This is a genomic window from Lactococcus ileimucosae, assembly GCF_943193185.1.
In the GTDB taxonomy this organism is placed as follows: domain Bacteria; phylum Bacillota; class Bacilli; order Lactobacillales; family Streptococcaceae; genus Lactococcus; species Lactococcus ileimucosae.
Map to the genome: position 1 here is coordinate 1 of NZ_CALPDE010000012.1, position 57671 is coordinate 57671.

Annotated in this window: 55 protein-coding genes, 8 tRNA genes, 1 rRNA gene, 1 pseudogene and 1 other annotated feature (1 of these 66 running past the window's edge); of the genes and pseudogenes, 25 read left to right on the forward strand and 40 right to left on the reverse strand. The window is 39.3% G+C overall.

Annotation, left to right across the window (positions count from 1 at the left end):
- Window positions 1-67 precede the first annotated feature (67 nt).
- The 12 genes from NFR51_RS06340 to NFR51_RS06395 form a co-directional block, all read right to left on the reverse strand.
- Window positions 68-1162, reverse strand: coding sequence for a T7SS effector LXG polymorphic toxin (locus NFR51_RS06340; protein ID WP_251712894.1), 1095 nt, complete (start codon window positions 1160-1162; stop codon window positions 68-70).
- 969 nt (window positions 1163-2131) lie between these two features.
- Entirely contained in the window at window positions 2132-2434 is a 303-nt protein-coding gene (locus NFR51_RS06345; RefSeq protein WP_251712895.1) for a DUF4176 domain-containing protein, read from the reverse strand.
- On the reverse strand, window positions 2431-3270 hold the full coding sequence (locus NFR51_RS06350) for a hypothetical protein (protein ID WP_251712896.1): 840 nt from the start codon (window positions 3268-3270) through the stop codon (window positions 2431-2433). Before NFR51_RS06350 ends, NFR51_RS06345 begins: the two co-directional genes overlap by 4 nt.
- A 9-nt stretch (window positions 3271-3279) precedes the next feature.
- Entirely contained in the window at window positions 3280-4539 is a 1260-nt protein-coding gene (locus tag NFR51_RS06355) for a T7SS effector LXG polymorphic toxin (RefSeq protein ID WP_251712897.1), read from the reverse strand.
- Window positions 4529-4882, reverse strand: coding sequence for a hypothetical protein (locus tag NFR51_RS06360; protein ID WP_251712898.1), 354 nt, complete (start codon window positions 4880-4882; stop codon window positions 4529-4531). The genes NFR51_RS06355 and NFR51_RS06360 overlap by 11 nt, the downstream gene beginning before the upstream one ends.
- Before the next feature lie 11 nt (window positions 4883-4893).
- Window positions 4894-5199, reverse strand: coding sequence for a hypothetical protein (locus tag NFR51_RS06365; RefSeq protein ID WP_251712899.1), 306 nt, complete (start codon window positions 5197-5199; stop codon window positions 4894-4896).
- The gene (locus NFR51_RS06370) at window positions 5199-5597 is read right to left on the reverse strand and encodes a DUF4176 domain-containing protein (RefSeq protein WP_251712900.1); all 399 of its coding nucleotides are present in this window, start codon (window positions 5595-5597) and stop codon (window positions 5199-5201) included. Before NFR51_RS06370 ends, NFR51_RS06365 begins: the two co-directional genes overlap by 1 nt.
- Window positions 5590-10056 carry a type VII secretion protein EssC gene (gene essC / locus NFR51_RS06375; protein ID WP_251712901.1) on the reverse strand — a complete coding sequence of 1489 codons (4467 nt, stop codon included), beginning with the start codon at window positions 10054-10056 and terminating at the stop codon, window positions 5590-5592. Before essC ends, NFR51_RS06370 begins: the two co-directional genes overlap by 8 nt.
- 4 nt (window positions 10057-10060) lie before the next feature.
- The gene (essB, locus tag NFR51_RS06380) at window positions 10061-11185 is read right to left on the reverse strand and encodes a type VII secretion protein EssB (RefSeq protein ID WP_251712902.1); all 1125 of its coding nucleotides are present in this window, start codon (window positions 11183-11185) and stop codon (window positions 10061-10063) included.
- Entirely contained in the window at window positions 11172-11435 is a 264-nt protein-coding gene (locus tag NFR51_RS06385) for an EsaB/YukD family protein (protein WP_251712903.1), read from the reverse strand. Before NFR51_RS06385 ends, essB begins: the two co-directional genes overlap by 14 nt.
- Window positions 11432-11887: a hypothetical protein gene (locus NFR51_RS06390; protein WP_251712904.1), complete on the reverse strand. Its 456-nt coding sequence runs from the start codon at window positions 11885-11887 to the stop codon at window positions 11432-11434. Before NFR51_RS06390 ends, NFR51_RS06385 begins: the two co-directional genes overlap by 4 nt.
- A gap of 52 nt (window positions 11888-11939) precedes the next feature.
- Entirely contained in the window at window positions 11940-12233 is a 294-nt protein-coding gene (locus NFR51_RS06395) for a WXG100 family type VII secretion target (protein WP_202230120.1), read from the reverse strand.
- A gap of 484 nt (window positions 12234-12717) precedes the next feature.
- Between NFR51_RS06395 and NFR51_RS06400 the strand changes: the two genes are divergently transcribed.
- Window positions 12718-13248 carry a TetR/AcrR family transcriptional regulator gene (locus NFR51_RS06400; RefSeq protein ID WP_251712905.1) on the forward strand — a complete coding sequence of 177 codons (531 nt, stop codon included), beginning with the start codon at window positions 12718-12720 and terminating at the stop codon, window positions 13246-13248.
- Window positions 13249-13294: 46 nt separating this feature from the next.
- A complete protein-coding gene (locus NFR51_RS06405; RefSeq protein ID WP_251712906.1) occupies window positions 13295-15991 on the forward strand; it encodes a YhgE/Pip domain-containing protein in 2697 nt (898 codons plus the stop codon).
- Window positions 15992-16030: 39 nt separating this feature from the next.
- Here the strand turns inward: NFR51_RS06405 and NFR51_RS06410 are convergent, their stop codons facing one another.
- The 6 genes from NFR51_RS06410 to NFR51_RS06435 form a co-directional block, all read right to left on the reverse strand.
- On the reverse strand, window positions 16031-16741 hold the full coding sequence (locus tag NFR51_RS06410) for an HAD family hydrolase (RefSeq protein ID WP_251712907.1): 711 nt from the start codon (window positions 16739-16741) through the stop codon (window positions 16031-16033).
- 89 nt (window positions 16742-16830) lie between these two features.
- Complete coding sequence (locus NFR51_RS06415; RefSeq protein ID WP_251712908.1) at window positions 16831-17583, reverse strand: class II aldolase/adducin family protein; 753 nt, start codon at window positions 17581-17583, stop codon at window positions 16831-16833.
- Between the two features lie 5 nt (window positions 17584-17588).
- Window positions 17589-17810, reverse strand: coding sequence for a hypothetical protein (locus tag NFR51_RS06420; RefSeq protein ID WP_251712909.1), 222 nt, complete (start codon window positions 17808-17810; stop codon window positions 17589-17591).
- A gap of 41 nt (window positions 17811-17851) precedes the next feature.
- Window positions 17852-19207 (reverse strand): PTS galactitol transporter subunit IIC, encoded by a 1356-nt coding sequence (locus NFR51_RS06425; protein WP_251712910.1) that lies wholly within the window; start codon window positions 19205-19207, stop codon window positions 17852-17854.
- Between the two features lie 61 nt (window positions 19208-19268).
- Window positions 19269-19556 (reverse strand): PTS sugar transporter subunit IIB, encoded by a 288-nt coding sequence (locus NFR51_RS06430; RefSeq protein WP_251712954.1) that lies wholly within the window; start codon window positions 19554-19556, stop codon window positions 19269-19271.
- 141 nt (window positions 19557-19697) lie between these two features.
- A complete protein-coding gene (locus NFR51_RS06435) occupies window positions 19698-20156 on the reverse strand; it encodes a PTS sugar transporter subunit IIA (protein WP_251712911.1) in 459 nt (152 codons plus the stop codon).
- Between the two features lie 220 nt (window positions 20157-20376).
- Between NFR51_RS06435 and NFR51_RS06440 the strand changes: the two genes are divergently transcribed.
- Complete coding sequence (locus NFR51_RS06440; protein WP_251712912.1) at window positions 20377-21147, forward strand: DeoR/GlpR family DNA-binding transcription regulator; 771 nt, start codon at window positions 20377-20379, stop codon at window positions 21145-21147.
- Complete coding sequence (locus NFR51_RS06445; protein WP_251712913.1) at window positions 21144-22094, forward strand: 1-phosphofructokinase family hexose kinase; 951 nt, start codon at window positions 21144-21146, stop codon at window positions 22092-22094. The genes NFR51_RS06440 and NFR51_RS06445 overlap by 4 nt, the downstream gene beginning before the upstream one ends.
- Window positions 22095-22136: 42 nt before the next feature.
- Here NFR51_RS06445 and NFR51_RS06450 read toward each other — a convergent pair whose 3' ends face one another.
- Together NFR51_RS06450 and NFR51_RS06455 are read right to left on the reverse strand one after the other, a co-directional pair.
- Entirely contained in the window at window positions 22137-22874 is a 738-nt protein-coding gene (locus NFR51_RS06450; RefSeq protein WP_251712914.1) for a MerR family transcriptional regulator, read from the reverse strand.
- Between the two features lie 83 nt (window positions 22875-22957).
- Window positions 22958-23443 carry a YkgJ family cysteine cluster protein gene (locus tag NFR51_RS06455; protein ID WP_251712915.1) on the reverse strand — a complete coding sequence of 162 codons (486 nt, stop codon included), beginning with the start codon at window positions 23441-23443 and terminating at the stop codon, window positions 22958-22960.
- A gap of 334 nt (window positions 23444-23777) precedes the next feature.
- Here NFR51_RS06455 and NFR51_RS06460 point away from each other — a divergent pair, with 334 nt between their 5' ends.
- From NFR51_RS06460 to plsX, 3 genes are all read left to right on the forward strand, one after another.
- Window positions 23778-25406 carry an ATP-binding cassette domain-containing protein gene (locus tag NFR51_RS06460; protein ID WP_251712916.1) on the forward strand — a complete coding sequence of 543 codons (1629 nt, stop codon included), beginning with the start codon at window positions 23778-23780 and terminating at the stop codon, window positions 25404-25406.
- 75 nt (window positions 25407-25481) lie between these two features.
- Window positions 25482-26291 carry an HAD family hydrolase gene (locus NFR51_RS06465; RefSeq protein ID WP_251712917.1) on the forward strand — a complete coding sequence of 270 codons (810 nt, stop codon included), beginning with the start codon at window positions 25482-25484 and terminating at the stop codon, window positions 26289-26291.
- A gap of 87 nt (window positions 26292-26378) precedes the next feature.
- Entirely contained in the window at window positions 26379-27374 is a 996-nt protein-coding gene (gene plsX / locus NFR51_RS06470; protein ID WP_251712918.1) for a phosphate acyltransferase PlsX, read from the forward strand.
- Between the two features lie 139 nt (window positions 27375-27513).
- Here the strand turns inward: plsX and mgtA are convergent.
- Window positions 27514-30112: pseudogene (gene mgtA, locus NFR51_RS06475) on the reverse strand (magnesium-translocating P-type ATPase).
- A 398-nt stretch (window positions 30113-30510) separates the two neighbouring features.
- The gene (locus NFR51_RS06480) at window positions 30511-30951 is read right to left on the reverse strand and encodes an OsmC family protein (protein WP_251712919.1); all 441 of its coding nucleotides are present in this window, start codon (window positions 30949-30951) and stop codon (window positions 30511-30513) included.
- A 126-nt stretch (window positions 30952-31077) separates the two neighbouring features.
- Window positions 31078-31299 (forward strand) — a binding site (T-box leader).
- A gap of 70 nt (window positions 31300-31369) precedes the next feature.
- Here NFR51_RS06480 and trpS point away from each other — a divergent pair.
- The 8 genes from trpS (at window position 31370) to lpdA (ending at window position 40195) form a co-directional block, all read left to right on the forward strand.
- Window positions 31370-32407: a tryptophan--tRNA ligase gene (gene trpS, locus NFR51_RS06485; protein ID WP_251712920.1), complete on the forward strand. Its 1038-nt coding sequence runs from the start codon at window positions 31370-31372 to the stop codon at window positions 32405-32407.
- Complete coding sequence (locus tag NFR51_RS06490) at window positions 32404-33042, forward strand: HD domain-containing protein (protein WP_251712921.1); 639 nt, start codon at window positions 32404-32406, stop codon at window positions 33040-33042. The genes trpS and NFR51_RS06490 overlap by 4 nt, the downstream gene beginning before the upstream one ends.
- Window positions 33043-33061: 19 nt before the next feature.
- Entirely contained in the window at window positions 33062-33829 is a 768-nt protein-coding gene (locus NFR51_RS06495) for a glycerophosphodiester phosphodiesterase (protein ID WP_439108857.1), read from the forward strand.
- A gap of 206 nt (window positions 33830-34035) precedes the next feature.
- Window positions 34036-35031 carry a lipoate--protein ligase gene (gene lplA / locus NFR51_RS06500; RefSeq protein WP_251712922.1) on the forward strand — a complete coding sequence of 332 codons (996 nt, stop codon included), beginning with the start codon at window positions 34036-34038 and terminating at the stop codon, window positions 35029-35031.
- A 32-nt stretch (window positions 35032-35063) separates the two neighbouring features.
- On the forward strand, window positions 35064-36188 hold the full coding sequence (locus NFR51_RS06505) for a thiamine pyrophosphate-dependent dehydrogenase E1 component subunit alpha (protein WP_251712923.1): 1125 nt from the start codon (window positions 35064-35066) through the stop codon (window positions 36186-36188).
- Between the two features lie 2 nt (window positions 36189-36190).
- Window positions 36191-37171, forward strand: coding sequence for an alpha-ketoacid dehydrogenase subunit beta (locus NFR51_RS06510; RefSeq protein ID WP_251712924.1), 981 nt, complete (start codon window positions 36191-36193; stop codon window positions 37169-37171).
- On the forward strand, window positions 37164-38750 hold the full coding sequence (locus NFR51_RS06515; RefSeq protein WP_251712925.1) for a 2-oxo acid dehydrogenase subunit E2: 1587 nt from the start codon (window positions 37164-37166) through the stop codon (window positions 38748-38750). The genes NFR51_RS06510 and NFR51_RS06515 overlap by 8 nt, the downstream gene beginning before the upstream one ends.
- A gap of 23 nt (window positions 38751-38773) precedes the next feature.
- Window positions 38774-40195: a dihydrolipoyl dehydrogenase gene (gene lpdA / locus NFR51_RS06520; RefSeq protein WP_251712926.1), complete on the forward strand. Its 1422-nt coding sequence runs from the start codon at window positions 38774-38776 to the stop codon at window positions 40193-40195.
- A 30-nt stretch (window positions 40196-40225) separates the two neighbouring features.
- Here the strand turns inward: lpdA and recO are convergent, their stop codons facing one another.
- Window positions 40226-40993, reverse strand: coding sequence for a DNA repair protein RecO (recO, locus tag NFR51_RS06525; RefSeq protein WP_251712927.1), 768 nt, complete (start codon window positions 40991-40993; stop codon window positions 40226-40228).
- Window positions 40994-41189: 196 nt separating this feature from the next.
- On the opposite strand from recO, the gene NFR51_RS06530 reads away from it, so the two are divergent.
- From NFR51_RS06530 to NFR51_RS06540, 3 genes are read left to right on the forward strand one after another with little or no spacing between them, the layout of a single operon-like run.
- On the forward strand, window positions 41190-41525 hold the full coding sequence (locus NFR51_RS06530) for a hypothetical protein (protein WP_251712928.1): 336 nt from the start codon (window positions 41190-41192) through the stop codon (window positions 41523-41525).
- Window positions 41526-41538: 13 nt separating this feature from the next.
- Complete coding sequence (locus NFR51_RS06535; protein WP_251712929.1) at window positions 41539-43506, forward strand: DUF1430 domain-containing protein; 1968 nt, start codon at window positions 41539-41541, stop codon at window positions 43504-43506.
- A 1-nt stretch (window position 43507) separates the two neighbouring features.
- Window positions 43508-44140 (forward strand): putative bacteriocin export ABC transporter, encoded by a 633-nt coding sequence (locus tag NFR51_RS06540; protein ID WP_251712930.1) that lies wholly within the window; start codon window positions 43508-43510, stop codon window positions 44138-44140.
- 385 nt (window positions 44141-44525) lie between these two features.
- Here the strand turns inward: NFR51_RS06540 and NFR51_RS06545 are convergent, their stop codons facing one another.
- A complete protein-coding gene (locus NFR51_RS06545) occupies window positions 44526-45020 on the reverse strand; it encodes a helix-turn-helix domain-containing protein (RefSeq protein WP_251712931.1) in 495 nt (164 codons plus the stop codon).
- A 228-nt stretch (window positions 45021-45248) separates the two neighbouring features.
- Between NFR51_RS06545 and NFR51_RS06550 the strand changes: the two genes are divergently transcribed.
- The 7 genes from NFR51_RS06550 (at window position 45249) to NFR51_RS06580 (ending at window position 49704) form a co-directional block, all read left to right on the forward strand.
- Window positions 45249-45518 (forward strand): carbohydrate kinase family protein, encoded by a 270-nt coding sequence (locus NFR51_RS06550; RefSeq protein ID WP_251712932.1) that lies wholly within the window; start codon window positions 45249-45251, stop codon window positions 45516-45518.
- Window positions 45515-45970: a hypothetical protein gene (locus NFR51_RS06555; RefSeq protein WP_251712933.1), complete on the forward strand. Its 456-nt coding sequence runs from the start codon at window positions 45515-45517 to the stop codon at window positions 45968-45970. The genes NFR51_RS06550 and NFR51_RS06555 overlap by 4 nt, the downstream gene beginning before the upstream one ends.
- A gap of 11 nt (window positions 45971-45981) precedes the next feature.
- Window positions 45982-46407: a hypothetical protein gene (locus NFR51_RS06560; protein WP_251712934.1), complete on the forward strand. Its 426-nt coding sequence runs from the start codon at window positions 45982-45984 to the stop codon at window positions 46405-46407.
- A gap of 371 nt (window positions 46408-46778) precedes the next feature.
- Window positions 46779-48125 (forward strand): Rep family protein, encoded by a 1347-nt coding sequence (locus NFR51_RS06565; RefSeq protein ID WP_251712935.1) that lies wholly within the window; start codon window positions 46779-46781, stop codon window positions 48123-48125.
- Window positions 48126-48138: 13 nt separating this feature from the next.
- Entirely contained in the window at window positions 48139-48348 is a 210-nt protein-coding gene (locus NFR51_RS06570; protein ID WP_251712936.1) for a hypothetical protein, read from the forward strand.
- 41 nt (window positions 48349-48389) lie between these two features.
- Complete coding sequence (locus tag NFR51_RS06575; RefSeq protein ID WP_251712937.1) at window positions 48390-48608, forward strand: DUF3173 family protein; 219 nt, start codon at window positions 48390-48392, stop codon at window positions 48606-48608.
- The gene (locus tag NFR51_RS06580) at window positions 48586-49704 is read left to right on the forward strand and encodes a site-specific integrase (RefSeq protein WP_251712938.1); all 1119 of its coding nucleotides are present in this window, start codon (window positions 48586-48588) and stop codon (window positions 49702-49704) included. Before NFR51_RS06575 ends, NFR51_RS06580 begins: the two co-directional genes overlap by 23 nt.
- A gap of 70 nt (window positions 49705-49774) precedes the next feature.
- On the opposite strand, the gene NFR51_RS06585 is transcribed toward NFR51_RS06580, so the two are convergent.
- From NFR51_RS06585 to NFR51_RS06665, 16 genes are all read right to left on the reverse strand, one after another.
- Window positions 49775-49847: transfer RNA gene (locus NFR51_RS06585), tRNA-Lys, on the reverse strand.
- 660 nt (window positions 49848-50507) lie between these two features.
- Window positions 50508-50581, reverse strand: a tRNA-Asn gene (locus NFR51_RS06595).
- A gap of 2 nt (window positions 50582-50583) precedes the next feature.
- A 5S ribosomal RNA gene (gene rrf, locus NFR51_RS06600) occupies window positions 50584-50699 on the reverse strand.
- 2 nt (window positions 50700-50701) lie between these two features.
- Window positions 50702-50775 (reverse strand) — tRNA-Ile (locus tag NFR51_RS06605).
- Between the two features lie 41 nt (window positions 50776-50816).
- Window positions 50817-50887 (reverse strand) — tRNA-Gly (locus NFR51_RS06610).
- Between the two features lie 3 nt (window positions 50888-50890).
- Window positions 50891-50963: transfer RNA gene (locus NFR51_RS06615), tRNA-Phe, on the reverse strand.
- Window positions 50964-50979: 16 nt separating this feature from the next.
- Window positions 50980-51053 (reverse strand) — tRNA-Met (locus NFR51_RS06620).
- Window positions 51054-51062: 9 nt separating this feature from the next.
- Window positions 51063-51152: transfer RNA gene (locus NFR51_RS06625), tRNA-Ser, on the reverse strand.
- Window positions 51153-51162: 10 nt separating this feature from the next.
- A tRNA-Glu gene (locus tag NFR51_RS06630) sits at window positions 51163-51234 on the reverse strand.
- Between the two features lie 233 nt (window positions 51235-51467).
- Window positions 51468-53507 (reverse strand): ATP-dependent zinc metalloprotease FtsH, encoded by a 2040-nt coding sequence (gene ftsH, locus NFR51_RS06635; RefSeq protein ID WP_251712939.1) that lies wholly within the window; start codon window positions 53505-53507, stop codon window positions 51468-51470.
- 110 nt (window positions 53508-53617) lie between these two features.
- On the reverse strand, window positions 53618-54157 hold the full coding sequence (gene hpt / locus NFR51_RS06640; RefSeq protein ID WP_251712956.1) for a hypoxanthine phosphoribosyltransferase: 540 nt from the start codon (window positions 54155-54157) through the stop codon (window positions 53618-53620).
- Window positions 54150-55400: a tRNA lysidine(34) synthetase TilS gene (tilS, locus tag NFR51_RS06645; RefSeq protein ID WP_251712940.1), complete on the reverse strand. Its 1251-nt coding sequence runs from the start codon at window positions 55398-55400 to the stop codon at window positions 54150-54152. Before tilS ends, hpt begins: the two co-directional genes overlap by 8 nt.
- Window positions 55397-56698 carry a serine hydrolase gene (locus NFR51_RS06650; protein ID WP_251712941.1) on the reverse strand — a complete coding sequence of 434 codons (1302 nt, stop codon included), beginning with the start codon at window positions 56696-56698 and terminating at the stop codon, window positions 55397-55399. Before NFR51_RS06650 ends, tilS begins: the two co-directional genes overlap by 4 nt.
- 253 nt (window positions 56699-56951) lie before the next feature.
- Window positions 56952-57233 (reverse strand): S1 RNA-binding domain-containing protein, encoded by a 282-nt coding sequence (locus NFR51_RS06655; RefSeq protein WP_251712942.1) that lies wholly within the window; start codon window positions 57231-57233, stop codon window positions 56952-56954.
- Window positions 57230-57601 (reverse strand): septum formation initiator family protein, encoded by a 372-nt coding sequence (locus NFR51_RS06660; RefSeq protein WP_251712943.1) that lies wholly within the window; start codon window positions 57599-57601, stop codon window positions 57230-57232. Before NFR51_RS06660 ends, NFR51_RS06655 begins: the two co-directional genes overlap by 4 nt.
- A 27-nt stretch (window positions 57602-57628) precedes the next feature.
- Window positions 57629-57671, reverse strand: partial view of an RNA-binding S4 domain-containing protein gene (locus tag NFR51_RS06665; RefSeq protein ID WP_251712944.1) — the final stretch only. The gene runs 230 nt beyond the window's last position; the window shows 43 of its 273 coding nt (coding positions 231-273); the start codon falls outside the window, past its right edge — the gene reads right to left on this strand; its stop codon occupies window positions 57629-57631.

The window sequence follows — 57671 nt, forward strand, 5'->3', positions numbered from 1 at the left end:
CTCCAAATCAGAAGGAGGAAAACTATTTTAAGAAAACATAGCTCATTTTCTGTCTAATTATTTGACATTAGTCCAGGCTTCCCGTTATAGCCGTATGTGCAAAAGCTTGTCCAATCGTTTCACCACCTGCCAAGTTCTGCCAAATATCTAAACCATATTCTGCTGGGCCTAGTACAGGTGGAATGAAATTCTTTGCTACATTCTTGCTCACAGCGCCCGTTACAGCTTGACCATAGCCTTTTCCATTCCACACCCAAGGTCCTTTCCCGTATACTCCCCAATAACTAGCTACATTGGGGATGCTGTCGTCTAAACTTGAAATAGCACTACCTGCAGTCGTAAACACAGCCCCTATTAAAGCATTGTTTGTATAACCTGCAATCCGATCCAGCTCTGTTCTCGTTCCCTCGCTCATATTAGCTATTTCTGCCCGCTCTGCTGCTGATAGCTTATTGTAACCCGAATCCTTATCCCCAGCCCCAAGCTTACTGTTCGTCATCTTACTTACCAAGCCACCCATACCACTCGGAATAGACAAGCTAAGTCCTGCTCCTGAACCACTTATCTTGATGCTATTAAGGGCATTTATAGCTCTTTGAAGGGCCTCAAATACTGCGTTTGTATCCTGAAACAAAGCATTCGTATTACTCTCAAAGCTTTCAAAAGCCAAGAGCTTTTCATCTATCCCCTTGATACTGTCAGTCATCTGGTGCTCAAAAGCATTCATGGCAAAAATTGCGCCACTATAAGCAACCGGAGACAAGGTCGCAAGCATCGAGAGCGGGAAAGTTTGTAAGCTTTCTCTCTGACTGACCACTCTTCGTCTGGCTTCCTCCTTGGTCTGCTTCTCTGCTTGAAGTTGAGCCACGTCAATGTTCCCATAATGAGCAATTTGGCTGTCTTCATACTTATATGTAGCCAAGTCGGCTAAGCCATCTGAAATGCCTTCACTGGCTTTGTTCATGAGGGGATTCAAGACATTCAAGACATAGTTTTTGGCAGAGCCATAAGCTTTGCCTTTCAAGTCACCACTTTGGAGAGAGGACGTCAACTGACGTGTGGCCCTTTTCAAAGTATCCGTAACCCTTTGACTTTGCCTTAAGTTGGTCTCCATGGCTCTCATCAATGATGAAGATTCACTGACAATATATTTAGCGCCCATTTGTTTCTTCCTTTCGTTTTTGTCCTTCTAAGTCGTTCTTACGCGTTCTTCATTGGGAAAATGTACAGCTAGATAATCTTTTAAAACAAAAACTAGTACTACAAATGAAATCACTATATATGCTGTTGTACTGTTGAAGCAATAATCCACTGTTTTTTAGTGATATTTTTCATAGTCATCTATTCCTTCTTGAATATATCTTCCATCATTTGGATTATCTCCATAGTTCGTCATTTTCCAAATAAGTAAACCGCCTTTTAATGAAATATTGAATCCTACTCCTAATGATTATATACATTCATTTTTGAGAAAGTTCAGCTCTCTTAAGGGTATAAGCTGCTATCATCGTAGAACCTGCAAGAAGAGTACCTAAACCTTCAAGAGCATCAGCTATCAAGGTAATCGTCCCCCCCTAACATAAGCAGAACTCCATACACAAGTAAGAAAATAGACCAACCTCTACCTGACTTACTATTATATTTCGAGAACGCAAGCCATACAAAAATTATTTGAATTAAATTTATGAGTATCATGATTGAAGATATAGTAATGACAGTACTTTCTTCAACCCGAAGTTAATATACTTATACTTATCATTCTGGAAGCTCTGATAATAGCACTAAAAACAACAAATGTGAAGAGAATTGCCACGATTAAGTAAGCAATTTTCCCCTGACTCATTCCAACATTTTTTGTGAAAATCCATCGCCTTCTAAGTTTATAGGAATAGATTCGTAAAAGATTTTAACAGATGCTGTAAGTTGACTTCTGCTCCCTAGTTTCTGAAAACTAGCCTATACTTTTTCTAAAACTAGCATTACATCTGCTTCACTAGCTAAAACTTTCTTGGTATTCATCAAAAGCTCTCAATCTTATTTAGTTAAACTTGGCTCTAGGATTAGATTGTATATCTTTTCAATCGTTTCAGCTTTTTACCAAACTTTTGTTATTTTCATTTATCTTGCTTTTCTATTTATCTAAGTGTTGCTTAAACACACTTTTATTTTCACTATACCATTCTGTAATTTCTTTTTTAAATTTCAAAGTCACTTCAGATTCATATCCTGTATGTAGTAATCTGGCTATATCTGCGGCGTCAAAATTAAATATATTTCCTGAATGAATACCCAAAGGCAAATTAGTTCCAACATAATCTGAAATATGCAACTCTTTATCATCAGGAATCGTTGGATACCATCCCAGAACTACTATCTCAGATGAGCCTCCTTTTAACGTTACAACGCTTCCAATAGGTAATAATTCTACTTTCATTTCTCTCTCCTGTAATCATTATTTATTTCTGAAGGAACTCCAATATCCGTCCAACTAGCATCTTCTCCATAGAGATACTTTTGAATTCCTGAAACGAATGATTCCAATTTCTGTTTTTTTTCTTTACCAATAGTTGAGATTAATCTAGGAATTAATTCTTCAGATATTACTACAACAAAAGCTACTCTAAACCAAAATGGTAAGGGAATAAAAGAAGTCGCAATCAATACAATAACCGAAAATATCGGAAGTAAAATTTGATGGCTTCGAATTTTTAAATCCAAAATATCAAAATTTTGTTGAGAAATTTGATATTTTTTTTCAAAGTTAGCAATGCTCCGCCTTACTCTTTTATAACCTACAATACATCCCAAAACAATAACAACTAAATAAAGTAGAAGCATACCAAGATCAGTAAACCACCACAGATCTTTTTCAGTTGCAAAGTGTCTCACGAAAATAAACACACCTGATAATCCTCCTAAAAAAGTAATTAAAGAAAAATCTTTAGGTTTGAAATCTCTTATTTTTTCTACAAATTCTACATTTATCTTATATCCTCTCCAATTGGAAGTTTTCTTAAATACATTCCGTACTGGGAGATGTTTGACTAAAAAATATTGTTCATCTAAAGTTTTTATAATTGAGTAATATGACGTTTCTTTTACAGCTATAAGTTCAATAGGCGACCAATCACGTTCTCTTTCACGTTCATTTTGCAAAATTGACTTATCTAGCTTTTCTATTACTTGTTTTTTATTAACAAAATATTCTACTAAACCTATCAAACCCCAAAAGAATAAACCAAGTAGTAAGATAACAATAAAGATTATCATGCCTTCTCCTTAATGTCCATATGGATTATATGGAGGAATACTATTATTCGGTGTGTTACTATTCTTCCCATTAATCATATCGTCAAATATCTTGTCAGAGAAACTTTCTTGAATATCATATTTCTCTTGAAGCTCTTTTCTTTTTTTCAAAACATCTCCATACTGCTCAAACCAACTTCCTTTTTCATAGGAGGCGTCAATCAATGGTTGCATAAAAGCGCCCCCTGTATTAAGGGTGATAGAGTCTGATACTCCTGTAAGAATAAAACTTATAATCGCGTATTCTCCTGCGATATAAACACTATTTTGTTCATTAAGTTTCGAATAAAAATTAGGACCCATATTCAAATATGGCATAAATTTTCCAATCTTTTTTGCTGCCTGTACGAAAGAATTAGCATTAATCAAGTGTTCTAGTTCTTCATTAGAAAGTATAGTTCCAGAACCATAGTGATTGAGCATTTGTTTGAACGCTTCTAATGATTTGTCTTTAACTTTATCTCCAAATAAATCAAGAATAGCAGTAACATATGGACTCTCTGCTTCCTCTACTTCATACAATTTTTTCAGTTCTACATCCCCAGCCCCAAGCTTACTGTTCGTCATCTTACTTACCAAACCACCCATACCACTCGGAATAGACAAGCTAAGTCCTGCTCCTGAACCGCTTATCTTGATGCTATTAAGGGCATTGATCGCTCTTTGAAGAGCTTCAAATACTGCGTTTGTATCCTGAAACAAAGCATTCGTATTACTCTCAAAGCTTTCAAAAGCCAAGAGCTTTTCATCTATATCCTTGATACTGTCAGTCATCTGGTGCTCAAAAGTATTCATGGCAAAAATTGCGCCACTATAAGCAACCGGAGACAAGGTCGCAAGCATCGAGAGCGGGAAAGTTTGTAAGCTTTCTCTCTGGCTGACCACTCTTCGTCTGGCTTCCTCCTTGGTCTGCTTCTCTGCTTGAAGTTGAGCCACATCAATATTCCCATAATGAGCAATTTGACTGTCTTCATACTTATATGTAGCCAAGTCTGCTAAGCCATCTGAAATGCCTTCACTGGCTTTGTTCATGAGGGGATTCAAGACATTCAACACATAGTTTTTGGCAGAGCCATAAGCTTTGCCTTTCAAGTCACCACTTTGGAGCGAGGACGTCAACTGACGTGTGGCTCTTTTCAAAGTATCCGTAACCCTTTGACTTTGCCTTAAGTTGGTCTCCATGGCTCTCATCAATGATGAAGATTCACTGACAATATATTTAGCGCCCATTTGTTTCTTCCTTTCGCTTTTGTCCTTCCAAATCGTCCAAGTCTTTTTGAAGTTGGTGGAGATGTTTCTGACTCTCCTCTTCTAAGTCTGCCTCTAACATTCGCGTTTTCTTTATTGTTTCTTGGAGGAAGAGTTGTTCATTTTCAAATACCTGTTTGGCTTCAAAATCGTCTGAGTCTGTCCCTGTTTCATGATTCTCCATCAAGATTTCTTGTGTTTGTTTAGCAGTCCTTGAAAAGTCTGAGACCACTTCCAAAAACCCTTGCTTGATGCGATTAAAATCTTGAATTTCTTCTTCCTTAGACTGAATACTGCGAGAAAGTTCTATCTTTTTTTCACTCATCACAAGTCCTCCTAAAAAATAGATGATGATTTTGAAGAGCCAAAGTGAGGGGGAAGAACTTTCGTAATCATCTGTGAATCCTTTAAGTCATCTGCCTCTACTTTTTGAGCATAAGCGGGGACAGCTTTTGCTAATTCAAGCATTTTTTTATTGAGCCCCGCAACGCTTTTATAAACATTATCCGAAAGTTTCTTTCCATTCTTCATACTCCTAGGTGTACTACGGCTGACTCTTGCTTGGGCTGGGGAAAAACTTGTTTTCTGAAAGCCGCCAACAGCCCTAGAAGCCGCCCCTGTACTTGATTTAAATTCTGCCATTATTTCTCCTCCACTTTTCTAAACTTATAAAAAGGGTCTTCTTTAAGTTGTTCTTCATGGCTTAAAGTTTTTTCTTGTGTCTCTTCTAATGCATGCGAAACAATTTTTGGGGGAGGATTTTTTTGTCGTTCTTCCATTTCCGCCAAACGTTCTTGTATAAAGGCTGTTTCTTCTTCATCAATGCTGTAACCTTCCAAAACTACTTCAAGCTCCTGGCCCTTAAAAACATGAATACGATATTTCTCACCATAACCATAAGGGTAAGCAACCGCTTGATAGCCTGATGTCTGGGCATCCATAAAAGCACGGCCAATCACAACATAAACTTGCGTGTCTTCTTCTTCATTTTTCAGTCTAACTGCTGAACCTAAGGGAATTAATCGAGGTAATTCACTCATCTTCTCCCCCTCCTTTACTTGGCAATACCAACATACTTAAACTCTCATCATTGAGGTAGAACATTTCTTGTAAGGCAAATTTTCGCTTGCGTTCCTCCATGCTCAAATCTACCAGTGCTTGGCTTTGCATATCTCCTGCAAAAAGAATATGTTGTAGATTTTCCTTTATAGCCTTTGTCATGAGATTCATAGGACTACCAATGTTATTGAATAAGTCTAAAAGAATATATTGGGTATTTTCATTTGTCCCCTCTAAAAGCTCAATAAAGACTTCTGCTGTAACTTGAAGTTTAGCTAAAATTTGTGAGAGACCATTCAGTATTACAATTCTTTGTTCTTCTTTTTGTGATGTCGTTAAAGCTCCCAATGCTTCTCGAACATCAACACTCTGTTTCGTAATTTCTTCTTTACCAATGGCAAGTGAACTTGGTACATCGGCCAAATTACCGATAAAATCAATTTTTATGATATCCTCTTCAAAATCTGCAAGTTGTTCCGCAATAAAGTCTCCAAGGAATAAGGTTTGCTTTTTATTTGAAGCCAAGAGTGTCAAGGGTTGACCTTTGAAAAGTTCAAAAGTTACAGGCTGAGCATCACGTTTATTTAAACCTAAATAAAATTCCCCTTTGTCAGAAGTCTCAAATTGTTCAAAGTCAACGTATTCTCCCACCATCGGAATCCTCTCCGGCCTCTCTCCCGTCCATCCTTCATCCATAGTCTTAATCTCATGCTCAAGCACTTCCAAGAGTTGCGCCTCATTTTCTGCCTGAGCAGGCAGATAAATCTGCACAGACAAAGCCTCTTCCAGCTTAACTTGCCCACGTCCCTGAACTTCCACTTGTTCCAGTTTCTCACGGCCAATAATACTGCCAAGGTCTGAGTCTTCGTTAAGAAAGAGAGCCAGCTTAGTCTGGATATTAGCCATCATGTTCATCCGGATACCGTTATAACGTCCAGCTGTAAGCACAAGATAAATACCCAGAGCTTGACCTTCACGCAAGACCTGCATAAGAAGCTCATCAATGGCATCCTTGCGCTTGTCTTGCTGGGTCAGATTATCATAAGCATCAAGGATATTGACAAGGATGGGCAAGTGTTGTCCTGTCTTGCTCTCATACTGCTTAAGGTTGGCGACACCTTCCGTCTTGAAAAGGGCTTTACGTGTCGCAAGGGCAGACGAGATCCTACCCAGCATTTTGGATAATTTCTCCTCCTCTTCAAGCATGACCATATCCGCCACATGCGGCAGATTTTTAAGTGGCAATAAGCCATTCGTCCCAAAGTCTAGAAGGTTAAAGTGGAGGTGCTCTGGCGTGTTTTGTCTTGCCAAGTTCATCACAAGGGTTTGTAATGTGGTCGATTTCCCAAAGCCAGGGCTTGAGAAAATCACCGTGTGTGAGTGCTCTTCCAAGTCAAAGTTGTACACGTCTTGCCTTTGCGCACTCGGGATATCCAACAGGCCCAGAGGAATCTTGAGCTTTCTTTCATTGCTCGCTTTAACCCTTGGTGTCGCCAGCTTCTCGGGCAGATTAGGCAGCCAGGGCTGCTGGGGTTTTTGATAGTCAGAAGCTTCAAAGAGAGTCTTAATGGTCTTGATGACCGCACTCAACTGGCTTTCAGGCTCTTCCTTTTTGCTCTCTTGATCCACCGCTTCCTCCCGCGGATCATAAAGCAACTCGGCCTGGCACAACTCATTGATGGCATAAATCCGTTCGTCTTTAATCTCTTCCTTAGTCCCATCAGGAGTGTAAGCCACCCCACCATATCCCGACTGGAAAAGTTCATAAAGCTCAGACTCGCCCACACGCAGATAGCCACGTCCCGCTGTGGTGATGTGGGCCGCATCCACAGTTTTTATCAAGGCTCTAGAGTTATTCTCATCAGACATCTTAAGGGCTACTTTGGACTTGGAGTTGGCATCGATCTGGTCATTGACCACACCGTCAGGTTTCTGTGTCGCAAGGATAAGATGGACACCCAGTGAACGGCCGATACGGGCCACAGAGGTTAACTCGGTCAAAAACTCTGGCACGTTTTCTTTCAGTTCGGCAAATTCATCTGAAACCAAGATCAAATGCGGCAAAGCTTCTGTTGGATAAAGTACACCCTCCCGTGGATGATGGCGCTCACGATAGAGCTTCATGTAGCCATTGATATTATTCACACCATAGCTGTTGAAGAGGGCTTGACGTTTTTTCAGCTCGGCATTGATCGAAGCCAAAGCCCGCGCTGTCCCTGCCCCATCTAGGTTAGTGATAGCTCCCATGAAGTGAGGCAGGTCAGACAGTGTGTTGGCAATCCCGCCGCCCTTCCAGTCAATGATAAGCATGCCAATATCTTCCGGACTGAAATTAATGGCCAGACCTATCAAGTAGGTCGTCAAGAACTCTGATTTTCCAGAGCCCGATGTTCCTCCCACGATGGCGTGCGGTCCATGGACTTGCTCGTGTAAGTCCCAGTAAGAAGGCTCGCGCGCTCCCTTCCAGCCAATCATCGATTGGATGGACTTATTGGGCTGCGCTTGTGCCCAGCGTTCTGAGATGTTCAAGTCCTCTGTACGCTCAACCATGTATTGTTCCAACAAGGACAAGCGCTCCGGAATAGCATTTTTCTCTACTTCCATATGAGTCAATGCGCCCAGCTGGCGAAGCAGAATCTCGTAGCCTTCCTTGTCTTCTACTTCTGGATAAGGTTTGAAGAGCTGTTCCATGATTTTTCCATTGCTTTGAACCAAAATGCCAGCCGTCTGGTTTTTGACTTCAACCAAGGCTGTCACTGTTTCTGGCAGAAGTTTTTTGTCCTCCTTGGACCAAATGACTGTGACTCCCAAATCACTCATGTCCTCAGCCAAGAATGCATGGAGTCCATGGCCAGCCAGATAAGCATCCTCAAAGACTGTGAAGACAAAATGTGGCAGGAAGGTTGGTTTTTCGCGACCTGAAGCTTCCAGCTCTTGTTTTCGGGTCTTCAAAAGCTGGTAAAAACTTGAGAGGATCATATCGCGAGATTTGGCATTGTGGACCAGCCCCCGTGTGTTGATGGCGGCCATCTTGAAGTGAGGCACAAAACGCCATTGCTTCCAATAACTTTCATAGTCGCTTTCAGGCACTAGGGTGATGAAATTCACATCACGGTAAGAATGAAAGAAAGCCATTTGTAAGAGCAGGTGCGACACGGTTCTTTTCAAGTCCTCATAATTCCCCACAAGACCCAAGCTTTGTCTGTACAAGTCTAAGGGGATGGGCACTTCTTTTTGTTTGCTAAAGTGTGTCACTAAGCCCTTGACATGCTTGGCCCATTCATCCTCATCACGTGGGCTATAATCCGAACTCACCTTAAGACGAGATGGACGGCTTCCTGTACCGAGAGACACCTGCAGGAAATCTTTGTTATTGACCATCCGCTCGTAGAGTCTGGCATCATACTGCTCAATCTTATCCAAGAGTTGAGTGGGGCTGGGTTGCTGGTAATGGAGGACTTGATTTTCCTTGCGGTGCTTGCGGGCGATTTCGCTCGTCGTCTTGGTCACATAGGACTGATAGTTTGCCTCGCGCTCAGCTGCTCTTGCCTTCTGCTCTTTCTTATCTGTCCGATACTGGGTGACGGTAAAGACTGCGGTCATGGCAGCCGTAAGACCTGTAGCCACAAGCATGGCAGGGTTAGAGCCTGTCATCACCGAAACACCAGCCATCCCACCCAGAGTAATCAAGGGGGCCAAAATCGTTTTGACTAAACCATTTTTGATGCTTTCCTCCGGCGCATCCAGCTTTTGATAAGAAAACTTATCTTCTGGAACTTCAAGGTTCAAGCGTGGTGAACGGCGATACTCTGGAAAGTCTTGCGGTTTTTCCAGCTTTCTACGCACCTCTAGAAAATTTTGGACTTTAAAACTGACCTTATCTGTAAAGACCGTCACCTTCCACTGTGCAGGTCTGCGCTCAATCATCAGCTCAGGGGTAAGCAACTGATCCCCCACCTCCCACTTGAAACCTGTAGGGCTGGTAATTTTTTGATTTTTAAAATAGAGGAAATCCCCTTCCGGCTTAAGCAAGACCTGAGGGTTTTTAGAATCTCGATGATCGATGACGATGGTCGAGGCATCCTGTGTCTGAATCGCACAATTTCTGTGCGTATTACTGATGATAAAGTCCCCCTTGCCCAAGCGTAAAAAGTGGGTGTGCAGCTGTCTGGCATCCAAAACGAAAAATTCTCTCGCATCATCTTTAAGCTGAAATCTGCCATGCGCTGCACGCGAACCGCCAATCATCAGCGCCTCTCCCATGAGACCAACTGCTACCTCCTCATAGTTGTCGTAGAGATGCGATGCGCTAAGGGTCAGCCGCTCAAGTCGCGTGTTAAGAACATAGACCGCATAAAGAAGTGCTTCCGGATATGCGCCTTCATCCAAAAAATTCTGATTTTTCTGAGTCTGGGGAGGGATGTCAAATAAGTTTTTCATCTGCTTACTCCAATGCCTTGCTTAATTCTTGAATTTGCTTCTCGTAGTCTTCCAAGCGTTTTTGTTTTTCTGTACCCTTCATTTTCTTGTTAAGTTTTGTAGCCTCATAAAGGTCCGTATAGGCAAGGAGGGTCAACTGGTTATCCCCGATATTTTTTGCCAAATCCAGAGACTTTTCAAAGGCACCACGTCCTTGGTAGATCCAGAAGTCCAGTGTATTGTCATCGGTACTTGGTGCAATCGTGTTCAAGACTGCTGTCTTTTGCGCTGTGGTCAAGTGGGCGAGGTTGACTGAGGCGGCAGCTAAAACAAATCTTGCCTCCTTCGATAAGTCCTTGGGCTCATATTTTTCAAGAGCGCGAAGTGCTTGATCATAATGCTGGGTAATGAAGCTGGCTTGGGCACTTTGCACTGCTTCTGCCTTCGGCAAAGTCGTCGTTTTATCTACATAAGTGATGAATGCAAGAACTAGGGTAGCAAGCAAGGCTAAAGAGCCACCATATTTGAAGAGGCCATAACGGACTTTGGAGACCTGAGTTAGACTTTGAGCTTCGGTGGCCTGCACCTTCTTGTATTGCGTTTGAAGGATGTTTTGAATGTCTTCAATGCGTTCACTGCGCGCAAGGGCGGTTGAAAACTTATCTTTCAGACTGTTTTCCGCTCCCAAAAAGGCTTCAAATGAAGTTTTGGGGTATAGCACCGCAAAAACCAAAGCCTTATACTGTGTGAGGAAAAGTTCTGCATCATTTGCCATTGGCGCAAGACTGCTTTCAAATCCCCTGTGCACAAAGCTTAGATGCCCGTCTTTGAGGATGATATTTTCTGGATGCACAAAAGGTATCTGAAACTCCGCCTGCGCACCTGTGAGTTCGCTTAACTTTATAGCCAGAGCCAGACGACTTAATTCCCCTTGTGTATCCTTGATGAGGACGTTTAGGGTCTGTGTAGATGCCACGACTTGATAGTTTACACTGTAAGCAAAACGTTCATCCTGAGATTTCTCAAGTTGGACCTTCTGCTGGATGAAGTCTAAATCAATGTGAGTCACTTGCGCTCCGGTAAAATATATCCGCCAAGTGCTTTGGCTTGTGTCGAATTCTAATGTCGTTTGTCCATCAAAACATTTCATAATTTTCTCCTGCTATAATCTGGAAAATATCTCCATTGCTTATTTGTAATTCTTCCAAGGTTCGACCAGATGACAGATGAACGGGCTTTCCTTTGACCCTAAAGTGCCATTTTTTAGGCAAACCTTGCCCCCTTGAAGCAAATGTCTCTGTCAAAAGTTCTACTAGACGACGGGGCGTTATGTTTCCTGGCACCAGTACGTCCACCTGTTTGTGCATCCATTCTAAGCTAATCGCGATGTGCTTGTTCATATCTGTTTCTTTCTCCTCAAGCCCTTGGCCACAAAGTAGGTCAGGACCAGCAGTGGCAAGGCCGCAAGTAAAAGCAGCCAAAACGCTTGATCTTCAGAAGAAGTCCCTTGTTCTTTCGAAGCAATTTGACTGCCTGTGTAATCTTTAAAAAGTCCGCTTTTGAGGGCTTTAAAATCCCTAGTGTAAAGCGGGGCGGTATGGGTCTTTGTGAAATCTATCCTTTTATGGCTTTGACTGACCGTTTCAGACTGCTTTTTCTGATCCTCGACCCTTTTATTCAAGGTCTCAGAGAAAATCCGCCCCCGAATCTCAAAACGGCTGGTCCCTGTTCCTGTAGACTTCTGATTTGTAAGTACAGAAGTATCCAAGACCAGACGACCATCAGCCTGTGCAGAAACTGGGTGACTCAGAAGCAAGAAAAGCAATATTAAAACTATTCTGTTGTATTTCATCTTTAGTCCTATCAATATAAAAAGGCGCCACAAGGTGCCCTTAAGAAAATGCTTAGAAGCCAAAGCTTTGCGCATCTTGCGCATCACGCTCAGCAACAGTATCTGCGTATTTATTGAGCTGTTGGTTGATATTTTCAAGCAACTCTTCAAATTTTTGAACGTTTTGATAAAGCTGATTGTACTGTTCCAAATAAGACTGAAAGGCTTGCCCTTTCCATTGTTGGGCAATGATGTCGTTCATGCGATTCACCTCTTGAATGGCCGCTTCAATCGCATCTTTAGAGCGAATATAAACTTGCGCTTCTTGTTTGAGTTCTTCAGGCGTTACGGAAATTTGTCCCATAATAAAGCCTCCTTCAAATAATAATAGTTCACCTTTTGGGCGATAGAGTGTGTGAGAGGTTTGCCTCCAAGAGAAATGTAGGCGCTTTCTCACCCAAGGGATAGTTTAACACAACAAATTACGCTTGTCAACAATTTATTACTTTTCGGTTAAAATATTATTGCGTTTAGTTCGCGAAAAGATTTCGAACATTTCTCTGCTCGTAAGGGAGAGACCTTGTTCTCAACAAAAATATTTCAGCAAAAAAAAAAAAAACATCCTTAAACCGTATAATTTAAGGACCGGACCATTTTTTATCTGCATCATATGTTAAAGTTGAGCGTACTTGGTCAGCCCAAGAGGTCGAAAATTAAAACATCAAATTATAGACACGACGTCCACTTTGTGCTATAATTGCATACCGTAAGCACAAGAGGACTTGTAATGAATGCCTTTAACGATTATAGACACCATGTTCTTTTTATATTTTGACAATAGAGGAGGAGTTATGGAGAATAGAAAAGAACGTACAAAAGCACGGCTTCGTGATGCAATAACACAACTTTTGCAAGAAAAACCCTTTGACCACATCACAACAACTGAACTTGTGAAGGTAGCTAAGGTTAGTCGCAGTGGCTTTTATGCCCATTATCAAGACAAGTACGATATGATTGATCAATACCAAAAAACTTTGTTTAATACAATCGAATATGTTTTCGAAAAAAACAATGGTGATCTTTATAAAACAATGCTAGAAACTTATGAGTTCCTTGATAACAATGAAATTTATGCTGCTTTATTTTCAGAAAATGGCAGCAAAGAAATCCATCAGTTCATGCAAGCCCAGCTAAAAAACATTTTGGCACGTTCCATCTTGCCTCACAACCCTAAGCGAGAGAAACTGGACAAACTGGAAAGTATCTATATGACAAGCTACTATGCCAATGCTATTTTCGGTTTAACTCAAGCTTGGATTCGTCGCAAACGGAAAGAAACACCCGAACAAATTTCCGCACTGTTGATGGCTTTGATCGGCTGATGACAAAAATTAAAACTGCCAGAGATTTACTAAAAGAGGAGAGTATGTGAAACATATAAAAAATACAGGGAAACTATTTATTCTAGATTGGAAGCGCATCTTTAAAAATCCAATAGCAATTTTTTTAGTTCTTGCTTTGATGTTTATTCCATCTCTATACGCTTGGTTTAATATTAAAGCCCTTTGGGATCCTTATGCAAATACTTCACAGCTTCCAATCGCGGTTTATAGTGATGACCGAACAGAAAAGTTTCAGGACAAGTCGATAAATATTGGTGATGAAGTCCTGAAAAACCTAAAAAAGAATAAGCAGCTCGGCTGGAAATTCGTCCACTCTAAACAAGAGTTAGATAAAGGGGTCAAGTCTGGTAAATACTACGCGGGTATCTATTTGCCAGAGGACTTTTCAAAAAATCTACTCAGCTTTACCACTGGAGATATCCAGAAACCTAAAATTGTTTATTCTATCAATGAAAAAATAAATGCTATTGCCCCGAAAATTACTTCGAAAGGTGCGACTTCTTTACAAAGTCAGATTTCCGAAGAATTTGTTAAGACGGCAAGCAGCACGCTGCTCAAAACCTTCAATGATATCGGCTATGACATTGATAAAAACATGGTCAGCATCCAAAAAATAAAGAATATCATTTTATCCACTAATGATAATTTAGATACAATTGACCAATATACACAGCAAGTGGTTGATTTGCACGATAAGATGCCTGATTTGAAAGCTAAACTGGACAAGGCAAATGAATTTATTGACTACTTGCCTGAAGTTGATGCGCTTGGTCAAAAAGTTGTGCAACTGGATGACAGTATGCCCATGATTAAAAACCAGCTTTCCATCATCATGACACTGCAGGCAAAGATACCTGAAATTCAAAATGCCGGTAAACAGCTTGCAATGATTGACAATGACTTTGCCTCTGTTGAACAAACAATGAATGAAGGAATTCAAGAGGCTAAACAAGGCTTAACCATCATCCAGCAAGTCCAAACTGCCTTGCCAGATATTCGCAAACTCGGCGATCAAGCCAATGAGCTGGCTTCTACTACTTTGGACGGTGCAACGCAGCTTCAAAATGCTTTGCCGAGCATTACAAACAGTCTTAATATAACTTTGAAAGCTCTGCAAAATTTTGCCCATTCTACGTCTGCATATGTTAAAGCAATAAGAGCAGCTTTGAACAATAATCATCTCAGCCCCGAGGAAAAAATAGCTGCTATTCAAAATTTCCAAGATAATATTAAACAACAAGAAAATATCGTTAAAAACCTCATCACCTTTCTAGAAAATACACAGGCAAGCACTGGAAATCATAATTTCGATAGTGCAATTCAAAAACTCAAGCTGTATTCTGAGGCGCTGATAAAACTTGATGGTAGATTAGAAACTTTAAAGACAGCTATTGCAAATGGCGAAGCAATAGATATTGACCAAGCTCTGAGCGAAGTTGAAACGCTGGCCAATAACCTTTCTGCTCTTATTGACAACATTGATGTTGATGCAGTAAGTGCGTCACTTAATAAAATTCTTACGCAACTCATCGCAACCATCAAAAATGCCCAAGGCCTCTTAACAAAGGCCCAAGCTATCGATTTTGAATCCTTACTCAACTCTACAAGTAAGACTGTTTCGAACGCCATAGCTTTACTTGAAAAGTATCAAAAAGAGTTGCCTGCGATCAAACAAGAAGTTCACGATGCTAACCTCATGCTCAACGGCAACATGAACACAATCATCAGTGCTATCAACAAAGGTGCCTCACTTTATCAAAATGAACTGCCTCTTGTCGAGCAAAAATTGGATAAGGCCGCTGATTTTGTTAAAAATGATTACCCAGCTATTCGCAAGGAACTCACCGAAACCTTGGGAACAATCAATGAAAAAATGCCTGATCTTGAAAAAGCTTTGGATCAAGCAAATGACCTTATCATCAACGACTGGCCAAGTATCAAAACCGGAATCCGTAAAGCCGCTGATGCTATCCATAAAGGAGAAAAAGAAGTCGATCTTGGCGAAATTGTAAAACTTTTGAAATTAGATGCGACTAAAGAAAGCGACTTCCTTGCACAACCTGTTGAGGTTCAGGAAAATGCGATATATCCGATTGCAAACAATGGTTCAGCAAGTACACCTTTCTACACTGCGCTGTGTCTCTGGGTGGGAGCTGTTCTCTTCTCTAGTGTCGCTGTAACAGAGTTTTACTTAAAGGGAAACGATAAAAAACTTTACTCCAAGCGTGAACAGTTTGCAGCTCGAATGTTAACTTTTATCGTGATGGGAATTGGCCAAGCGCTGATTGTTACCTTAGGGAACTATTTTGGTCTTGGTGTAGATGTTCATAATCCTGTTTATAGCGTCTTATTTGCCTTACTGATTGCTCTCTCCTTTATGATCATGGTCTATGTGCTGGTGGCACTGTTCGGCAATATAGGTAAGGGAATTGCCATTATCATCTTGGTTCTTTCCATATCTGGCGGGGGAGGAAATTACCCTATCCAAGTCTCTGGTAAATTCTTCCAAGCCATTAACCCTTATCTGCCATTTACTCATGCGGTTAACTTATTACGCGAATCAGCTGGCGGGATTTATTGGCCAAATGCTTGGCTTGACATTGTTATCCTCGTTGCTGTTGGCATTGGTTTCTTAGTGGCAGGGCTTGTGTTCTTCCCTCATCTAGAAAAAACATCAAAGAAAATCTCGGAGATGGCACAAAAGAGTCATATCTTCCACTAATAAAAAGCCTCAGTCGAGGCTTTTTATCTGCTTGGATTTTCATGGAATTAGTTGCTCGATGGTGGCTAATAATTCTTCATGAGAAGCAATCACAAAAGCTGTTGAAAACTCTCCGAAAGCAGAGACATCCTCCTGTTTATGATTAATCCAAATCGTCCTCCAACCACTCTGCAGCCCTCCAAGAATATCGGTCTGACAGTTGTCACCAACATAGAGTAAATCATCAGCAGTTAATCCAAGTCTTGCTGCCATCAAATCAAAAATTTCTTTATCCGGTTTAGCAAAGCCTGTTTCTTGTGAAACAAGGATGTGATTTTCTTCTATATATTCTCTCAGCTTTAAATACTCAATCTTTTTCCACTGATGTTGCGTAGGACCATTGGTTAAAAGACCTATCTTAATGTTGTGTGCTCTTAGATAATCAAAGGTCTCTTTTATCCCCGCCAACATCTCTATCTTTTCTTGCTCCTTTAAATAACAGCGCTGAAAATCAGCTGCTTGTTCATCCGTAACCGCCTCATAAGCACACTGTTCCATCGTTTTTTTAAAGCGTATTTTTTGAAAGGTTAAGGTATCACATTCTTCTCTTAGCACGCGCTCAAATTCTTTATCTGAAACTCTGCGAAACAAATGATAAGTTTCTGCGACATCCCCTGCATAAAGAGGACAAATTGCCTTTAATGCTCTTTCAAAAGGAAGCTGCGGGTAAAAAATCGTATCATCCATATCAAAAACAACTGCTTTAACCATGTTCAAACCTCTTCTAATTCTCCTTCTCTAAAAAAATAAGCAGAGGCTAATTTAGAAGTATATTCTCTTCTAGCTCTGCTTGTCTTTCATTAATCACCACCAGTAATCTGTGAGTGGTTATAAATCGCTGTACCGTTTTTAAGTTCTTCCAAAGTTGCGATTTTCTCACCTTTAGAATAATAACCATCCATAACTCCAAGTCCTTGAAGAACCGTTTGTTTATAAGCTATTTCAGCATTCATTTCATTTGTTTCCAAAATCGCTAATGCTGAATGGATAGCATGAAGTCCCGAAACACCTGTCTGTGCAATCAATAGACCGTGTGAGTTCAACATAAAGAGCTGGGGCAGGGCTTGATTTTGCTCGATATGCTTTCTGGCAGTTTCGGCAAGTTCAACAGAGGTCGCTGGGGCAAAGTCCAAAATAGGAATTGCTTTGACTTTCTGAGTCCCTTCTGTCAAGTTTGGAATCGGAAGATTGGCGGTTGCCCAAAATAAAGTATTGGGGGCATGACTATGTAGCACTGCTTTAACCGCAGGATTAGCATGATAGATGGCTTGGTGCATATTAATCTCACGCGTCAAGGTCCCCACACCGTCAACTATCGTTTGCGAATCAAAGTCAACCACTAAGATTTGAGCGGCTGGGAGTGCTCCCAAAAAGCTCTCACTCATCAGAGAAGGCGTCATAATAATATATCTCTTGCCTTCTTCATCCTCAGTCAAAAACGAGAAATTACCGCCCGCAGCATTCGTTAAGCCACGTTCCGTAATGATTCTCACCAGTTTTGACATTTCTTCCCTTTCAGTTTGAAAGAGCATCTTTCCTTCACTTGTATACATTGTCGTTACTCCTCTGTTCTCTTTTTATACTCTTGAAAACGCTCTTGACTCTTTCGCTTTCGATCATAATACTCTTTGAAAAGTATTGGGTTACCAAATCTATGAATAATAAATGCTAAAACAATGACCGGGATATTGAAAAGCACTTGTCCACTAAAGAGACCGAACCCAAATAAAGCAATGGCTAGAAATAGGACAATATTCCACTTCATCTTCTTCTTTGTCATTTTTTTCACCTCATAAACTTGCTTTTCTACCTTCACTTAACTTAGTTTTCGTAGCGTTGTGATGGTACTTTGGCTTTATTCATATATTTGCTCGTCCAAACAATCATCAAGACAAAGACAAGAGCTCCGCCAATTGCGATAATATTTCCATTGAACACCTCGGCAACCAATACGCGAAACTCTGGTGCTTCAAAGGAAGACCATGAAACCCGCTGCCCAGCTTCGACACCCTCAATCGCACCGATTTGATTTGAAAGACCTGTTAGGATAGGTGCCAACCATGTCGAGCCTAAAAGATAGACTGGAGCAGTGATAATTCCCATAACCAGCATACGAAGGATATTCCCACCTGTAAGCAGTAAGCCTGAAACAGCGATAGAGAAATTCAGAATCCCTGCGACGGGCAAGATTTCATTTCCTGGTAAGATAACCGCCCAGATAAGAATAACTGGAACCAACAAAAGCATCGTTGTCCAAACTTCAGCACGCCCTGCAAGGATGGGCCAATCCAAACCGATGATAATTTCACGGTCTTTAAATTTCGACTTGGTAAATTCAGACATTTTATCTGCAATCGGTGCCAAGGCTGTCATGAACATTTTGGCAATCATAGGAAGCAATACCATTGCCGTAGCCACTTGAATCGCGATATTCAATGAACCTGAAACAGTATAGGCCGAAGCAAATCCAAGAGTCAAACCTAAGACAAATCCCATAACAGAGTTTTCTGAGAAAACACCGATTTTTGCTTTTAAACCCTCCACATCAAGACGCTTGTTGAAAAATGGAATTTTATCCATAACCCAGTTGATGGGCATGAGCAAAACAACTGCCGAGGTCATGAAGTGAGTCGTTGATACAAGGGGAATCCCCGTCAAATCTTCGATGTGTTTTTGGAAGGCATCTGCTAATTTCAACTCAAGCACACATTGAAGTGCTGCTGCGATAAAGGCAAAAACTAAATTTCCCGTTACTGTGAAAACCAAGAAGGAGGTCAGCGCTTTGCCCCAAGCATTCCAGAAGTCAATATTCAATGTTTTCGTCCACTTAAAGGTCAGCATAATCAAGTTAACACCAATCATGATTGCAAATGATGACATCGCATAAGTCCATGTCCACGTAATCGCCGCAGCTCCCGTCCAGCCAACATCAACAACAGGAAGGTTAATCCCTGTGTTCTTCGCGAGTGCTTCTGTGGCTGGACCAATCGCTCCAACCATAAAGCCTACAACGATAGACATACCTGTAAATGCTACACCCATGGTCAGAGCAGATACAATAGCATCTTTGAATTTCACTCCAACCACCAAACCTAAAATAAGGATGATTGCTGGAATGAATATTGCGGAGCCCAAGTCATTCAGGATGTAATTCATCACATCTTGTAAAAAGTTCATTTTTTTCTCCTTTAGAAAAAATATTTTATTTTCTGATGCTGAGCATCAATGAAAGCAGTAATTATTTCGTTAAATCTTTAATGTCTGAGTAGATCTGGTCAGCCCCCATTCCTGTAAGGAAGGGCACTCCAGCAAAAACATTAACCCCCAACGCTTTTGCCTGTTCTAAAACTTCATCGTCTGGTTTTGCAATGTACAAGTAGATAGAAGCGCTTTTAAGTTCTGTCTTGATGGATTTATAATCCACAGCCTCTACTGGATAGTCTATCCCATCATTTTGCAACATTGATTTTACTTTTGAAGCAATAGCTTGAGATGTTGCTACTCCAGAACCACAGGCAACAATCAAGCGACGTTTGTTATTTGATTGTAAATCCGGTGCTCCTGTAACATCTGTTTTTGCAGCAACTGCTTGTGTGACTTTTTCTTCAACCTTATCCGCTTCTTTTTTCTTTCCTAAGCCGAACAATCCCATAGTGATTTCTCCTTTTTATATATGTTCTACAATTAAGTGATAAATAGCCTCTGCTGTGTGAGCTGTTTTGTAAGCTTCAACGAAATCTTCATTCATGAATAAAGCCATCAACGCTGCCAGTAATCCTGCCTGCCCAGCACCGTCTTTAATACCCAAGAAGAATAAATCTTTTGTCTTCATTTCTTGATTATCCCCCATTTGTTTTACAAGGACTTCATTTTCAAGTTTTGCAATAAAGACAAATGGTTTTACGATATGCTCTGGATCAGTATGGGGCAAAGCAATATTCAAATGCTGCGTAATCAGACCCGTTGGAAAATCAGCTTCCCGTTTACGTAATCCCTCAAGATAAGTCGCTTCGACAAGTGCTTTGCTCTTAAGCTTTTCGGCAATAAAATCAAAAACCTCTCCCTCCGTCGCTCCTGGAACATCGATGGAGATTAACTCCATGTCGAACAAGTTTTTATAATTCATGCTCAACTCCTCACTCTTTAATTTTGTGATAACTTAACCACCTGTTGTTCTTTTGTGTTCAAGTTTGTTTATAGTTTATATATTATCATACGTTTGTTCTTTTGTCAACGCTTTCATAATTTATTTGTTTTTGTTTCCACTTGAAACTGTGACATAATGTATGTATAATAGATAATGTGTTGTATTTCAAACAAACTTTAACAAAAAGAAAAGAAAAAATATGATTAAACAAGAACGACAATCTAAAATTATTGAATTACTCGATAAGTCTACCTTTTTAACTGTCAGCGATATTGCAACAAAAATTGGTGTCTCTGAAATGACTGTACGCCGTGATATTACAGAATTAGACAAAAAAAATATAGTCACAAAGCGTTATGGTGGTGTACAAAAAAAAGCGAATTCTGAACAAAAAACCTTAACAACTCAGGAAAAATTCCCAAGCAATATCGAAGAAAAAAAGTATATTGGCAAAATATTAAACAGCATGATTCCAGATGATGCGACCATCTTTATCGCAGCTGGGACAACAATGTTTTATGCATTGCAAGAAATTAAGGCGAAAAACTTATTTGTCATCACAAACAGCTTGATTGCTTTTAACTACTTGAAAGACGAAACTGAGCATCGTCTTCTTTTAGCTGGTGGAGAATTCAACGCTAAGACAGACGAATTTTTTGGTCCTGCAACCGTTCGTTTTTTTGAAGATTTAAATATCGACATTGCCTTTGCTGCGACAAATGGAGTGATTGGTAAAAATGTAACATCATCGAGCTTCGACCTCGGCTGGGTTGAAAATGCCGCTTTTGAAAAAGCGAGAGTAAAGTGTGTGGTCCTAGACAGCTCTAAACTTGGAAAATCCGATGTTTATACTTTTATGACACTAGATCAAGTGGACTATCTCATTACAGATGATAAAATTACCGAAGCACAGCGTAAAGAGTACGGACAGTACACCAAGATTATTACGAAAGAGGTAGAAAAAATTTGATTATCACGATAACAATGAACCCTTCCGTTGATATCACTTATCTCACCAATACTTTCAAACTTGGACAATTAAATCGAACAAAGACACCAACGATTAATATCGGAGGTAAAGGGATTAATGCTGGACGTGCCGCAGCTCTTTCTGGTTCTGATGTAACTTTGACTGGATTTATCGGCGGAAAAATTGGAGATTTGACACAAATTCTTCTAGAAGAAGAAAAGTTATTCAATATTCAAATGAATCAGGTTTCTGGAGAAACCCGTCATGCTGTAACTATCATGCACGATGAAGGCAAGCATACCGAGATTGTAGAGGAAGGACCGAAACTGGATGATACAAATATTCAAGAACTCCTTGAAAAAGTGCTCCATATTTCGAAAGAAAAGCCTGTGAACGCTATTTGTATTTGTGGTTCTGCTAATTCTACTGATGCTTTCCTTTTCCCAAAAATGATTCAATATTTGAAAGATAATCTAGAGGTTGAAATTCCGATTTTAGTCGATATCTCTGGCGAAAAACTTACTTGCCTCCTTAAGGACAACTCTGTCACTCCGGACTTCATTAAGCCAAACGAACATGAACTCGGAGATTTTGTTGGAAAGACAATCACAACAAAAAAAGAGGCTTTAGAAACCCTGCACCACCCTTGTTTTGATGGGATTAAATTTGTCATTGCTTCTCTTGGCGAACAAGGCGCCGTATGTCGAATTAATGATGTTTACTATGATGTCCGCATCCCCAAAATTGAAATCAAGAGCACAACAGGTTCAGGAGATGCAACGGTTGGAGGCTTTGCTTATGCCTTGGAGCAAAACTTTGATACTAAGCAAATGCTAAAGTACGCTATGGCTTGCGGGATGTCTAATGCCCAACATGAAGAATCAGGTAAAATTTGTCGAGAAGATGTGTTGGCATTCACGCAATTCATCGAGGTTACAGCCATCTAACACAATAAAAAATACACAGAATATTTGTCTGTGTATTTTTTATTATTTATAGTGGTTTTGAATAGCTTGAAGAAAGTACTCCGGTAGCTGCTCATGTTTTTGGTTATAATTCGCGCGGAAACGCTCATCTGCTACATACATCTGTCCTAGATTGATATGTGCTTCTGGGCTAATCGTTTCTTCTGGCCAAAAGAGTTCCAAGATTTCTTTATGGAGAAGAATGGCTTGGTCTGCCAACACCTCATCCTGCGTTTCATAAGCCTTTTCCAACATTTGTACAACTTGTTCATGGGAGTCTTGCCAGTGCTTAATCTTATCTTGATCGGCTTGAGCATATTTTTTATAGGACTGTTCTACACGCTCATCGCCCCATTGTTGACGGATTTCACTTCCGTATTTTTCTTCATTTTCTCTAAGCTGTTTACTTTTTAACAGTTCAAAATCTTTTTCATTCATGTGATATTCTCCTTTATCTAGCTTTAATGATAAATGTTCGACCAATTTTTCTAAATGGCTCATTTGTGCATTCAACCGCTTTAGATGTTGACTCAAAGCTTCTTTTTCATTTAGTCCTTCCGCCAACACAGCCTTGATTCGCTCGAGAGGAAGATCAAATTCTCGTAAGCTCATGATGTAAAATATACGGGCGATATCTGCATCAGAGTATAAACGATAATCGTTCTCATCTCTTTGAGGTTCCAAAAGTCCGACAGTTTCCCAATGCCGCAAAGTTTTAGAGGTTAAACCGGTCATTTTAGTGATGCTTTTGATGTTTTTCATAGGCCTCCTTTCTGCTTATAAATTCATTATATATCTTGTCCTTAGGTCAAGGTCAAACAAAAAGGCTCCAACTGAGACTTTTTTTACTCTATTTTCCTCTTGAGTTTTTCTACAAAAAGATAGGCAGCTGGACAAGTCACTGTATTTTTTAAAGTCAGATGATTAATTTGATAAATCTTTTTCCTGTCCGTATGCGGAAATTCACGACATGCTTTGGGACGTACTTCGTAAATGCTGCAAAGGTTATCATTGCCCAGAAAAGGACAGGGCATCGTTTGAAAAACTTTGTCACCGTCTTCATCTATACGTAAATATTGTGCTTCAAAATCTGCGGCTTTCATCCGAAGGTACTTGGAGATTCGCGTAATATCTGACTCCGTAAAAAGCGGTCCTAAGCTCTTGCAGCAATTTGCACAAGTCGTGCAATCTATTTCAGCAAAAACTTCTTCATGAGTTTCCTTGACGATGTAATCCAGATTTTTAGGTGCTTTTTTCTTCAATGTTCCTAAAAACTTTTTATGCGCCTTCTTTTTTTGAAGCGCAAGGTCTTTGTAATATTCGATATCCATTTCTGCTTCATTATAACATAAGAAACAGAAGGCTCCATCACTCGCTAGGCTCATTTGCTAAAGAAAAAAGAGGGAGAACAAAAAATGTTTCGGGAAGTCCGAAACACTCTTTGCTTTTTTTAGGAGTAGGTTTTATGAAAAATTTTATTGGAATAAGGATATTATAATAGACCCGACTTAATTTAGGCTGAAGTCACACTAAAATAAAACTAAAAGTGGGCTTTCTCCCAAATTACGCTGTTTCAAAAAGACTGAAAATATGATAGAATAAGGCGATAACCTTTATAAAAGTTAACTTTTATAAACCAATATACTCTAGGAGAAAAATATATCCATGCTTACAGTTTCTGATGTTTCATTACAATTTTCTGACCGCAAGCTTTTTGATGACGTTAACATCAAGTTTACGGCAGGAAACTGCTATGGTTTAATCGGTGCCAACGGTGCCGGCAAATCAACTTTTTTAAAAATCTTAGATGGTGAAATCCAACCTACAACTGGTCACGTTTCAATGGGACCAAATGAGCGTATGTCTGTGCTTCGTCAAAATCACTATGACTATGAAGATCAAACACCGCTTGATGTTGTCATGATGGGTAACGAAAAACTTTATGCCATTGCTCAAGAAAAAAATGCTATTTACATGAAGGAAGATTTTTCTGATGAAGATGGGATGCGTGCTGCTGAACTCGAAGCGGAGTTTGGTGAAATGGGCGGTTACGAAGCCGAAGCCGAAGCCGCTCAACTCCTTCAAAGCTTAGGCATTAAGACTGAGCAGCACTACGATCTCATGGCAAATTTGACATCGGGCGAACACGTTAAAGTCCTGCTTGCACGCGCTCTTTTCGGTAAGCCGGACGTTCTTCTCTTAGACGAGCCAACCAATGGTTTAGATATTCAAGCAATCAGCTGGTTGGAAGAATTTTTGATTAATTTTGAAAACACAGTCATCGTCGTATCCCATGACCGTCACTTCCTCAATAACGTATGTACCTATATGGCAGACCTCGATTACGGTAAAATCAAACTTTATCCTGGTAACTACGATTTCTGGAAAGAATCTTCTGAGCTGGCCCTCCGTCTTCAAAACGATGCCAACCGTAAAGCAGAAGAAAAAATCAAGGAGTTGCAAGATTTCATCGCTCGCTTCTCTGCCAACGCTTCGAAGTCAAAACAAGCAACTTCACGTAAGAAAATGTTGGATAAAATCGAAGTTGAAACTTTCGTCCCTTCTTCTCGTAAATACCCCTTCATCGGCTTTGAACAAGAGCGCGAAATCGGAAATGACTTGCTCCGCGTTGAAAACTTGTCTGTAGAAATCGACGGTGAAAAAGTTATTGATAACATCAGCTTTATCTTAGCCCCTGGTGACAAGACTGCCTTTATCGGGCAAAACGATATCCAAACCACTGCTTTGATTCGTGCCTTGATGGGCGATATCGAATATACAGGTGAAATTAAATGGGGTGTAACTTCATCACGTTCTTATCTTCCAAAAGACAACAGCCGTGACTTTGCGACTGACGAATCTATCTTGGACTGGCTCCGACAATTTGTCTTGACCAAAGAAGAGGATGACAATACTTATCTCCGTGGTTTCTTGGGTCGTATGCTCTTCAAAGGGGAAGAATCCCTTAAATCTGTTTCTGTCCTTTCAGGGGGAGAAAAAGTTCGTGTTATGCTTTCTAAAATGATGTTGCAACGTGCAAATGTTTTAGTACTTGATGATCCAACCAATCACTTAGACTTGGAGTCAATTTCTGCACTTAATGATGGACTGAAAAAATTCAAAGGCAGCATTATCTTTGCTTCACATGACCATGAATTTATCAATACATTGGCAAATCACATCGTTGTTATTTCAAAGAACGGTGTTATCGACCGTATCGGAGAAACTTATGATGACTTCTTGGCTAATGAGGAAGTCCAAGCTAAAGTTAAAAAACTTTGGTCTGAAGATTAAGTTAAACTTCAAAAGAAAAAATTGTTGCTCCGCCAAGATTATCTTGAAGCGGGGTATTTTTGATAAGGGGACAAAATGAATAAGCAATTGAAAGTATTTGCAACGGATATGGATGGCACTTTTCTCGATGAAAACCGTTCTTATGATAAAAGTCGTCTGCGTGATATTTTAAAGGAATTTAAAAAGAGAAATTATCTTTTTTGTGCGGCAAGTGGACGGCAACTCTTGGCTTTAGAAGAACTCTTTGAGGAGTTTCAAGATCAAGTCGCCTTCTGTGCGGAAAACGGTGCACTGGTTAAATACCAAGGTGATATTCTCTACAGCAGCATTTTAGGACAAGATAAAGCCAACAAGCTCGTTGATCTTGTCCGTCAAAATCCACATATGCACCGTGATGTTGTCCTCTTTTCAGGACTCAATGGTGCTTATGCTCTTCAAACCGCTGATCCGCAGTTTGTCGAATTTGCCAATCTCTATTATTCTGATTTAAAATTAGTAAAATCCGTCCATGATATCGAAGATGAAATCTTAAAAGTCTGTGTGGAGTTTCCACCAGAAAAAATCCGTGAATGTGAAGACTGGATAAATGCACAAATGACCGATATTCGTGCAACAACCACTGGCTTCCGCTCTATTGACATCATGTCTGCAGGAATCAGCAAGGCGACTGGTCTCTCCCACTTACTCACACATCTCCAAGCAAGTCCGGAAGCACTTACAGCCTTTGGCGATCAAAGCAACGACTTAGAGATGCTAGAATTAGCAGGTACCGCTATTGCTGTTGAAAATGCTATTCCGGAGGTATTGCAAATTTCCGATAAGGTTATCGGGCATAATCGCGATGCAGCTGTCTTAACTGAGCTTGAAGCTATTTTGGCACACTAATCAAGAGTATGTTCAATCTCAATCAATATTGGCTAAAACACCAGATTTTCGTTATAATTGAACAGAGAAATTATCGGAGGATAGACTATGAGAATCGCAATTGATGCTATGGGTGGTGACTTTGCACCCGAGTCCATCGTTAAAGGAATTAATTCAGCAAAAAAAGAATTTCCAAATATTGAGTTTCAGCTCTACGGAGAACCTGAGGCTATTAAAGCGCATTTAGAAGATGAAAAAAATGTGAAAATCATCGCAACAACGGAGCTTATCGATTTCCACGATGAGCCGGTAAAAGCCATCCGCAAGAAAAAGGATAGCTCACTTGTTCGTGCAGTCAAGGCTGTCAAAGATGGCGAAGCTGACGCTGTTCTTTCTGCTGGAAATACAGGTGCTCTGCTTGCTGCTGGCTTATTTATTGTCGGACGAATCAAGCAAATCGACCGTCCTGCTCTTATGAGTACCCTTCCTACTGCAGATGGCACAGGCTTTGATATGCTTGACTTAGGGGCCAACGCCGAAAACAAACCTGAACACTTGGCTGACTTTTCCATTTTAGGCAGCTACTATGCGGCAAATGTACGCGGAGTTAAGAGTCCACGTGTAGCTCTTCTCTCTAATGGCTCTGAAGAATCTAAGGGTTCCGCAATGATCAAAGAAGCACATGCTTTGCTCTCAGATATTGAAGATATTAATTTCATCGGTAATATTGAATCGCGTGATATCCTAACTGGCGCAGCTGATGTCGTTGTCGCTGATGGTTTCACGGGAAACGCTGTGCTTAAAGCCATTGAAGGTACTGCAAGTGTTCTGATGCGTCAAATCAAAAACGGCATCATGAATGGAGGCTTTACCACTAAAATCGGTGGTGCTCTTGTGAAAAAAGAACTCAGCAAACTCAAAGACACGATGAGTACAGATAGCGCGGGTGGTGCAGCTTTAGTAGGTGTCAAAGCCCCTGTTATCAAGGCTCACGGCAACTCTAGTCCTGAAGCTATCGTTTCAACGATTCGCCAAATTCATCGAATGCTAGAAACAGATGTTACTGGCCAGCTGGTTAAGCATTTTGAAGATAAAGAAGAATAAAAAGAAGCTGGAACAAAAGTCCGAATTTGGATGATATTAACCATAATCGTAAAAGTAAAATCGCTCAACCACGGCATTCTTATTTGCCGAAATCGAGCGATTTTTCATTATTTTGGACTTTTGTCCCAGCCTCTTTTTGCTAGTTGTATCTCTTGTAGTACAGGTTTTTTACAAGCTGCAGGAACAAGAGATAAACAACGATGATAATCAACCAGTAGATAAAGAAAGCTACTGGCAGATGTGCCAAATCAATAATTGACCCAAATGACCCTAAAATCAATGTAAAGCCAACGACGAATGCGCCAATTGTGGAAAGGATAACTGGCAATGAAGGTTGACTTTGCAAGAAGGGGACTTTTTTGGTACGCAAGATATGGAAAGCCAAAGCTTGTGTGCCTAAGCTGACTGCAAACCAACCTGCTTGGAAAAGGTTAGCATGGGCAACTGTGTTGAACCCAAAGACATACCAGAGTACAAGGAAAGTGATGATGTCAAAGACAGAAGATACGGGACCAACGATAAAGGCAAAACGTGCAAGGCCTTTGGTTTGCCATTTCACCGGGCGTGCAATCTCTTCTTCGTCAACATTATCCCAAGGGATTGCAAGTTGGCTCATGTCATAGATTAGATTCAAAGTTAAGATTTGTAAACTGAGCATGGGTAAGAAAGGCAAGAAGGCACTGGCCACCAAAACGGAAAAAACATTCCCAAAGTTTGAAGACAAAGTGATACGAATATACTTCATCATGTTTGTAAAGACTTTACGACCTTCGGTTACACCAGTTTCCAAGACCTGTAAACTTTTCTCAAGCAAAATAATATTTGAGGCATCTTTAGTGATATCGGCTGCAGTATCTACTGAAATCCCAATATCCGCTGCACGTAAACTTGGGGCATCATTTATTCCATCTCCCATAAAGCCGACCGTGTGGACCTTACGTATAAGCTCAATAATTCGTGCCTTTTGCATTGGATTTAATTTTGCAAAAAGGTGTACTTCCATAGCTGTGTTGAACAGCTCTTCATCATCCATAAGATCAATTTCACTTCCAGTACAGTAACGGTCAACCGGAATTCCAACATCTTCACAAACTTTTTGTGCAACAATGGCATTGTCGCCTGTCAACACCTTTACAGTTACACCGTGACTTTTGTAAACTATGGATTGCTTTGGCAGCAGATTCTTTGGCCGGATCAAGAAAGCCGATAAAACCAACAAGGGTCATATCACGCTCACTGGCAGAGTCAAAGTCTTCTAATTCTTCATCTGAAATGATTCGCTCCGCAATAGTGAGGCCACGCATGCCTTGCATATTCATTTCGCGGTTGACTTCTTTCATCTCTGCTAAACGCTCTTCTGTAATCTCAACACGTTTCCCGTCTTCCATCACATGTGTACAGATGGCTTGCATCTCCTCAACGGCACCTTTTGTGACCATCAAGTTTTTATTGTCGGTTTTCACAACGACAGACAAAAGACGACGTGAGAAATCAAAGGGAATCTCGTCTACTTTTGTAATATTTTCATTAGGCAATTCACGGCCTAATTTTTTGAAATAGTCAATCACAGCAACGTCCATCAGATTTTTCCAACCAGTTTGGAAGTTAGAATTGATAAAGGCTGAATTTAATACCTCATCTGCCTTATTGCCCCGTGAGTTTACATATTCGACCATGACGACACGATCTTCTGTAATCGTGCCTGTCTTGTCCGTACAGAGGATATCCATTGACCCGAGATTTTGAATTGCGGACAGATTTTTTACAATGACCTTTTCTTTACTGAGTGCTACCGCGCCCTTAGCCAAGTTGGCATTAACAATCATTGGCAGCATTTCAGGAGTAAGACCGACGGCCACAGCTATTGCAAAGAAAAATGATGTTTCGAAATCGCCTTTGGTTATCCAGTTCAAAATTAATACGATAGGAAACATGATGGCAACCATAGTCAAAAGCATGTGGCTCACACGACTCAGCCCCTTATCAAAGGACGATTCAACCTTTGTAGTGGTTGCTTTACTGGCAATGTCACCAAACATCGTTGAAGCACCCGTTTTAACAATTAAAATCTCACCATTTCCTGATAAGACATCGGTTCCCATAAAGAGGACATTAGGCGCATCAAGCGCTGAGGTCATCTTCCAGTCAATTTGCTCGTCTTCATCTAAATCTTCTGCTAAACGCTTCTCCACAGGGAAGGATTCCCCTGTTAAGGAGGCTTGATTGATAAAGAGATCGCGGTGTGACAGCAGAATCGCATCTGCTGGAATCATGTCTCCCGTTTGAAGCTGAATAATATCGCCTGGGACCACTTCATCCATAGGAATTTCAAAACTCTCCGCTCCACGCTTAACATTTGTAGTATTTTCAATCATCTCTCGCAGAGCAATTGAAGCTTTTTGCGACTTGTATTCTTGCACAAAACTTACACCAGCAGATACGGTAATCATGAGCAACATATAAAGTGCCCCTTCCCTATCTCCTGTCAATGCCGAAACAGCTGCTAAAAAAGCAAGGACAAGAACGAAAGGATTTTTAAAAGCATGGAACAGTATAATATACCAGGGAATGGGTTGCTGACTTGCAACCACGTTCGGTCCGTATTTGTCTAAGCGTTCCTCAGCCTGTTCAGCGTTCAAACCGGTAAAATTCGTGTTTAAACGTTCAAAAAGCTCGTCACGACTCAGCTGTGCCAACTCTTTAAGCACATCGTTTTTGTTTGTTTTAATTTTTTGCATACTTGCACCTCCCTCATTTCTAGGGCGTAAACCTTTAAAAAGTTCACTTTTCTTTTATTATGGTGTGGTTTGCGAAATTCCTCTCTCTATTCTACTACAAATGTTGAAAAAATATTGAGAAGTCTTCTTGTGAAGATTAAGAAAACAGCCTGATTTTATCTACAAAAGCTTCTCATACGCTTAAATTCTATACACGAAAATAAAAAAAGCACTACTAGTAGCACTCAATTATAATTTATCTGTCGCTCCTTTATAGAGTCCTCACTGTAAATAAGGTTAACACTTGGTTGACAGTTTCTTGATCATCTCAACATGTTTCTAACTCTCTCTGACAATGCTGTAAAAAACAATTTTTATCTGAGCCTTTTCCGACTTTACTTACAGTTAGTCACTTTAAGTTAGAAAAGCAGTTCCGCATCGAGTTCAATAGGAACTGAAGCCAAAGCTTTAGAAACTGGACACGTTACCTCAGTTTCTTTTGCTAACTTTTGAAATTCATCATCCGAAATTCCAGCAATCTTAGATTGGTTTTTCAGATGAATCTTTGTAATTGCAGGACCATCTGCAGTTACCGCAAAAGTCACATCTGCTTGTGTGTAAATGTTATTGACCTTGTAACCTTTTTCGCTCAAAAGCAGTGAGAAAGCCATGCTAAAACAAGCGGCATGCGCTGCACCTAAGAGTTCTTCAGGTGTTGTTATCGATGCAGAATGCTCTGCACGCGCTTCGAAATTATAAGGTGTGTCAGTAAATACTTGTGAAGAGTCCAGACTGATTGTGCCTGAGCCATTTTCTAAATCGCCTTGCCATTGTGCGGATGCTGTGGATACATTTGCCATATATTTCTCCTTTTTCATAGTGTAAATAGTTCGATAGCTTCTACTCCAAGTATAGGTTTTTATTATGCCCTTTTCAAGAAATTGAGCTCAGACTTATTTGACATTATCTGAAAATAAATGTAGAATTTGAACTATCAGAAGAGTAACTTTTCAAAGAATTCTTTAGGAAGTTGGCGGCGGTGCAAGCCAATGTTTTCGGAAAAGTGAATGGGCTGATGATAACAGATGATTTTAAGCAATATAAATCACGGCTGCTCCCGTTAACAAGGCACTCGTTCCCATGACGAGCTAGAGGAAATTCTTAAGGGATTTCGAATTACGGTGGTACCGCGTGATAACGCCCGTAGAGCATTTTTACAATGCTTTATGGGCGTTTTTTGTTATAAAAATTCATACATCGAAAAAGGAGAGAACTATCATGAATAAACCTACAATCTTAACTGGCGATCGTCCTACAGGCAAACTCCATATCGGACATTATGTTGGCTCACTTAAAAATCGTGTGCTTCTACAAAACACAGGAAAATATAACATGTTTGTTTTCCTTGCCGACCAACAAGCCCTCACCGATCATGCCAAAGAACCTGAGAAAATTATCCAATCTGTCGGCGATGTCGCTTTAGATTATCTGGCTGCTGGTCTTGAACCTGAAAAATCAACCATTTTTATCCAGTCCCAAATTCCTGAGTTGGCTGAACTTTCAATGTATTACATGAATTTAGTCTCTCTAGCACGACTTGAACGCAATCCTACAGTTAAGACAGAAATCGCACAAAAAGCCTTTGGCGAATCTATTCCTGCTGGTTTCTTAGTTTATCCTATCGCTCAAGCCGCAGATATTACAGCCTTTAAAGCAAATCTTGTTCCTGTAGGAAACGACCAAAAGCCAATGATTGAGCAATGTCGTGAAATTGTGCGCTCTTTCAATAATGCATACAACTGTGATGTCTTGGTTGAACCTGAAGGACTTTATCCAGAAAATGAAGCCGCGGGCCGTCTTCCTGGTCTTGACGGCAATGCCAAAATGTCTAAATCACTTGGTAACGGCATCTATCTGGCTGACGATATGGATACGCTCAAAAAGAAAGTGATGAGCATGTATACAGATCCCGACCACATCAAGGTTGAGGATCCAGGTAAAATTGAAGGCAATATGGTCTTCCATTATCTGGATGTCTTTGGACGTGAAGAAGATGCTTCTACTATCGCTGAGATGAAAGCACATTATCAAGCTGGCGGCTTAGGAGACGTAAAAACAAAACGCTATTTACTGGATATTCTTGATCGTGAACTCTCTCCAATTCGTGAACGTCGTATCGCATTCGCAAAGGACATGGGTGCTGTTTATGACATGCTCAAAGAAGGCTCAGAAAAAGCACGCGCTGTTGCTGCAAATACCTTATCTGAAGTAAAATCAGCCATGGGTATTAACTACTTCAACGACAATAACTTATGACAAGTCAAGAAAAAATTGCTGCCTTTGCTCAGAAAATCCATAAAGACAATAATGACGGGCATGGTTTTGATCATATCAGCCGTGTCGTCAAGCTCGCGAAACAAATTCTCGATACTGAACCTCTTGCAGATTCTGATTTAGTTATTGCTGCTGCTTACTTGCATGATAGCTATGATGAAAAAATTTGCTCAAATGTAGCCCAACAAAAGCAAGAGATTGCCTCCTTCTTGACTTCATTAGATTTTTCTAAAGAAAAACAAGATAAAATCTTTTACATCATCGACAACATGAGTTATTCTGCCAATCTTTTGGAGAAAAAAGAACTCGATATCAATGGTCAAATCGTCCAAGATGCTGATCGTATTGACGCGATGGGCGCATGGGGAATTGTACGTACTTTAGAATATGGCTGGTCTAAAGGGCGCACCTTATATGACCCCACCATAAAGCCGCAACATTTTTCTAATAAAGACAACTATCATCAAAGTAAAGGGACAACACTTAATCATTTTTACGAAAAACTCTTTCTCCTCAAAGACTTTTTAAATACAGAAGAAGCCAAAAAAATGGCTAAAAAAAGGGATAAAATCATGCATGATTTTGTGGCTGCTATTGAGGAAGAATACGACATTTAGAAAGGCAGGTATTTCAGCTGTGGCTTTTGAAAAAAACTCTCCTCCTCAGGACACGTGTCTTATCTTTGCACATAGAGGTTCAAAATGTAATCGCCCTGAAAACACTTTGGCAGCTTTTCAGGAAGCTCTGCATGTAAACTCAGATGGCATCGAACTAGACGTCCACCTGTCTAAAGATAATCAGCTGGTCGTCATTCATGACGAAAAAGTTAATCGAACAACTTCTGGAAGAGGTCGTGTTTGTGATATGACCTTAGCCCAATTAAAACAACTCGATGCCGGCTCTTGGTTTGACAAAGCTTTCCACAAAGAAAAAATCCCTACTTTAGAAGAAGTTCTGGATTTACTGCTAAAGGAAAACTTTGCAGGCTACTTGAACATAGAGATTAAGACCGATATCATAAATTATCCTGGCATTGAAAAACAGCTCTTTACTTTGATGAACACTCAAACTTTTCCCTTTAAAGTTATCTACTCTTCCTTTAATATAAATACGCTTCGCAACCTACACGCATTAGGCATTAAAGACGAAATCGCCTACCTTGCAGGAAAAACCTTTCAAAGAGTAGACCTCACTGTAATAGAAAGATTTATTACAAGCCTTCATTTGAAAAAAAATTATGTTTTTAGACACAAGAAACTGTTAGCACCAGACAATAAACCGATTCGGCTTTGGGGCATTCATTCAGAAAAAGACATGTGCCTAGCCTTTCAGCATAACATATCTGGAATCTTCACAGACTTTCCCGAAAAGGCACTTAAAATTCGAAAAAATCAGTCAAATTAAGATAAAACTCATTTCATTGTAAACATGCTCTACGCATGTTTTTATATATAGAAAAAATTCACAAACTTTATTATAAAATTGTATAAGAGTCGCTTATGATAGCGGAGTCATTTTCCTTTACTTTCTATTTCACAAGGGATATAATGAATTTGTATGTGTTAAATGGGAAATACATTTGACATATATTTCTAATGAAAGGAGAATCTATGCAATATATTAATTATCTCGGGCAAGATGCCTATACCAACATTGCGATGGATTCTTGGTTATTAAATAATCTAAAAGCAGAGGAGCCTGTTTTTGCCCTTTGGCAAAACAAGCGTGCTGTTATCGTTGGACGTAACCAAAATACTTTTGCTGAGATAAATCAAGATTATATTGATCAACATGATATACAAGTTGTACGTCGCGTATCTGGTGGCGGTGCTGTCTACCATGACGAGGGAAATATTTGTTTTACATTTTTTGTCCCTGTAGCCAGTTCAGCCCAAGTTAACTTTCATCAATTTGTAAAACCAATGTATGATGCACTTCGCTCTCTTGGGATTGAAGCTGAAATCACTGGAAGAAACGATCTTGAAATTGCTGGAAAAAAAGTTTCTGGTAATGCACAGCGTTATGCCGGTGGTTACCTTATGCACCATGGTACTTTACTCTGGGATACCGACGTGGAAGCGATGATTCGCTCACTCAATGTCTCTGATGAAAAGTTTGTCTCTAAAGCGGCTAAATCTGTACGCGCACGTGTCGGAAATATCAAAGACTTTGCACCTGATTTGACTTTGGATACTTTTATTGATGCACTCAAATATTACTTAACCAATCAAGGTAAAGATGGCGAATATATTCTGAGCGATGAACAGCTGGCTGGTATAAAAGCTGCACGCGATGAACAATTTTCAACTTGGGATTGGAATTATGGTGAAAGTCCTAAATTCAGTTTCAACAATCATGCCAAATTTACTGGTGGGTCAATCGATATCCAAGTTGATGTTGATAATGGTCTGATTACTGATATTAATTTCTTGGGGGATTTCCTGGGTGTCCGTGACTGGCGTGATATCAAACAAGATTTTATCGGTCTTCCGTTTAATCCAGATGCTGTACTTAAGGTTCTAGAAAAGAACAAAGAAGGACAATATTTTGGAACAATTGAAAACAATGAACTTTCACAGCTCTTCAAAGCTGATGAATTGGTTTAAAAAACGAGAATGAAGAAGAAAGGGAGATATTTATGTCAAACAGCACAAAAATCCTCGATTTCAAAAAACAATTAGAATTACAAGACAGCGCGTTTCCGACGCTCCAAATCTTAGACGAAAACGGAAAAATCGTTGACGAAGAGGGCCTTAAGCGTGCCGATCTTTCAGATCAAGATTTAGTAGAACTTTTTAAAAACATGCTGCTTAGCCGTCAAATCGACATCCGTTGCATGAAACTTGCAAAACAAGGACGTATGGGATTCTTTGGACCCACTGCAGGTCAAGAAGCTTCTCAAATGGCTTCTGCTTTTGCATTCACTGATGAAGACTGGCTTTTCCCAGGTTACCGTGACTTGCCACAGATTTACGCTAAAGGCTGGCCAATCTGGAAAGGGCTCCTCTGGTCTCGTGGACACCAACTCGGTAACGAGTATACAACAGACGAAGGCGCTGAAGTAAAATCTTGGTTCCCACAAATCATTATCGGTGCACAGTATATTGAAGCAGCTGGTGTCGCTTTAGGACTGAAAAAGCGTAAAAAAGATGCCGTTGCCTTTGTTTACACTGGTGATGGTGGTTCTTCTCAAGGGGACACTTATGAAGGGATTAACTTTGCCTCTGCTTACAAAGCACCACTTGTTGCCTTCATTCAAAACAACGGTTATGCGATTTCAACGCCACGTGAACTCCAAACAGCAGCTCCTCACTTGGCAGCTAAAGGTTGGGCAGCTGGTGCACCCTCTATCGTTGTCGATGGTAACGATGCTATTGCGATGTACTTGGCAGCTAAAGAAGCACGCGCTTGGGCGGTTGCTGGTAACGGTCCAGTCGTTATTGAAGCCCTTACTAACCGCTTGGAGCCTCACTCAACAGCTGGTGATGACCCACTTCGTTACCGTAGCCAAGAAGGCCTTGATGCTTGGTGGGCGAAAGAGCCATTGCTCCGTATGCGCACTTACTTGACTGAAAAAGGTATCTGGGATGAGGCTCAAGAAGAAGCTTATATCGCTGAACTTGATGCGCGTATCGATGCAGACATCAAGAAAGCAAACAATGTTGAAAAACAAAAAATATCAAGTTTCTTGAAAAATACACTCGAAGTACCTAGCCAAGTAATGGTTGAGCAAATTGCAAAATTTGAAAGTGAGGGCAAGTAAACATGGCAGTAAAAACTTATATTGCAGCAATCACAGAAGCGCTTGACTTGGCGCTTGAACGTGACGAAAATACATTAATCTTCGGTGAAGACGTTGGGCAAAATGGTGGGGTATTCCGTGCAACTGATGGACTCCAAGCAAAATATGGTGAAGACCGTGTCTTCAATACACCACTTGCCGAATCTGGTATTGGTGGTTTGGCAATTGGTCTCTCAACTCAAGGCTTCCGTCCAATCATGGAAATCCAGTTTGGTACATTTGTTTATGAAGTTTTTGACTCCATTGCTGGACAAATGTCGCGTACACGTTATCGTTTCAACAACACACGTCATAACCCAATTGTTCTCCGTACACCTTATGGTATCGGTACAAAAACACCTGAAATGCATGCCGACTCTATCGAAGGTCTCTTTGCTCAAATCCCTGGGCTCCGTGTTGTTATGCCATCAAATCCGGCTGATGCTAAAGGTCTCCTTTTGGCAGCTATTGAAAATAACGACCCTGTAATGTACCTCGAAAACTTGCACCTTTACCGTTCTATGAAAGGGGAAGTCCCGGAAGGTTACTATACTACACCTTTAGATCAAGCAGTTGTTGCCAAAGAAGGTTCAGACGTTTCAATTATCGCTTATGGTGGTACAGTTCCTTTGGCCCTCAAGGCTGCTGAGCAACTTGAAAAAGAAGGGATCAGCGCGGAAGTTCTTGACTTGCGTACAGTGTCACCTCTTGATATCAAATCAATCGGTGAGACAGTTGAAAAAACTGGACGTGTTGTTGTCGTTCAAGAAGCACAACGTACAGCAGGGATTGCTGCTAACGTTATGGCGGAAATCTCAGAACGCTTTGTTCTGTCACTTAAAGCACCTATCGGTCGTGTAGCTGGGCCAGATTCTATCTTCCCATTTGCTCAAGCCGAAAACGACTGGGCAGTTAAAGCAGATGATATTGTGAACAAAGTGAAAGAGGTAGTAAATTATGACTGAAATTTTTAAAATGCCTGATATCGGCGAAGGCATGCATGAAGGGGACATCGCCAACTGGCTTGTAAAAGTCGGTGATGTCGTTAAAGAAGACGATCCCGTAGCCGAAGTACAAAACGATAAGCTCATGCAAGAAATCTTATCCCCTTACTCTGGTAAGGTAACAAAACTTTTCGTTGAAGCTGGAACAACCGTTGAAGTTGGCGCGCCACTTATCGAATATGATGGAGATGGCTCAAGCGAGGCAGCGCCAGCTGAAGCAATTCCTGATACTGCTTCAGAAGCTCCTTCAAGTGAGGCTCAAATCTTTACTATGCCTGATATCGGTGAAGGCATGCACGAAGGCGATATCGCCAACTGGCTGGTGAAAGTCGGAGACGATGTCAAAGAAGACGATCCAGTCGCTGAAGTTCAAAACGATAAGCTCATGCAAGAAATCTTGTCTCCTTACTCTGGTAAGGTAACAAAACTCTTTGTTGAAGCTGGAACAACTGTTGAAGTTGGCGCTCCACTTATCGAATATAACGGTAATGGTTCTACAGCCGCCCCTACTTCAGCTCCTCAAGCAGCTCCAACAGCAACTGCCGATGCAGCACCTGCTGCTCCAAAAACTGAAGGTGGTGCCACAACACGTACAACTGCAGACGGTCGCGTTCTTGCTATGCCATCTGTACGCCATTATGCGCGTGAACACGGTATTGATTTAACACAAGTTCAAGCCACAGGTCGTCACGGTCACACAACTTTGGCAGATGTCAAAGCCTTTGCTTCTGGCGCAGCTGCTCCTAAAGCCGCAGCTCCTGCTGAGGCTACGCCAGCTCCTAAGGCTGATACAGCTAAACCTGCTGCTCCTAAACCAGCTCCAGCTCCTGTACAAGCAGCTGAAGGTGATCGTCGTGAGCCAATGACACCAACGCGTAAAGCTATCTCAAACGCGATGAGTACACAAAATGCAAATATCCCTGCGGTTACTAACTTTGACCAAGTGGAAGTTTCTAAACTTGTTGCTCACCGTAAAGAATACAAAGAAATTGCGGCTAAACAAGACGTTAAACTTACTTACCTTGCTTACGTAACTAAAGCCTTGGCTGCTACAGCTAAGAAATTCCCAGAAATTAACGCTTCTATCGACGGTACAGATATTGTTTACCATAACGATGTAAACATCGGTATCGCCGTAAATGCGCCAAGCGGACTTTATGTACCTGTGATTAAAAATGCCGATAAGAAATCAATCTTTACCATTGCTAAAGAAATTTCTGAACTCGCTGAAGCGGTACGTACTGGTTCTATCAAACCAGACCAAATGCGCGGTTCAACAATCACAATTTCAAATATTGGTTCTGCCCGCGGTACCTGGTTTACACCAATCATCAATGGCTCTGACGTTATGATTCTCGGTCTTGGTTCAATCGTTAAAGAACCTATCGTTAACGCTGAAGGCGAATTAGCTGTTGGTCAAAACATGAAGCTTTCTGTAAGCTATGACCACCGTCTTATTGATGGTATGCTCGGACAAGGTTCATTGAACTATCTTAAGAGTCTTTTGGCTGATCCAGCTTACATGCTCATGGAAGTTTAAGAAGAAAAGAGGAAAGAATAATTATGGTTGTTGGTGCACAAGCCACTGAAGTAGATACAGTTGTCATCGGTTCAGGCCCTGGCGGTTACGTTGCGGCGATCCGTGCGGCTGAACTCGGTAAAAAAGTTGTTGTTATCGAAAAAGATAACGTAGGTGGGGTCTGCCTTAATATTGGTTGTATCCCTTCAAAAGCCTTGATTAACGTGGGACATCACTATCAAGACGCTCTTAAGCAAGAAGCAGGCAAAAGTCCGTTTGGTCTTTCTAACGGTGAAGTAAATCTTGATTGGGCGGCTGCTCAAGCATGGAAAGATGAAAAGGTTGTGAAACAACTCACTGGCGGTATCGCAATGCTTCTGAAAAAGCATAAAATTGAGTTGATTAAAGGAACAGCTGAATTCATTGATAATGAAACAATCAACGTAGAACAAGAAGACGGTTTCCAACTCTTGAACTTCCAAAATGCGATTATCGCGACAGGTTCACGTCCAATTGAAATCCCAAGCTTCCCTTACGGCGGACGCATTATTGACTCTACAGGTGCGCTTAACCTTAAGGAAATCCCTAAACATTTGATCATCGTTGGTGGTGGTGTTATCGGTTCTGAACTTGGTGGTGCTTACCGTATGTTAGGTTCTAAAATCACTATCGTTGAAGGCTTAGACCACATCTTGAATGGTTTCGACAAAGAAATGTCTGATATCATTGCTAACCGTGTAAAAACTGCGGGTTCAGAAATCTTCACTTCTGCTATTGCAAAATCTGCGACTCAAACAGATACAGACGTTACTTTAACTTTCGAAGTAGATGGTAAAGAACAAACAGTTACTGGTGACTACTTGCTCGTATCCGTAGGCCGTCGTCCAAATACTGACATGTTAGGACTTAACAATACTGACGTTAAGTTGACAGATCGTGGACTTATCGAAGTCGACGATTCATTCCAAACTTCTGTACCACACATCTATGCTATCGGTGACGTTGTTCCTGGACCAATGCTCGCACACAAAGCATCATTCCAAGCCAAGATTGCTGCTGCTGCCATTGCAGGCGGAGAAGACGCTGTAGACTTGCATATCGCTCTTCCTGCTGTTGCTTATACAACAACAGAGTTGGCTACTGTAGGTGAAACACCTGAATCTGTCAAAGACCGCATGGACCAAGTGAAAATCAGCAAATTCCCATTTGCAGCTAACGGTCGTGCTATCTCAATGGATGATACAACAGGTTTCATCCGTTTAATTACAGATAATAAAGAAGGTGCCGTTATCGGTGCTCAAATCGTTGGTCCGGGGGCTTCTGACTTGATTTCAGGTCTTGCTCTAGCCATCGAAAATGGTTTGACTTCGAAAGACATTTCATTAACTATCCAACCTCACCCAACACTTGGTGAAGCGATTATGGATACAGCTGAAATTGCTGATGGCCTGCCTATCCATATCTAAGTACATAAAAAGCATCGAATCGATGCTTTTTTATGTACGCTCGTTTTTCATAACATCTGCCCAATCTTTCATACTGTCTAAAAACTTCTTGGGTTTTAAATGAATCCCCACATATTCATCATAGAGTCCATCAATGAATAAGCGAATCTTCTGCTTCATCTCCTTCTTCACAGATATTTTTTCAAGCTGATCCAAAGATATTTCTTGAAAAAGATTGACCAAATAGATGACATTAGGATCCAACTGCAAACGTCGCATATCCTCATCAAAGTGATTTTTACAGAGACAGGCATTGAACTTATAAGAGTAATCAAAAGGGCCTTGTTGACTATGACAAAAAGCACATTCCTTACAGTTCAAACCGACCCCAAAACGATTTAAAACCTGTAACTCAAAAATATTAGTAATAATTTCCTTATCAAATCCTTGGTTCAGCAAGTCCAAGCACTTAATCAAAAAACCATATAAGGCTGGATCATACTGGTTATCAGGTATGGCTGCATCGGCTAAACTAATGATATAGGAAGCGTGAGCATTAAGAAAAATATCCTCACTGATATGCTTGTACATGACTGTCTCACCTACATCATCAAGAAAAGAAAGGCCTATATCATTGATTGTCCCTGTAAAATTAGAGGAAGTAAAATTTTGAAGACTACTAGAATACTTAGAATGAGCAAAATTTTTGACAAAAAACATGCGCTTGCCAAAAGATTCTGTAAAAATCTTGACCAACTTGTCCTTTTCACGATAATTTTTAGTATACAGGACAATCCCGCGGGTTTCAACACTCTTCATTCTTATATTGTAAAATCTGCAAGATAGTTTTGTCAAGGGAAGCGAACGATAATCCAGCAGGATAAAAATATTTGAGATGTGCCACATTTGGCATATTGAATCGTCTGAATAATATATAATATTCAGATTGGGTTAAGTTTGGCTTGTTACCCTATTAACAAGAATAAATATGACAGTCTTTAGGAGGACACCATTTATGAAAATGACCCGAAAATCAATCCGACGTCAAAACTGGAAGAAAAAGATCGCCTTGGCAGCAGTGACCTTAACACTACTAGGAAGTACTTCTTATGCTCGTCAAGTCTTTGTTCCTGGTGGGTGGAACACACTCTATTCCGAAAGATTCACTCCCACAATTGGACGATCAAGAGGTTATGATAATGCCCGAACCAATCGCAGACACTACAGTTGGGTTAGAGCACACACTGGGGAATACGGACGTAGCTCAACTGTTCCTGCTCATCACATTTCCTATGCCCGAGTTATAGCTCCTTGGAATGCGCGTTATAATGGATGGTACATAAATTCTTAAGGAGTAAATCAATATGAATAAGCTTCTTAAATTCGTCCTGCTCTTGCTGTTTATCGTCATCTCTCTTTCATCTGCTCATATTATCAAAAACAATCTTGCAGATGCAAAAATTAAAGAAGCCTACAACCTCCCCAACCATACAAAGGTTTACCTTCCCGCATCTCTCATCCCTAATAAGGATTTAATAGCCACTATCACAGAAGTATCTAAGCATACAGGTACTTCTTTTATTTTAAGAAACAACTTCAGAGGTGCCCAACATGATGGGAAAGGAAATGTCGATTTTTTAAAAAAGAAAAATGAGGTTATCTTCTTCCAAACAGATTATAAATCTAAAGATAAACGCTCCTTTCTCTCCCGTGGTTTTACCTATAAATTCTGGAATGCGCCCCTAGATCAGAGTGCTCTCCTACAACTAAAGAACAGCCCTCTCTATGTTAGCAACAAAAATAAAGAAAATGCTTTGGAAGACCTCTCGAAAAAACTCTCGCTTCTTTCTGAAACGAAGGAAGAAATTTCACCGGAAAAGTTAGTAACACCTCCCACTTCCTATTATGATGACTTAGAAATTATCATGTATACCAATTACGACTTAACCTTTTTCATTGGCACTTCTATCCTTTTCTTCGTTATTCTCCTCTTCGTTTTCCTATCAGGAAACAATAAAACAATCGCAACATATCGCCTCAATGGCATCAGTTCCTATAAGATTGGTAGGACATTACTTTTAAGAGAATTTAGTCTTGTTGGCTTCGTTACTTATCTGACAGTCAGCTTCCTCTCTTTTAAAGGTTTTAACCTTAACTTTAGCCTTTTGATGCTCTTTATGACTGGTCTGGTTCTTTCTGTCTCTTATATGACCATCGCTATCGTCTCAAACTTCTCGCTGGCCAACCAAATCAACTCAAAGTCTTTCTTCAAATACAGTCATTATATCCTCTATGCGCTTAAAGCTTTCGTCTTCTTAGTGACTGTCGCTGGAAACGCTGGGGTACTCTATCTTGTAAACAGCGGTTCTGGAAACAGCTCTCAAATAGAGAACAAATACGCTGTTCTTTCCCCTAACTATGTCGCGCATGGCATGAACTTCAATACTGCCCCTGATTTATTTCATTATGCAGAGAAAAATGACGGTTTATATGTCGATTATGGGACACACAGTATTGATGAACATGGAGCTCTCAATGTTCTACAAATTAACGTTAACTATCTTTCTCAATTTCCTGCCCTATCGGACAAGAACCAGCCTTTTAAAGTAGACACTCAGGAAAATGCAGGGATTGTCCTCATTGAAGAAAAATATAAACCGAACTTAGAGAAGATAAAGGCATACTATGATAGCGCAAAACCGTTTAAAACTTCGGATATCAAGTATTATTTCATAAAGGATAAACAAAAATTCGACTTATTGAATGGCAAAAATGAAAAATTTTTCCCAAGTATCATCGAGGTCTATACGCCCCAAAATCTTGGAGATTATAATGACTTTTTAAACAGAGCTGCTTTAAAGTTCAAACTTAAGAACACAAAGGAAGAAACCTATCAGGAACTCAAACCCATATTAAAAAGCATAGAGGCTTTAGAAAATCAACCTTCACTTGTAAAGATAGGTGATATCAATAAAACAACCGAACTATCAATGGTCGGAACTCCCATCAGTTATGCTTTTACGAAAGGACTCGTTATCCTTATCTTTTTGGCAATGCTTTTAGCAACGACCCTTTTCTATTTTGAAACTTATAAAAAGAACAGCGCTGTCAAAAATCTATATGGTACTTCTTTCTATAAAACGTACAGACCACTCTTTGCGATTATCCTGTTACAGGGCGGATTATTTTTAATCTATGCCTTGACACAGACTAATCAAACTGTAACTTTACAGGCACTACTCTTTTTTCTCTTTATCGAAATCATAGTCATCATTGTCATTTTAGTAAAGCTTCAAAAAGGTTTACTGTTGGATGTATTAAAAGGAGAATAACATGATAAAAATTAAAAATCTTGAAAAAAGCTACAAGGGACATAAAATATTCGATAACTTTCACCTCGAAATCCCAAGTGGAAAGATGGTGGGTATTTATGGTCCGAGTGGCGCTGGAAAGTCTACTCTTTTAAATATTATCGGACTAATTGAGGATTATGATGATGGTGAATATTATTTTGATGGTAGCTTTGCGCCAGCATATAACAGTCCTCGTGCCTTGAAACTTCGCCGTCACCATATTTCTTACCTCTTTCAAAACTTTGCTCTGATTGAAGATGAGAGTATCGAAAAAAACTTAAACGTCTCCTTACTCTATGCAAAAGTCTCTAAAAAAGAGAAGCGCCGAAAAATGAAAAAGTTTTTGAACCAAGTCCACATTCGCCATCCTTTAAGCACAAAAATATATAGTCTTTCTGGTGGAGAAAAACAGCGCGTAGCACTGGCCAGAGCTTTATTAAAAGAGAGTAAACTTATCTTAGCAGATGAGCCTACAGGCTCTCTTGATCTAGGCAATAAAAAGAAAGTCATTGACTTATTAAAGGACGAAGTGAAAAAAGGAAAAACTGTTCTCATCGTCACGCATGATCCTTCAATCAAAGAAGAATGTGATTTAATAATTGATATTGCTTAGAAGACAATGGTTGAGAGCTATAAAATAAATAGAAAACCTAGAATTCCAATGAGGATTTAACCATGCAAGAAGATAAAACAACATGAAAATGACTGCAAGAATTTTAATTACTAAGCACAAAAATAAATAGCTTAACCATAGTGGCTAAGCTATTTTGATATGCCCCCTGCAAGCTTTTTGATGAATTTTTTAGTTATTTTTAATAGTGAAAATGTACTATTAAGCGGTTATAATAGTTTAAACATGTGTAATTTTTTTATGTTTGGACACAAAAGTTGGCACAACCCACGATAACAAAATTCAATCCGTGAAGCTGACGGTCGAAAGACTTTTCGACCTAAGCGGAGACGGATTCCAACTGTCAGCAATTAATTGCTGGCAGTTTTTATTTTATATTGGTTTCTAGTTCTTTTAAACTGTTAATGATTTCGTTAAGTTCACGTTCAAAATAATTTTGTTTTTCTTTTAGCTTCAGTCCGGAATTAATTTCTAATTTCAGATTTTGCAAATATTCTATTCTTTTAGGTATTGGATATTCTTCTAGAGAGCCGTAAGAAACTGCTTCTGAAATCTCTGGGAGTAGCTCTTCAAAGTTTTGTTTTATAATTTGGACTGTAAACATTCCATAGATTTTATTGGCAAAAAGTTCAGAAACATCCTCTGTTTGAAATATATAATGATTATAGTTAGTTCGTCCTAGAAGATAGTCTGTTGTTACTTTAAAATAATCAGCTAATTTTTCTAAGGTTTCACTATTAGGATTTCTTTCTCCATTTTCCCATTTTGCGTACTGTTGTTGTGTTATATCTAATTCTTTTGCTATTTCTTTTTGAGTAAGTTCTTTTTCTTTTCTTAATTTTTTTAATCTATCTTTAAACATTAACACCTCTTTGAATGTTTTTTGTTGACATTACACCTGAAAAGGTGTATTATAAACTTAACACCTATATAGGTGTTAGAATTTTGTAGTTGTTAGTATCATTATAACACAAAGGAGGAACGCTTATGGAATAAATAAAATAAAAAATCTCTTTCCATGACCAAGAAGAAAGAGACTTACAAAAACTAACAGTACAATTATAACAAATTCTAGAAGGGATTTAAATTTATGCAAGAAAATAAAGTTGAATTAGATGATATTAGGAAAGGTTTAGGTATCATCGCAAATGTTATGTTATTGGGTAGACTTCTGCCTGCAGATTCTGAGGAAGTGTCAAGCGAACAAATGGTTGTAAATTATCAGAACCTCTGTGAAATGACCGAAACTTATACTCAAAAGCTTATTGAGGATACAGATGAAGCTGAAATTAATTGGCGTGCGGATAATATTGACGCAGAAGTTTTTAGAAAAATACAATCTTTAAGTAAAGCTGGATGAACTACTATGAACTGGCAGAAGCTTTACAACGTCCCTATAATACTGTACGTAAGTGGCGGGGAGAAATTGCCTTAATATCTGGTGTAGACTTTCAACGCATTAAGATAAGAAATGGTAGAGGGAGAAAAAATCGAACGATTTACGATTTTACTTCGCGTGATTTAGAAAATTTTCAGAAATTTAATGCCCTGCTAAAGTCTGGTGTATCTAAAAATGAAGCCATTTCGCAAGTATTTGGCAACAAAAAGCAAGAGGATGAAAAAGAAAAAGCAAACGAGTTTCTGAAAGTAAAAGAAAATGTCATCCTTGCTATTCGTAAGATAAAGCATTTAGAAGAAGAAAATAAAGAATTAAAAAGTGAATTGAGCACTTTGTATCAAGAACTCAATGCCCTAACGAACCGAGTTCAAGCACTCGAAAATAAAGGCTTGAAAAATATATTTAAGAAATGAGACATACGGTAATGAAAAAAGTAAATCTTGACGAAACAATTAAAGTTGGTAAGTTCTTTCTTGATTCTGAACAATTCAATATCCCTAAAAAAATGATGATTGATTTTAGTGCAGCACGTGCAAGCCGTTATGATGAGAATGGTAAGGAACAAGATGATGTACAAAAATATATCTTGAATGGTGTAGATGTGAAAGTAGGTCAAGCACTTGTTCAAGCAAACGTGAACCTTTCTAAATATGAAGGAGTAGTTCTTGAAGTTTTAGGAAGACTAGATATTGTTGAAGGGCTTATTGAAAACAAAGTCGTAGATGTTGTGAAGCTCATCAATCCACGTGTAAAACCTCTATGGGTTGCTCGGGGGAATAATGGTTCTTTTAACAAAGTCAAATTGGTCGTGGATGCCATAGAGCAAGATGTGCAGAGTTCTGGAGCATAATTGCTTTTAGAGAGTGATTGTGTTCTGACTGCGTAGCCTGTCGCCCACAAGGCGGTAAGGGCGAGCAGTCAGAAGCTTGCTAACAGAGCACTCTCTAAAGAAAGCAATTTTGCTCAAGAGTTTCCTGGTCTTTAAAGCTATAAAGACACTTTGTGGGAATAACGCGCAGGGTTTTGGGAGCTTGTTAACCTCCAAAACCCTTGGTATACTTAGCCCTACGGGCCTTATACCCTTTAGGAGTTTTCCCTTAAAAACGGGAGTTTGAGGTGTCTTTATAAGGTGTCTTTATAGAAATATTTGTTCTATAAGGACACTTTTGACTTCTATAAAGACACTATTTTTTGAAAATAATGAATAAAATAAGGAGATAAATGAAAAATCGTCGTTATCAAATTTTAAGTTTTGAGCAACAGCTTAATGCGAAATATTGGGATTGGACAGTTGAAAAACTTAAGTTATTTGATGATTATCAAAGTCATAAGAAAGCAATTTTTCAAGAAATCTATAATCGGATAAGTGAAAACTTTGAACTTGAAGTGATTGCTTTGAATATTCATGATATGGATATTTCCGAAATGCACCCTGATACCTTTGTAGCTCCTCATGTTCATGGGGTTGTTAAATTCAAAGTAAAACGCTCAATTTCTCAGTTAGCTGAAGTCTTGGGAATAGGGGCAGAATTTATTAAAAAAACGGAGCGGCACAGGTATAACTTTGAAAATCTTATGGCTTATCTCATTCATGCTAAAAATCCCGATAAGCATATGTATTCGCCCGAAAATGTAGAAACCTTTGGTACATTTGACTATTTGAGTTATTTTCAATCAAAAGAGAAGCAATGGAAAGAGTACAAGGCTACATGTAAGCGTGAAGACTCTAAACTTTCTCTTGCTTATACTCTAGACCAAATTTATAACGGGACACTGTCTTATCGCGATTTGATGTTAGATGATAATTTGGCTTATATTTTTGCAAATCACCAACAGGAAATTCGTGATCGTTTTACCTTTAGAGGGGAGCGTACTGCTTTTCTGCGTTTAGAAGATTTACGTTTGAACAAGTATAAAATGACGGTCATTTATGTTGAGGGAAGACCTGGTGTAGGTAAAACGTATTTTGCTCGAGAACTGGCTCAAACCATTAAAAATTATGGAATAGCTAACGGCTATGACAGTGACATTTTTTCAGCCAGTTCCTCTAACCCATTTGATGATTATTTTGGGGAAGATATTCTTATCTTAGATGATTTACGCCCACAGAGTATTTCTTCTTCTGACTGGTTGAAACTTTTTGACCCTCTGAATGAGGCGAAAATGTCTGCCCGTTATAAGAATAGGCTGATTGTTCCTCGTGTGATTATCATGACGAACTATAAAAAAACGGAGGATTTCTTTAGTGAACTCATTGGGGAAGATGTTAATCAATTTATTCGTCGTGTAAATTTTTCTGCAGAAATTTTGAAAGAAAAAGAGGGCGGGGAACTTTATGGCAAATATTATCATCTTTCAGAGTCTAAAGAACTAGCTATTCCTAAGCAGAAACGTATTTCAGAAGATGAGGTGTTAACTTTAGAATATGATTTTGAAAGTCTTTATTCTAATAATGATAAAGATAATTTTATCAATCAACTGCTTAATTATTATGTATATCCAAGAATTTATCCAAAGACTGAGCAAGATTTTGCCTTTCTCAATGAAAAAATCACAAGAATAGATTAAAGAGGTGTAAAAGATGTATTTAAAAAAAGTTACAAATAAGAAAAAACTAAAAGGACTCCAAGGACTCATGCCCTTTAAAATGGATGGCACTTGGTATCGAAAAATGAATGAAGATGGAACGCAGGCTAAAAATGAACGTGGATTTTATCTTTATAGCTGCTTGGCAGATTCAGAGCTAAAACATGCATTAGAGAGCGGAGAATTTACGAGAGTGGAGGAGTAAGATGCAAGTTCCTATGTTTTAGAATTTAAGGGGGAAAGACAATGAATATTATTACAAAAGAAGAAATCATGCAACAAACAGGAATATCAAAGTCAGTTGCGTCTCGTATTATACGTGAGGGCAAACTAGAAATGGTAAAAAGGGGTTATCCATTTTATGCAAATAAACGACTAAATTTTTGCCCTTTGGTTGTCGTAAATGAAATGCTTGGTTTAGAGCTAAAAGGAAGTGAGTACAATGCCCTTAAGAGTGTTTCGTAGAGGTAAGAACTGGGAATACAGATTAAAGGACAGCAAAGGGAATCATATAGTAAGTAAATCGGGGTTTGTGAGTGAAAAAGAAGCAACTTTAGCTGGTAAAGAAGCAGAGTTAGAATATTTAAAAGGTACGCGCTTTGATAATTCCTCCACCCTATATGATATTTATCAAAAATGGTATAATTTGGAAATTTTACCTTCAAATCGAACGGAACAGACAAAACTAAAATATAAAAAATTCTTTAAAAAAATTGATGAGTATTTTGGAAATATGGTTGCTAGTAAGATTAAATATAGTCAATATCAAGAAATAATGAATAAAATCGGACTAACAGTTGGTCCAGATTATCTATCCCGTTTAAATTCTAGTATTAGAAGTGCAATACAGCTCGCTAGACGAGATTTATTAAATATCAATGATTTTACTTCGGGAGTGAAGTTACATGCTCAAAAAGTCCCTAAGAAGCCTGAAGATAAATATATCACTAGCTTATCTGATTATCAAAATATCCTAATATACCTCAAGTCAATAATGAACTATCAAAAAAGTATTATGCCTTACCTAATTTTTACTATGTTTAAAACAGGTCTACGAGTAGGTGAAGCATTAGCCCTTACTTGGAACGAAATTGATTTTGATAAAAAGACTATTAATACTTTCAAAAGGATTGACAGTGCAAGTCATACCGATACAGGAAAGCCTAAAACACCATACTCTATACGTGAAATTCCAGTTAGTGATGATGTGGTACAAATATTAAAAAAACTCCACCAGGAGCAAATTAAGTCTAATATTTTCTCTCTCTCAAATAATCTAATATTCTTCGATATAAGATACGGACTCCCAACTAATAATGGGATAAATAAGGCTCTAAAAAATTATCTTACTGAACTAAATATCACTCCCTTAATAGTTTCTACAGGTTGTCGTCATACTTATGCTTGTGTATTACTTGCCAAAAAAGTAGATATAGCTGTAATTGCTAAAAATATGGGACATAAAAATATTCAGCGGATTATTGATACTTATGGACACGTTCTTAAAGAATTGCATGAAGAAGAAAATGAAGCTACTCGAAAAGCTCTACAAGATTTTTAATAATAGACACAAATACGGCACAAAAATAAAATAAACAGCTTAACCACAATGGTTAAGCTGTTTTTATTAATGCCCCCTGCAGGGCTCGAACCTGCGACCCATAGATTAAGAGTCTACTGCTCTACCAACTGAGCTAAGGAGGCTTATTCACATATAACAACTTACTTTTCTAGTATAGCATTTTCAGCAAAAAATGCAAGAATTTTTGTATATCTTTTAAGAAAAAACTGTATGATTTTATAAAATTTTTTAGGACTTACCACCGCTTTATAAAGTTTCTTGCAGAAACATATTTATTTCTCATAATACGTAGAATCGTCTGGTCTTTCTTTTTATGATAGCAAGAACTCCATATTAGACTGTTTTAGCCCCTCATTATTATTACACACCCAAAATATCATCCTCATTCTAAAAAGCTCATATGAGCCTTTTAGAAGCTTTTAACACCTAGGTAGATTTTATGTTTTTATAACTATAGAACTCGTGACAAAGCCACAATAAAAAACACTGATTGAATGCCGTATGCTTACTCTAGTATTGAACCCGCCAAGAAGCCAGGTGGGTGTTCTCGCTTCGAATCAGCTGCTCCTACTCAATTCAGAGTCTTAACGCTATCGAATGTCTCTTGAACCCCTATGCAATACAAATATAGTCGGTCAAAAAAATGAATAAGCTCGCACATTCCAGTGCTTTTCTATATACATATACTAACATGTTCTACATTCTTTTTCAAGTAAAAGAGTTAGCGGTTTCATAGTTTCACAATAAAAACAAAAAAAGACAACCCTTAGATTGTCCTCAAACTGCGGATGTCAGACTCGAACTGACGACATCATGATTAACAGTCATGCGCTACTACCAACTGAGCTAATCCGCAATACTTGGCATTTACCTTATCTCACAGGGGGCAACCCCCAACTACTTCCGGCGTTATAGGACTTAACTTCTGTGTTCGACATGGGAACAGGTGTATCTCCTATGCAATCAATACCAAATATGGGAACACGAGGATTTGAACCTCGGACCCCTGCGTTATCAACACAGTGCTCTAACCAACTGAGCTATGCTCCCTCATATCTTTAAAACTTTCTATGAACTCTCATAAGAAATAAAGCGGGTGATGAGAATCGAACTCACAACATCAGCTTGGAAGGCTGAGGTTTTACCACTAAACTACACCCGCAAATGGCGCGAGACGGAATCGAACCGCCGACACATGGAGCTTCAATCCATTGCTCTACCAACTGAGCTACCGAGCCAAATGTGATTCATAAATTGCGGGAGCAGGATTTGAACCTACGACCTTCGGGTTATGAGCCCGACGAGCTACCTAGCTGCTCCATCCCGCGATAGTAAAAAGGAGGATGTGGGATTCGAACCCACGCACGGTTTTACCCGCCTGACGGTTTTCAAGACCGTTCCCTTCAGCCGGACTTGGGTAATCCTCCACAAAAAAAATAGTCCGTACGGGATTCGAACCCGTGTTACCGCCGTGAAAAGGCGGTGTCTTAACCCCTTGACCAACGGACCATCTTACTCTTGCGCTGTCCTCTCGAACAGTACTTTTCTATTATACAATAATTTGAAAATATGTCAAGAATAAACTATGTTTTTTTCAACTTATTTTCTTCTAAATTCGTGAATAGATAAGGTCTGCTAAGTGACAACTATATTAGTATACCATATTTTTTATTTTTGTCAAAGAAAAACTTGAATATTTGTATTTTTACCCTCAAATGCTTCAATAAAGAAAAAAAACAGCCTTATTCGACTGTCTTTTCTTCTTTATTTTCAACTTCTTCCTGAGCTTTATTCGCATCTTCAAGGACTTCCTCGAATGATTTTGCTTCTACAGGCTCATTTTCATGTTCGATAACATCGTCTGGCATTTTTCCTGTCTTATAAAGAGACATGATTTGTTTAGCATCCAATGTTTCATATTTAAGAAGTGCAAGCGCAATAGCTTTATGCTGTTCACGGTGAGCTTCGATAATCTCAACAGCTTTATCGTAAGCTTCTTTCGTAATTGCACGGATTTCTTCATCAATAGCTTGTGCTGTTGCTTCTGAATAAGTTTTTGTTTGTCCATAGTCACGACCAATAAATACAGCTTGGCTGCCTTCATAACTGATTGTGCCTAGTTTTTCTGACATACCGTATTGAGTAACCATACCACGCGCGATACGGGTTGCTTGTTCAAAGTCATTTGAAGCACCTGTTGTGATGGTGTTAAAGATGATTTGTTCAGCTGCACGTCCTCCCATGAGTCCAGCAAGATTTTCTTGCATATCTTCTTTGGAAAGGAGGAATTGGTCTTCTTTAGGAAGAGCAATCATATATCCACCGGCACGACCACGTGGAACGATAGTAACTTTATGGACAGTATTAGCGTTTGAAAGAACCAAACCAACGATTGTGTGCCCTGCTTCATGGTAAGCCACCATTTCACGTTCACGTTCAGAGATTTTCTTATCTTTCTTCGCTGGTCCTGCAATAACACGGTCTTGTGCTTCATCAATATCTGAGGCATCGATAACTTTTTTATCACGACGTGCAGCCACGAGAGCAGCTTCATTGAGGACATTTTCAAGGTCAGCACCAACGAAACCAGGAGTTTGTTGAGCGACAACTTTTAGGTCAACACTTGAGTCAAGTGGTTTATTTTTTGCATGGACACGAAGAACAGCTTCACGTCCTTTTACATCAGGCGCTCCAACAAGAACTTTACGGTCAAAACGACCTGGACGCAGCAAAGCTGGGTCTAGAACATCTGAACGGTTCGTTGCGGCAATAACGATAACAGAATTCTCATTATCTTGGAAACCATCCATCTCAACCAAAAGTTGATTAAGGGTTTGTTCACGTTCATCATTTCCGCCACCAAGACCAGCACCACGTTGACGACCAACGGCATCAATCTCATCAATAAAGATGATTGATGGTGCTGTTTTCTTCGCATTTTCAAAGAGGTCACGGACACGACTGGCACCGACACCGACAAACATCTCAACAAAGTCAGAACCAGAAATAGAATAGAAAGGAACACCAGCTTCACCGGCAACAGCTTTCGCAAGCAAAGTTTTACCTGTACCTGGAGGACCCTCTAAAAGGACACCAGCAGGGATACGAGCACCAAGATCATGGTATTTTTTAGGATTTTTGAGGAAATCAACAACTTCAACGAGTTCTTGTTTTTCTTCTTCTGAACCTGCTACATCTGCAAAGCGTACTTTTGATGTTTTAGCATCTTGTTGTTTTGCTCGTGATTTACCAAAGCTCATTGGGTTGCCGGCACCGCCACCACCACGTGAGCCCATACCACCCATCATCAACCAGAAAAAGCCGACCATGAGAAGCATTGGCAAAATGTATGAGAGGATTTGGATCCACATACCACTTGTTGATGCTGCGATAACATTGACTTTAATTCCATTTTCATCTGCCGCTGCTTGTATATCTTTGATGATACTGTCCGTTGGAATGATGAGCGCTTGGAAATTTGTCACTTTGGAAGTGCTTCCTGGTAAAAATGGGAGGTTATTGTTTCCCTCCACAGTTTTAGGGTCTTTGTATTCGCCAGAAACTGTAAACAGACTATCACTAGGCTGCATTTTCAGTGATTTTATATTGCCTTCTTTGATGTCGCTCATCAGCGCACTGTAGCTGATTTTATCAACATTTGACTGATTGCCACCAAAGAAAGCATTAATACCGAAAACGATGACGATTACAAGCAAGACCCAACCTAGAGTGCTTTTAATAAAGCCTCCGTTTTTATTGTTGTTAGGATTTGGATTGTTCATATTTTCTTCTTTGCCTTTTATTTTTTATCTCTTAGTTATAGCATACTTACGCATCTTTTTCTATTGGTAAGTTTTACTATAAGCATTTTTCATACTTTAGTATGATTTTTTTATTTGTTGTAGACTTCTTCCTTTAATACACCGACATAAGGGAGATTACGATAGTGATTATCGAAGTCAAGACCGAAACCGACAACAAATTCATTTGGAATTGTGAAACCAGTGTAGTCTGCATCAATTTCAACAACGCGCCCTTCAGGTTTATCTAAAAGAGTAACAATTTTCACAATTGCTCCACGGTGTTCAAGAAGTTCTTTAAGATATTTCAAGGTACGCCCTGTATCAATAATATCTTCAACAATAATGATCTCACGACCTGTAACAGGGGTTGCCACATCAAGTAAGAGTTTCACTTCGCCTGACGACTCTGTCCCTCCGTGATAGCTTGAAACTGTCATGAAGTCCATTTCCAACGGAATATCCATACGCTTAACCAACTCCGCAAGAAACGGTACTGAGCCACGTAAAATGCCTAGAAGCAGTGGATTTTTGTCTTCATATTCATCAGCAAGAATCTTTCCTAATTCAACTGTCCTGTCTCGGATTTCTTCTTCTGAAATGAGTATTTTTTTTATGTCTTTTTCAAGCATCATCAATATCCTCTCTTATGATGGGTTTTACCCACAGCGTCCTTTTCATTTTATCATTTTTAAGGGCTTTACTCAAATCTGAAACTGTTAAATCAGTGATTGCATATATATCGTCTTCAACTAGGATTAAGAAGTTTTCACGTTTGTCTAATGCAACATGTTGATCAATAAAAAATTTTCTAAGTTTCTTATGGTGCCCATTGATGAAAATATAATCCCCCGGCTGTCGTTGACGTATCTTAATTTCTCCCGTCAGAGGGATATCTACCCGCATAAAACTGGAATCTTTGGGATCTTCTTCACGTATATCAAGCTCTTTTTTCTTGAAAATAACCTTAGGACGAATCATAAAATATTTTTCATTTTTCACAAAAAGATAATCTTTTGACATTTCTGAACGATATTGTTGTGGTCTCTCGATAATCCATAAAAGCTCTTCAAATTGAGGTTTAGATACCTGTAAATCTGGAAATTTTTCCAAATATTCTTGTAAAATAAAATGTTGAAGGGCCTTTGATTGTTGCAAAAAAAATTGAGTTTCTATCTCATCCTGAATAATCCCTAAATCTACCACCTTCTCTTTGATAACTGAAAAAGCTAGGGATATCTCTTTGGACATGTCTAGAACTGCATCTGAAAACTTTGGATTTTCAGATGTTAAAGCCGGGATATATTGATTACGCAAACGATTACGTAGGTAATCATTTCCAGCATTCGTCATATCTTCGAAATATTCCTCAGCATCAAGAGCTGTCTTATCAAAAGTCAGGAGAGGACGAATGAGTTCACCCGGGCCAAAAACTTGACGTTCTGGAATGCCTGTCAAATGGCGTAAACGTCTTCCAGTAATTTGACGCATCAAAATCGTTTCAACTTGATCTCCCTTATGATGAGCTGTAACTAAGGCAGTACACTTCTTATCTTCCATCACTTTTTTAAAGAAGTTATAGCGCATGATACGCCCAGCTTCTTCACTAAAATATTCCTCAGTATAATGTGCAACTTCAAGGTCAACACCCAATGCTTGCATTTTTTGCCTTAACTTTTTCTCCTCCCAATCTGCTATATCCCGTAAACCATAGTTTACATGAGCTGCAAACACTTCTATTTTTAGTTCTTTCTTATATCTATAAAGCCAGTTAAAAAGCGTCATCGAATCTTTACCACCAGATAAAGCAATCAGAACACGTTTATGATGTTTGAAAAACTCCTTTTTTTGAACAAGTTTCAAAAATTCATTCATTTTAACACCTCATAAATGTCTTTTGAAATTTGCGAAATGATATTATCACTTCCCCCTTTCGTTTCAACCACTAAAATATAAGGTTCACTCGAAAAGACAATCGCTGCATCGTGATTATAAGCATCAGCCGCTCCTATTTTATGCGCCACACGGATATTCTTAGGGACTCCAGCCTGAATTTTTATATCATCAAATTGAGTGCCAAATAAAGCATTGAAAGAATAACCGCCTTCCTTGTAAAGAGCTTCCAGTATTCTTCCTACCATTTCCGCAGAAGCTTCACGTTCAACAGGATCCCATGCCTGTCCCATAATATTTTCAATCCCACTCCGAAATGCTGGAGAAAATTGTCCTGTCTCATAATAAGCAAGGAGGTTACTCCCGACATTATCAGAGTTTTTAGCTGTACGGTCAATAATTTCAAATAATGGATAGTTAGCATTATTCGCAATGACTGGCAAAATACCAGTGCCCCCTGCCTCAAAGGAACCTTTAAAGGTATTTATCGCCGTAATGTACTGCAAATTATCGTTTAAAGTTGCTTTCCCCTCATTTAAACGCTTTTGTGTCCAATAAAGAATAGGAAGCTTTGATAAACTCGCTGCATACATTTTTTTATTTTGGTTTACACCTACTGTAAACGAATCATCCAATTCTTTGACATAAATAGAATACTTTGAGTCATTGTACTTTTTGTTCAATAACTCCTGTACTTGAAGCATTTTAGGATTTTCTAAATCTAAATCTTCAGAATTAATCCACCCTGTTTGTCCGCCATTGAAGTTCACTTCATAATAAGTTCCCCAATGTGTCTTTGCAATTTGATTTGTACTAAACTGCTGTCCTTTAGGAAGAGTGGTGTAAACTTGTTTGTCATATGTTGTAAAAGGATTATAATAGACTTCTGAACGTTTAACAGTATAAACGGTCGTCTTCTTGCTCTGTTTTGACAAAAGTATATCTGAAGCTACATGTTTTGTATCTGCTTTAATAAATGTATGATTGGCCAGTTCAAATACATTATTTTTTAGTTTGATAATATCCAGTTGTTTCTGCTCAGAAAGCTCCCCTGATTTTTGCTGTAAATTTTCATCTTTGTAAACAGGCACCGTGGTTAAAGTAACAGCACGAGAAGGTATCTCAGTGTGATAAGACCTTTGGCTTTGTTTTACTTCTTTAACTTTTGCTTCTGCACTGCCCTCTTTACTTTTTTGAGGCAAGACAAAAAAGGCTGGGATAATCATCACAATCATCACCAACCAAACAGCCAAATTAAATTTATTTTTCAGCTTTTGCATTCTCTATAACCCTATCAATCATCTATACGTCACTTGCTTTTGTAACTTCTAATGCATCATCAGATTGTTACGAGAGGTATTGTAACACTCCAAACGAGAAACACCCTTGTAAATCTAAGGCTTCCCTATTTTTGTAGAAGAGGATATAAAAGAAGCACGAATACCCCTCATAAGTAAGAAACAAAATCAATGAATAAACTCTCTACATGTATAATATATAGCACTTTTCTCGGCTAGTTTTCGTCTTCTGCGATTATAATCTTTTAAGAAGCTCATTTTTTGTTTTCAAAGATTTGAGGCGCTCTGTAGCTTCTCCTAAAAAGTGACCAAAACTCTCTTCAAAGTCTTTTTCAATAAATTTAAGTTCATATTTTCCATCTTCCCGCACCTTCAAAATCTCTACGCCTATAAGATCGCCTACCTTATATTTACTCTGTCTTCTTGGTATATTCGACCAACGTAAAAGACCTGTTTTTGTGTCAGAAAAAAGGACAAAAAGCCCAAATTTACTAATTGATTTCACTTTTCCAATCAAGGTTCTATCCCACCATTAACCATCTCTGGGATACTAAAAACTTTCTCATTAGCCTGTGAATTATCCAGTTTTGCTCGCGCATACTTTGCTAAAAATGATGGATCCTTGAGCTTGTTCATGTCTGAGCTTTTAAGTGCAAGCTCATGATCCAATGCCGCGTTTTTTTGCGCAGCTTGCGCCTCCATCTCAATTTGTTTTTGCAAATTTTGATAAGATTGAACCACACTGATGGTGGCCAAACTGAATAATAACATAGCACCAATCAAAATGATACCTAAATGTTTGCGCTTAGGCAGAGCGTGCGGAGCTTCTTCTATTCTTTTTGACTTATTATAATCATTTTTCAAATGAATAATTTTCTTGTCCATTTTTCCTCCGAAAAAGATATGTATAAATTAAAGTTCAGTTTCAGCCGTGATTCTCGTTTCACTAAGAATT

Bases quoted from the DNA above. Each gene is read 5' to 3' on its own strand.
- NFR51_RS06490 (WP_251712921.1), top strand. From the start codon at position 32,404: ATGACAAGTCAAGAAAAAATTGCTGCCTTTGCTCAGAAAATCCATAAA.
- lplA (WP_251712922.1), top strand. From the start codon at position 34,036: ATGCAATATATTAATTATCTCGGGCAAGATGCCTATACCAACATTGCG.
- NFR51_RS06515 (WP_251712925.1), top strand. From the start codon at position 37,164: ATGACTGAAATTTTTAAAATGCCTGATATCGGCGAAGGCATGCATGAA.
- NFR51_RS06400 (WP_251712905.1), top strand. From the start codon at position 12,718: ATGGAGAATAGAAAAGAACGTACAAAAGCACGGCTTCGTGATGCAATA.
- NFR51_RS06565 (WP_251712935.1), top strand. From the start codon at position 46,779: ATGAAAAATCGTCGTTATCAAATTTTAAGTTTTGAGCAACAGCTTAAT.
- essB (WP_251712902.1), bottom strand. From the start codon at position 11,185: ATGAAATGTTTTGATGGACAAACGACATTAGAATTCGACACAAGCCAA.
- NFR51_RS06545 (WP_251712931.1), bottom strand. From the start codon at position 45,020: ATGTTTAAAGATAGATTAAAAAAATTAAGAAAAGAAAAAGAACTTACT.
- NFR51_RS06420 (WP_251712909.1), bottom strand. From the start codon at position 17,810: ATGACAAAGAAGAAGATGAAGTGGAATATTGTCCTATTTCTAGCCATT.
- NFR51_RS06450 (WP_251712914.1), bottom strand. From the start codon at position 22,874: ATGAAAAACATCAAAAGCATCACTAAAATGACCGGTTTAACCTCTAAA.
- NFR51_RS06535 (WP_251712929.1), top strand. From the start codon at position 41,539: ATGAATAAGCTTCTTAAATTCGTCCTGCTCTTGCTGTTTATCGTCATC.
- NFR51_RS06425 (WP_251712910.1), bottom strand. From the start codon at position 19,207: ATGAACTTTTTACAAGATGTGATGAATTACATCCTGAATGACTTGGGC.
- tilS (WP_251712940.1), bottom strand. From the start codon at position 55,400: ATGAATGAATTTTTGAAACTTGTTCAAAAAAAGGAGTTTTTCAAACAT.
- NFR51_RS06435 (WP_251712911.1), bottom strand. From the start codon at position 20,156: ATGAATTATAAAAACTTGTTCGACATGGAGTTAATCTCCATCGATGTT.
- plsX (WP_251712918.1), top strand. From the start codon at position 26,379: ATGAGAATCGCAATTGATGCTATGGGTGGTGACTTTGCACCCGAGTCC.
- NFR51_RS06410 (WP_251712907.1), bottom strand. From the start codon at position 16,741: ATGGTTAAAGCAGTTGTTTTTGATATGGATGATACGATTTTTTACCCG.
- NFR51_RS06345 (WP_251712895.1), bottom strand. From the start codon at position 2,434: ATGAAAGTAGAATTATTACCTATTGGAAGCGTTGTAACGTTAAAAGGA.
- lpdA (WP_251712926.1), top strand. From the start codon at position 38,774: ATGGTTGTTGGTGCACAAGCCACTGAAGTAGATACAGTTGTCATCGGT.
- NFR51_RS06385 (WP_251712903.1), bottom strand. From the start codon at position 11,435: ATGAACAAGCACATCGCGATTAGCTTAGAATGGATGCACAAACAGGTG.
- NFR51_RS06370 (WP_251712900.1), bottom strand. From the start codon at position 5,597: ATGAGTGAATTACCTCGATTAATTCCCTTAGGTTCAGCAGTTAGACTG.
- hpt (WP_251712956.1), bottom strand. From the start codon at position 54,157: ATGCTTGAAAAAGACATAAAAAAAATACTCATTTCAGAAGAAGAAATC.
- NFR51_RS06650 (WP_251712941.1), bottom strand. From the start codon at position 56,698: ATGCAAAAGCTGAAAAATAAATTTAATTTGGCTGTTTGGTTGGTGATG.
- NFR51_RS06340 (WP_251712894.1), bottom strand. From the start codon at position 1,162: ATGGGCGCTAAATATATTGTCAGTGAATCTTCATCATTGATGAGAGCC.
- NFR51_RS06390 (WP_251712904.1), bottom strand. From the start codon at position 11,887: ATGAAATACAACAGAATAGTTTTAATATTGCTTTTCTTGCTTCTGAGT.
- NFR51_RS06505 (WP_251712923.1), top strand. From the start codon at position 35,064: ATGTCAAACAGCACAAAAATCCTCGATTTCAAAAAACAATTAGAATTA.
- ftsH (WP_251712939.1), bottom strand. From the start codon at position 53,507: ATGAACAATCCAAATCCTAACAACAATAAAAACGGAGGCTTTATTAAA.
- NFR51_RS06465 (WP_251712917.1), top strand. From the start codon at position 25,482: ATGAATAAGCAATTGAAAGTATTTGCAACGGATATGGATGGCACTTTT.
- NFR51_RS06570 (WP_251712936.1), top strand. From the start codon at position 48,139: ATGTATTTAAAAAAAGTTACAAATAAGAAAAAACTAAAAGGACTCCAA.
- NFR51_RS06580 (WP_251712938.1), top strand. From the start codon at position 48,586: ATGCCCTTAAGAGTGTTTCGTAGAGGTAAGAACTGGGAATACAGATTA.
- NFR51_RS06350 (WP_251712896.1), bottom strand. From the start codon at position 3,270: ATGATAATCTTTATTGTTATCTTACTACTTGGTTTATTCTTTTGGGGT.
- NFR51_RS06480 (WP_251712919.1), bottom strand. From the start codon at position 30,951: ATGGCAAATGTATCCACAGCATCCGCACAATGGCAAGGCGATTTAGAA.
- NFR51_RS06530 (WP_251712928.1), top strand. From the start codon at position 41,190: ATGAAAATGACCCGAAAATCAATCCGACGTCAAAACTGGAAGAAAAAG.
- recO (WP_251712927.1), bottom strand. From the start codon at position 40,993: ATGAAGAGTGTTGAAACCCGCGGGATTGTCCTGTATACTAAAAATTAT.
- NFR51_RS06360 (WP_251712898.1), bottom strand. From the start codon at position 4,882: ATGAGTGAAAAAAAGATAGAACTTTCTCGCAGTATTCAGTCTAAGGAA.
- NFR51_RS06460 (WP_251712916.1), top strand. From the start codon at position 23,778: ATGCTTACAGTTTCTGATGTTTCATTACAATTTTCTGACCGCAAGCTT.
- NFR51_RS06550 (WP_251712932.1), top strand. From the start codon at position 45,249: ATGCAAGAAAATAAAGTTGAATTAGATGATATTAGGAAAGGTTTAGGT.
- essC (WP_251712901.1), bottom strand. From the start codon at position 10,056: ATGAAAAACTTATTTGACATCCCTCCCCAGACTCAGAAAAATCAGAAT.
- NFR51_RS06455 (WP_251712915.1), bottom strand. From the start codon at position 23,443: ATGGATATCGAATATTACAAAGACCTTGCGCTTCAAAAAAAGAAGGCG.
- NFR51_RS06560 (WP_251712934.1), top strand. From the start codon at position 45,982: ATGAAAAAAGTAAATCTTGACGAAACAATTAAAGTTGGTAAGTTCTTT.
- NFR51_RS06415 (WP_251712908.1), bottom strand. From the start codon at position 17,583: ATGTATACAAGTGAAGGAAAGATGCTCTTTCAAACTGAAAGGGAAGAA.
- NFR51_RS06540 (WP_251712930.1), top strand. From the start codon at position 43,508: ATGATAAAAATTAAAAATCTTGAAAAAAGCTACAAGGGACATAAAATA.
- NFR51_RS06660 (WP_251712943.1), bottom strand. From the start codon at position 57,601: ATGGACAAGAAAATTATTCATTTGAAAAATGATTATAATAAGTCAAAA.
- NFR51_RS06575 (WP_251712937.1), top strand. From the start codon at position 48,390: ATGAATATTATTACAAAAGAAGAAATCATGCAACAAACAGGAATATCA.
- NFR51_RS06555 (WP_251712933.1), top strand. From the start codon at position 45,515: ATGAACTACTATGAACTGGCAGAAGCTTTACAACGTCCCTATAATACT.
- NFR51_RS06365 (WP_251712899.1), bottom strand. From the start codon at position 5,199: ATGGCAGAATTTAAATCAAGTACAGGGGCGGCTTCTAGGGCTGTTGGC.
- NFR51_RS06440 (WP_251712912.1), top strand. From the start codon at position 20,377: ATGATTAAACAAGAACGACAATCTAAAATTATTGAATTACTCGATAAG.
- NFR51_RS06510 (WP_251712924.1), top strand. From the start codon at position 36,191: ATGGCAGTAAAAACTTATATTGCAGCAATCACAGAAGCGCTTGACTTG.
- trpS (WP_251712920.1), top strand. From the start codon at position 31,370: ATGAATAAACCTACAATCTTAACTGGCGATCGTCCTACAGGCAAACTC.
- NFR51_RS06355 (WP_251712897.1), bottom strand. From the start codon at position 4,539: ATGGGCGCTAAATATATTGTCAGTGAATCTTCATCATTGATGAGAGCC.